Below are 55,395 nucleotides of genomic sequence, written 5' to 3'. Positions count from 1 at the left end.
TCCTGGCGCACCAGCTCGGCCAGCCGTTCCTGGGAACGGGGCTCACCGTGGGTCAGGATCACGCGCAGATGGTTGTGGTCCTTGAAGCGCCGCAGCCAGGCCATCAGCTCGGACTGCCCGGCGTGGCCGGAAAATCCGTTGATGGTGAATATTTTGGCGGCCACGGCCACCTCTTCACCGAGGATGGTGATCTTCTTGGCTCCGTTGACGATCTTGCGGCCTGGCGTTCCCACGGCCTGGAAGCCCACGAAGACCACGCTGGCGCCCTTGCGCCAGAGGTTGTGGCGCAGATGGTGCTTGATGCGCCCGGCGTTGGCCATGCCGCTGGCCGAGATGACCACGGCCGGGCCCTTGCTCGTGTTGATGGCCCGGGACTGCTCGGTGTTCTGGGTGAGGCGCAGGTTGGGCAGGTCCAGGGGATTCTTGCCCGCGGCGATGCGTTCGCGGGTCTCCAGGTCGAAGTACTCCGGATGCTTCTTGAATATCTCGGTGGCCTGGATCGCCAGTGGGCTGTCCAGGTACACCGGCATGTCCGCGGGCAGACGGTTCTGCTCCCGCAGCAGGGATAAGGCGTAGATGAGCTGCTGTGAGCGCTCCACGGCGAAGGCGGGAATGATGACCTTCTCGCCGTTCTTGTAGGCGTAGGCCACGGCCTCGGCCAGTTCGTCCAGGGAGTTGCGGTCGTCCTTGTGGTCGCGGTCGCCATAGGTGGACTCCAGAAAGAGGTAGTCCGTGGTATCCACCTGGCTCGGGTCGGAGACGAGGAGCTGGTCGGGCCGTCCCAGATCGCCGGAGAAGACCAACTTGGTCGCGCCCTCCTTCTCGGCATACTCCAACTCAATGAGCGCGGAGCCCAGGATGTGGCCCGCGTCGCGGTAGGTCACGCGCACCCCCGGGCCGGGCTCGAAGGTCGTGTCGTATTCCACGGGCTTGAGCAGCGGCAGGCAGGCCTCGGCGTCGGCCATGGTGTACAGAGCCGCCTCGGTGGCTTGGCCGTGGCGCAGACGCTTGCGGGAGCGCCACTCGGCCTCCATCTCCTGGATGTGCGCGGAATCCAGGAGCATGATGCGCATGAGGTCCAGGGTCGGCGGGGTGGCGTAGATGGGTCCTTTGAAGCCCTGGGCCACCAGCCGGGGCAGCAGGCCCGTGTGGTCGATGTGCGCGTGGGTCACCAGGACGAAGTCCAGATCCTTGGGCCGATAGGGCGCCATGTCCAGGTTGCGTTTCTCGATCTCGGCGTTGCCCTGGTGCATGCCGCAGTCGATGCTGAAGCGGTTCTGGCCGTTCTCCAGGATGTAGCAGGAACCGGTGACGGTCTGGGCCGCGCCCAGGAAGGTGATCTTCATCGTGTTCTCCCGTGATGGCCTGTGGGCCGCCCTTCCCGGCGGCCGGGAATCCGTGTACAAGACCGGAGCGGAGCCGACGCCCCGCGAAAAGGTCTAGTGCCCCATATCGCGATTTCAAGCAACACCGCCGAGGAGCCTTCATGCAACAGTCCAAACAATACGTCATCGACAACCTCTCGATCCATGAATCCTGGCGTCTGTTCAAAATCATGTCCGAGATCGTGGACGGCTTCGAAAGCCTTTCAGACATCGGACCGGCCGTGTCCGTGTTCGGCTCTGCCCGGGCGACTCCGGACTCCCCGCTCTACCGCCAGACCGAAACCCTGGCCCGGCTCCTGGCCGAGGCGGGCTTCTCGGTCATCACCGGCGGCGGCCCCGGGCTCATGGAAGCTGCCAACAAGGGCTGCTACAACGCCGGCGGCGAGTCCATCGGACTGCACATCCATCTACCCCTGGAGCAGAAATACAATCCCTACCTGAAAATCCGCTGCGACTTCAGGTACTTCTTCATCCGCAAGCTCATCTTCGTGAAGTACGCCCTGGCCTACATCGCCCTGCCCGGGGGTTACGGCACCCTGGACGAGCTTTCCGAGGCCCTGGTGCTCATCCAGACCAAGCGCATCAAGCCCTTCCCCATCGTGCTCCTGGGCAAGGACTACTGGAGCGGACTGGTGGACTGGTTCAGGAACCAACTGGTATCCAACGGCTTCTGCCACGAGGCGGACCTGGATCTCTTCACGGTCACGGATTCGCCGGAAGAGGCCGTGAACATCATCAAGAAACGCGTCATCCTCTAGGCCCGGAGCATGGACGACCAGCGCCGGGCGTATCTCTGCGGCGGGCTCGCCGTGCTCGTCTGGAGCACGGTGGCCACCGCCTTCAAGATCGCCCTGCGCACCCTCGACCCGCTCCAGCTCCTGCTGCTGGCCGACGCGGTCTCCATTCTGGCCCTGCTGGCGGTGCTGGCCGCCCGGGGCCGCCTGGGACTGTTGCGCGCCATGTCCCGGCGCGAGAAGCTCCTCTGCTGCGGCCTGGGCCTGCTCAATCCGTTCCTCTACTACGTGGTCCTGTTCCAGGCCTACGCGCTTCTGCCCGCCCAGGAGGCCCAGCCCCTGAACTACACCTGGGCCGTGACCCTGAGCCTACTGGCCGTGCCCCTGCTGGGCCAGCGCCTGCGCCCCCGGGATCTGGCCGCCATCCTCGTCAGCTACGCCGGGGTGGTGGTCATCTCCTGCCGGGGCGACCTGACGGGTCTGCGCTTCAGCAATCCCCAGGGCGTGGCCCTGGCCCTGGGCAGCACCCTGCTCTGGGCCCTGTACTGGATCGGCAACACCCGGCTCAAGGCGGACCCGGTGGCGGCCCTGCTGCTCAACTTTCTGGCCGCCTTCCCCTGCATCCTGGCGGCGACCCTGGCCTTCTCCGCCCTTCCGCCTCTGGGCTGGGCCGGGCTCCTGGCCGGGGCCTACGTGGGCCTGTTCGAGATGGGCCTGACCTTCGTGCTCTGGCTCTCGGCCATGCGTCTGGCCGCGCGCACCCCATCGGGAACGGCCCGGGTGGCCAACCTCATCTTCCTCTCGCCCTTCCTCTCCCTGGTCTTCATCCACTTCCTGCTCGGCGAGGCGATCCGGGCCTCGACCCTGGCCGGACTCGTCTGCATCATCGCGGGCAACGCCCTGCAACAAACTGGCAAACAAACGAAATGAATAAAGTCAATCATTTCAAAATACTCAATGCTCTTTGGTATTTTTCTAGAATTATCGCGGCAGGTTGAAAGACGCGCTGGACGTGGATCGGGGAAAACGACACGACGCCGTGCCCTCAAGGGGGCGCGGCGCCTTATTTTATGAAATCAAGATATTGTGATGATATCTTAAGTTTTACTTAAAGAAAATCTGGATCAATGCTGGCCTTGCCCCCCGCGAGCATGATCTTGAAGTAGCGAATGGTCCGATCGTCCACCGGCACGATGGGGAAGTTCTTGCGGCAGGCGTCGCACTGAGCCATGGCCGGGCGGGTGGGCGCGATGAGCGGCACCTCGCGCTCGCAGAACGGACAGGGATAGAGATAGATGACCTCCATGCCGGTGGGCTTCACGGGGGTCAACGGTTTCTTGGACTCCATCACGATTCTCCTCGCGTCACCAGGGGCGCGCCGCTCATGGCCTCGGGCCTGGGCAGGCCCCAAAGATCCAGAATGGTGGGGGCGATGTCGCCGAGGACGCCGGGGCGCACCCGGGCCTTCTCCGCCCCCCGCTCCACATGGACCAGGGCCACAGGGTTGGTGCTGTGGGCAGTCTGGGGACCGCCGTTCTTATCGATCATCTCCTCGGCGTTGCCGTGGTCGGCCGTAAGCAGCAGGCGGCCGCCGTCGGCCAGAACCCGCTCGGCCAGACGTCCCACGCAGGCGTCCACCACCTCGCAGGCCTCAATCACCGCCGGGATGACGCCGGTATGACCGACCATGTCCAGGTTGGCCAGGTTGCACACGACCAAGTCGTATGTTCCCCATTTCTCCAGCAGGGTGTCCGTGACCTGGACCGCGCTCATGCCGGGCTTCAGGTCGTAGGTGGCCACGTCCCGAGGCGAAGGGATGAGCACCCGGTCCTCGCCCGGGAAAGGCTCCTCCCGGCCGCAGTTCAGGAAATAGGTCACGTGGGCGTATTTCTCGGTTTCGGCGATCCGCAGCTGGCGCAGACCCGCGCGGGAGAGCGTCTCCCCGAGGGTATCCCCGAGATCCTGCGGCGGAAAGGCCACCGGCAGGGGAAAGGACTGTTCGTAACGGGTCATGGTGGCCAGGCCCGCGAGGCGAGGGAACAGCGGGCGTTCGAACTCCCGGAAATCTTCCTCGAACAGGGCCCGGACGATCTGGCGGGCGCGGTCGGCCCGAAAGTTGAAGAAGAACACCCCGTCGCCGTCGAGAATGCGTCCCACGGGCGCGCCGTCCTCGACCACCACGCGGGGTTTCACGAATTCGTCGGTCTGGCCCTGGGCATAGGCCGCGCGCACGGCCTCCACGGGATCAGCGACCGCCTCGCCCTCGCCGAGCACCAGGGCCCGCCAGGCGGGCTCGTTGCGCTCGAAATGGCGGTCGCGGTCCATGGCGTAATAACGGCCGGTGAGCGTGGCGATGCGGCCGACGCCGATCCCGCGCATCCGCTCGGCCAGCGCGCGGACGTAGTTCACCCCGCTGTCCGGCGGGGTGTCGCGCCCGTCCAGGAAGACATGCACGAAGACCTGGGACACTCCCTGTTTCCGAGCCGCCTCCAGCAGGGCGTAGATATGGTTCTGATGGCTGTGGACCCCGCCGTCCGAGACCAGGCCCATGAGATGCAGGCGGCCTCCCGAAGCGCGCACGGCCGCGCAGAGGTCGGTGAAGGCCGGATTGGTGAAGAACGAGCCGTCCTCGACGGCCAAGTCGATGCGGGTCATGTCCTGGTAGACGACGCGGCCCGCGCCGATGTTCATGTGCCCCACCTCGGAGTTGCCCATGAAGCCCTCGGGCAGGCCCACGGCGCGGCCCGAGCAGCGCAGCGGGGCGTAGGGGTATTCGGCCAGAAGACGGTCCAGGTTGGGCGTACGGGCCAGGGACACGGCGTTGCCCGGCCCGGCCGGGGCCTGGCCCCAGCCGTCCAGGATGAGCAGGAGCGTGGGCGTGAGGCGACTCATTCGTCCGCGTCTCCGTCCGCGCCCTCGAAGGCGATTTCCGGGGCCTCGGACCACATGCCCTCGATGTTGTAGAAGCGGCGCTGATCGTTCTGGAAGATGTGGACCACCACGTCGTTCAGGTCCAGCAGAACCCATTCCCCGGCCTGGTAGCCCTCCATGCCGAGGTACTCGAAGCGGTGTTCGCCGCAGCGGTCCAGCACGTGATCGGCCAGGGCCTTGCCGTGGCGCAGGTTCTTGGCAGTGGCCACGAGCACGGCGTCGCTCACCGAGGACAGCCCGCGCACGTCCAGGGCGCGCACGTCGAGGGCCTGTTTCTCGCTCAGCCAGAAGGCCAGCAGGGCGGCCTTCTCCGGACCGGGGATGACATTGAATTTCTGCTTCTTGCTTTCAGACGTCATGCGTGCTCCGTGTTCTTCCCGCCACCATAGCGGCGCGCGATGATTTCGCCAAGCCCTCGCTTGGGTACGTGGTGCGTGCCCGCCGCGTCGCGCCAATAACGGATGTCTCCGCCCGGGGCGGTTTCCTCCAGAATCACGTTCTCGGCGGCCTGGCCCAGGGCCAAAACAAGAAGAATGGTCAGGGATTCCGGCAGATCCAGAATCCGGGCCAGCTTCTTGCGGTTCACCGAGGCCAGGATGCAACCGGAAAGACCCTTCTCCACCGCGCCCAAAAGGATGGTCTGGGAGGCGATGCCGTGGTCGCAGTCCACCGTGGCGGCCACGGTCGTATCCTGACAGACCACGATATAGGCCGCCGGGCGCTCGCCCTCCTCCGGGCCGGGCCAGTCCTTGAGATAGGCGGCCCAGCCGAGGCAGTCGAAAACCGCCGCGTTCATCGCCGGGGCGGCGCAAAGAACGTAGCGCAGGGGTTGCAGGTTCCCGGCCGAGGCCGTGTGCCGGGCCAAGTCCGTCAGTTCCTCGAGGGTATTCAGGTCCACGGGCCTGTCCTGATGGAAGCGGCGCACGGAACGGTTTCGAAGCACGAGATCGCGCAGTGTCATGGGACCTCCGATGTGTTGAGCCCACTACCTCTTTTCCTCCGCCCCCGCAATGGCGGCAGGCCGCGCGGGGCTTGACGCCGCGGGCCTCTTGGGGCAAGAACCCACCAATGTGGCGCAATTCCCTATTCTTCTTCCGACTCCGGACGCCCAGAACCCCCACGGGCCCGTGACAGGGATCGGCGCGCACGACACTGCCGAACCGGGCCGCGGGCGACACCCGCGGCTCTTTTTTTCACCGCCGCCGGAAGCGGCGCGAGGAAGGAGGAGTGGTCATGATTTTTGACGTGGACATGGAAACCCTGCCCCGGGAGGATCTGGAGGCCTTGCAGCTCCGCCGCCTCCAGGCCCTGGCCGAACGGGTTTACGAGAACGTGCCCTTCTACCGCAAGCGCTTCGAGGAGCGCGGCCTCAAACCCGGCGACATCAAGAGCCTGGCCGACATCCGACTCCTGCCCTTCACCGAGAAGCAGGATCTGCGCAACCACTACCCCTTCGGCCTTTTCGCCGTGTCCCGCGACAACATCGTGCGTATCCACTCCTCCTCCGGCACCACGGGCAAGGCCACGGTGGTCGGCTACACCCGCCGCGACATCCGCAACTGGAGCCGGCTCATGGGCCGCTGCTTCGCCGCCGCCGGCGTGACCAGCCACGACTTGGTGCATAACGCGTACGGCTACGGCCTGTTCACCGGCGGCCTGGGCGCTCACTACGGCGCCGAGGAACTCGGCGCCACGGTCATCCCGGTGTCCGGCGGCGGCACCCGCCGCCAGGCCATGCTCCTGCGCGACTTCGGAGCCACGGTCATCTGCAGCACCCCCTCCTACTGCCTGCACCTGGCCGAGGTGGCCCACGAAATGGGCATCGACTTCAAGGGCCTGCCCCTGCGCATCGGCATCTTCGGAGCCGAGCCCTGGAGCGACACCATGCGCAAGGAGCTGGAGGCCACCCTCGGCCTGACCGCCATCGACATCTACGGCCTGTCCGAGATCATGGGCCCGGGCGTGGGCATCGAATGCGCCGAGGCCCAGAACGGCCTGCACCTCATGGAAGATCACTTCCTGGTGGAGGTCATCGACCCCGTGACCGGCGAGAATCTGCCCAACGGCGAGATCGGCGAACTGGTCATCACCACCTTGACCAAGGAGGCCATCCCGCTGCTGCGCTACCGCACCCGCGACCTGACCTGCCTGAACACCGCGCCCTGCCGCTGCGGCCGCACCCTGGCGCGAATGAAGCGGGTCCAGGGCCGCAGCGACGACATGCTCATCATCCGGGGCGTGAACGTCTTCCCCTCGCAGATCGAGACCATCCTCCTGGAGACCGACGGCCTCTCCCCGCACTACCAGCTCATCGTCACCCGCGACGGCAACCTGGACAACCTGGAGGTTCAGGTGGAGGTGGACGAGCGCCTGTTCTCCGACGCCATCAAGAATTTACAACGCGTGGAATCCAAGGTACAAAAAAACATCAAGGAATTCCTGGGTGTCACGGCCCGGGTCAAACTCGTGGAGCCGCGCACCATCCAACGTTCCGAGGGCAAGGCCAAACGCATCGTGGACATGCGCAACCAACCCCAGGCGTAGGTGGCACAGCCCCCACACCGCAAGCAAGCGAGGCAACCCATGAAGGTCGATCAGCTCTCCATCTTCCTGGAAAACCGGGCCGGGCGCCTGGCCGAGGTGACCCGGCTCCTGTCCGAAGCCAAGGTCAACATCCGCGCCCTGTCCCTGGCCGACACCTCGGACTTCGGCATCCTTCGGCTCATCGTCTCGGACTTCGAGAAGGCTCGCGAGATCCTCAAGCAGAACGGCTTCACCGTGGGCCGGACCAGCGTGGTGGCTGTGGAGGTGGACGACACTCCCGGCGGTCTGCACCGCATCCTGGACATGCTCCGGGACACCAAGGTCAACGTGGAGTACATGTACGCCTTCGTGCAGCAGAGCGGCAGCAACGCCATCATCATCTTCCGCTTCGACCGCACGGACCAGGCCATCGAGGTGCTCCAAAAGAACAACATCCCCATCGTGCCAGGGGACAAGCTCTACAACCTCTAGGAACGGCATCCCGGGGAGCCGCGCCGCGGCTCCCCGGCTTCTTCCGGCCGTGAAAGGCGGCCGTCCATGGACATCTCCCGTCTGGTCCGGATTTCGGACCACCAGTGGCGACTTCCCCCTCGGGACGGCATGCGCGCGCCCGCCGTTTTCTTCGGTTCGGAGCCCCTGCTTCGGGCCATGGAGGAGGATGTGGCCCGGCAACTGAGCGGCGTGGCCACCCTGCCGGGCATCGTCTCGGCGGCCTGGGCCATGCCCGACGCCCACTCCGGTTACGGCTTCCCCATCGGCGGCGTGGCCGCCTTCGATCCGGTCGAGGGTGTGGTCTCGGCGGGCGGCGTAGGCTTCGACATCGCTTGCGGGGTACGCACCCTGACCACCAGCCTGGACCGCGAGGATCTGCTCACCGTCCAGGCCCCCCTGGCCGACGCCCTGGCCCTGGCCGTTCCCTCGGGCGTGGGACAGGGCGGGCCCCTGCGCCTGGACCAGGCGGAAATCGATCGTATGTTGCGCGGCGGGGCGTCCTGGGCCGTGGGCCGGGGTTTCGGCGCGCCCGGCGATCTGGCCCGATGCGAGGAACACGGCCGCATGGATGGGGCCGCCCCGGGCGCGGTCTCGGCCGAGGCCAAGGCCCGCATCCGCGACCAGATCGGCACCCTGGGCTCGGGCAACCACTACCTGGAAGTGCAATGGGTGGCCGAGGTCTTCGATCCCCCGCTGGCCGACGGCTTCGGCCTGCGACCGGGACAGGTGCTGATCTCCATCCATTGCGGCTCACGCGGCCTGGGGCACCAGATCGGCCAGGACTTTCTGCCGCGCATGCTGGCCGAAGCCCCTCGCCACGGCCTGACGCCGGGCGACCCGGAACTGGCCTGCGCCCCCCTGTGCTCGGATCTGGGCCGCGAATACCTGGCGGCCATGGCCTGCGGCGTGAACTGCGCCCTGGCCAACCGGCAGGTCATCGCCCACATGGTCCGCCAAGCCTTCGGCAGCGTACTGCCCGGCGTCCGCCTGAATCTGCTCTACGACGTCTGCCACAATACCTGCCGCCGCGAGGAGCACGTGTTGGACGGCCGACGCCGGACGCTCTACGTCCACCGCAAGGGCGCCACCCGCGCCTTCGGCCCCGGCCACCCCGGCCTGCCTCCGGACCTGACGGCCCTGGGGCAGCCGGTGCTGGTGGGCGGCAGCATGGGCACGTCCTCCTACATCCTGGCCGGAATCGACGAAAATCCCGCTCTGGACTCCGCCTGCCACGGCGCGGGCCGGGCCATGAGCCGCACTCGGGCCAAAAAAAGCTTTCGAGGACGGGATGTTGCCGAGTCGTTGCGGCGCAGGGGCATTTTTCTTCGCGCCAAAGACCTTCGGGACGTTGCCGAAGAGGCTCCGGGAGCGTACAAGGACGTGAATCTCGTTATCGCGTCCGCGGCGGCGGCCGGGCTGGCGAAGCCCGTGGTCCGCGTGGAGCCGCTGATCTGCGTCAAGGGGTGAGGAAGGAACCGGTGCATGACCCCATCACCACCGCTTGGATGGAGGAAATGACCGCCAAGCGCCCGGCCTTGGTGGCCCGTATGTTCACGGTCTTTCTGGAGGAGGAGCCCAAGCGGCTGGAGGCCGTGCGCCAAGCCCTGGCCGCCGGGGACGCCGAAACTCTGCGCTTCCTGGCCCATTCGCTCAAGGGGGCGTCGGCCGCCCTGGGAGCGGAAACCCTGCGCGGCCACTGCCTGGCCCTGGAACAGGCGGCCGGGTCGGGCGACCTGCCGGCCGCCTCTGGTTGCCTGTCGGACCTGGAGGCCGAGATGGAACGCGTCTTCGCCTTCATGCGCGGCCACCTGGACCACGCCGCCACAAGCTGATCCGCGCACCATCCTCCCGGTCTCCGCAGCCATCATGGCAAGAGGCTCAAACCCGGCGCGGGGTTGAGCCTCTTGAGACGGAGCCCTGACGGGCTTTCCCCGAACTCCTAGAACATGTCGGCCATGCCGTAAAGCCTGCCGGGCTTCTGGCCCGCGAGCCACTTGGCCGCGCGCAACGCGCCCTGGGCGAAGGTATCCCGGGAATGGGCCCGATGGGTCACTTCGACCCGTTCGCCCGGGCCGAAGAAGAACACCGTGTGCTCACCAACCACGTCCCCGCCGCGCAGGGTCTGCACGCCGATCTCCTCCACGGGACGCGCGCCGATGATCCCCTCGCGGCCATAATTCCTGACCTTGTCGTAGTCCCAGCCCCGGGCCTCGGCCAGGCACTGGGCCAGCTTGATGGCCGTGCCGCTGGGCGCGTCCTTCTTGCGGTTGTGGTGCACCTCGAACATCTCCAGGTCATAGGCCGGGCCGAGCATGCGAGCCAGTTCGGGCAGAACCTTGAGCAGAACGTTCACGCCCACGCTCATGTTCGGGGACCAGAACAGGGGCACGTCCCGGGCGATGGAGCGCAGTTCCTCCTGCTGTTCCGGGGTCAGGCCGGTGGTGCCGATGACAGCCGGGTTGCCGTGGCGCTTGGCCGTACGGGCCATGTCCACGGAGGCTTCAGGGGCCGTGAAGTCGATGATGACCGCTCCCGGAGCCTGGGGCAGCAGAGCATCCAGATTGCCCGCCGCCGGATAACCCAGGCTCTGGACCTCGCCCAGACGGTCGGGGCGCTCCACCACGCCCGCCAGTTCGAAATCTCCTCCGGCCCGCGCCAGGCGCACGAGGGTGCCGCCCATGCGCCCGCCGGCGCCCATGATGATGACCTTGCAGCTCATGATTCCTCCCTCGGCGTCAGCCGTGCCTCGGCCTCCCGGACCACGTCCTGGAAGGCCGGGAAATCCAGTACGGTCAGGCCCCAGTCGCGGGCCTTGGCCAGCTTGCTTCCGGTGCCCTCGCCGGCGACCACGTAATCAAGACGGCGCGACATGGACGAGGCCGCCCTGCCGCCCAATTTCTCCACCAAGGCCTCGGCCTCGGAACGTGACATGCCCGGCAGGCCACCTGTGAAGATGAACGTTTTCCCGGCCAACGGCAAGCCGGACGGCGCGGCCTCGCCCCTGGGCCAGAGCCCCAGTTCCTTGAAGCGGCGCAGCAGTTCGCGGTTTTCCTCGTTGTCGAAGAAGGCCCGGATGCTGGCGGCCACGCGCGGGCCGATGTCCGGCAGGGTCTTCAGCTCCGCTTCCCCGGCCAGGGCCAGAGCGTCCAGGTCGGCGTAGGCCTGGGCCAGGGTGCGCGCGGTCTGCTCCCCCACCTGCTCGATGCCCAGGGCGCTCAAAAAGCGGTGCAGCGGCGCGGACTTGGCCAGTTCCACTGCGGCCAGGAAGTTCTCGGCGGACTTGGAGCCCATGCCCTCGTAGCCGAGCAGGACGTCCTTGGTCAGGACGAACAGGTCGACCGGGGATTTCAGGTGCCCATCCTCGGCCAGCTTCTCGACCCAGCGCGCGCCCACGCCCTGCATGTCCAAACCGGCCTTGGACACGAAATGGACCAACCCCTGGATCAGACGGGCCGGGCAGGAGAGGTTGGGGCAACGCACCGCCACCTCGCCGGGGAGACGCACCACCTCGGAACCGCAACGCGGACAGATGGAGGGGAACGGCCAGGGCTCCTCGCTCCCGTCGCGCTCCTCGACCACGGCCCGGACCACCTGCGGGATCACGTCCCCAGCCCGCTGCACGATGACCAGGTCGCCCAGCATGAGCCCAAGGGATTCAACCATGTCCCGGTTGTGCAGGGTGGCGCTGGAGACCTCCACCCCGGCCAGGCGCACGGGTTCCAACACGGCCACGGGCGTGAGCACGCCGGTGCGGCCCACCTGCACGGCGATGTCCAGGAGCTTCGTCTTGGCTTGCTGGGCCGGGAACTTGAGGGCCAGCGCCCAGCGCGGGGCGCGGGCGGTTTCGCCCAGCTCACGCTGCAGGGCCAGGGAGTCGGCCTTGGCCACCACCCCGTCGATTTCGAAAGGCAGGGACTCGCGCTCCTCGCCGAGCTTCAAAAAGAAGGCCTCGACCTCCTCGGGCGCGGCGCAGAGCCGGGCCTCGGGAGGAATGGAGAAGCCGAGCGCGGCCAGACCGCTCATGATCTCCGCCTGGGAGTTCCAGCCCGGCGCGCCGCCGTCCCACTCCACCAGCCCCACGCCGTAGGCCAGGAAACGCAGGGGCCGGGCGGCGGCCACCTTGGGGTCGAGCTGGCGGATGGACCCGGCCGCCGCGTTGCGAGGATTGGCGAAGGTCTTGGCTCCGGCGGCGGCCTGGCGACGGTTGAGTATCTCGAAGGCGGTCTTGGCGATGACCACTTCGCCGCGCACCTCCAGCACCCGGGGCACGGGGCCGCCCTCCGGCCGCAGGGTCAGCGGCAGGTTGCGCACGGTGCGCATGTTCCGGGTCACCTCCTCGCCGGTCTCGCCGTCGCCGCGCGTGGCGGCCACGGTCAGGACGCCCTCCTCGTAGACGACCTCCAGGGCCAGCCCGTCCATCTTGGGGTCCACCCAGAAAATCCGCAGCGCGGCGGCGGGATCGGGGACGCCCAGGGCCAGACGCCGCAGACCCGCCAGCCTGGAGCCGGGATCGCGATCCAGCAGCGGCGGAGGCAACACGGCATCCATGTCGCGCAGCAGGTCGGCCCAGCCGCCCTCGCGGGATTCCAGAAGACGCGTCTCGACCATCTGTCGCACGCGGCGTCCCAGCTTGAGGCTTTCGGCCTCGTCCAGACTCCGGCCCAGAGATCGGGCCACATCCTCCAGGGCAGCGCGCTGGGTGGCCTCGCGAAAGGCGTTGACCAGCTTCTGTCCGGCGAACTCGCGCCACTCCTCCAGGCTCATGGCGTTGTCCAGGCTGAACATGGGCCGCCGGTGGCGGTAGGTGGCGAAGCCCTCGGCCGGAGCCCCGCCCACGCGCCGGGTGGGAGAGTTCGGGTCGGCCAATTCGGGGTGGAGTTCTTCCAGCTCCGACAGCTCCCGGAAAAGGGCGTCGTATTCGGCGTCCGTGATCTCCGGGGCGTCCTGCTCATAATAGCGGCGGTTATGATGCTCCACCAGTTCCCGCAACTCGCGGACCCTGGCGGCGGGGGATGTCATGGTCACAGCACTTCCTGGAACTTCATCAGGTCGGTCTTGCGGCCGACGGCCAGAAGGGTGTCTCCGGCCTCGATGATCTCGCGCGGACCGGGGTTGAAGACCATCTCGCCGGAAATCTTCTGGATGGCGATGATGATCAGGTTGAAACGCGGACGAATCTGGGACGCCATGAGATCCTGGCCCGCCACCTGGGACGTGGGCAGAACGGCCAGCTCCTCCATCTGGAGGTCGATGTTGGCGCGCAGGGCCAAATCGAGGAAGTTCGTCACCGTGGGCCGCAGCACGCTCTGGGCCATGCGCACCCCGCCGATGAGATTCGGCAGGACCACGCGGTCGGCCCCGGCCATCTGAAGCCGGGCCACGTGCCCGGGGTCGGCGGCCCGGGCGATGATGCTCACCTCGGGATTGAGCTGACGCGCGGTGAGAGTCACGTAGACGTTGGCGGCCTCGTCGGTGAGGGCGGTGATCAGGGACTTCGCCCGCATGAGCCCGGCCTGCTGAAGAATCTCGTCGTTGGTGGCGTCGCCCTCCACGAAGAGGATGTCCTCCTGGCGCATCTTCTCCAGGGCTTCCGGGGAATGCTCGATGACCACCACGGGCTGGCCCTCGGCCCGGATCTCCCGCACCACCACGCTGCCGATGCGGCCGAATCCGCAGACGATGAAGTGCCCGTTCAACTTTTCGATGCGCTTCTGCACCTTGAGCCTCCCCCAGAAATTGTGCAGGTGGCCTTCCACCAAAACCTGCGAGAACGCGCCCACCAGATAGGCGAAACCGCCCACCCCGGCCAAGATGATCAGGGCGGTCATGAGCCGCCCCTGGTCCGAAAGCGGACGCACTTCCTGGAAGCCCACGGTGGCCAGGGTGATGACCATCATGTAGAAGCTTTCCAGAAGGTTCCAGCCTTCCAGGGTCATGTAGCCGATCATTCCGGCCACGAAGACCACGCTCAAGGTCATGAAGGCCACGAGAATTTGCCAGAAATGGCCGTAGCGTTGTCGGAAGCGGTACAGGCGGGCCTTGAGCGTCAGTCCGGACATTCCCCTACCCCAGTTGCAGCAGCCGTTCCTTGAGCATTCCGATCTTGTCCCGCAACACCGCCGCGCGCTCGAACTCCAGCTCCTTGGCCGCCGCGCGCATCTCCCGCTCCAGCCGCCGGACTTCCTTCTCCAGGCCCTTGGGCTCCACGCCGTAGCGGGCCAAGTCCTCGGCCACGGCGGCCAAGTCCGTGCCGTCGGACACCGCCGCGCGGGTGGTGATGTCGGCCAGGGCGTTCTCCAGCCGCTTGCGCACGGTCTTCGGCGTGATACCGTGTTTCTCGTTGTATTCCAACTGGCGACGGCGACGTCGTGCGGTTTCCTCCAGCGCCGCGCGCATGGATTGCGTTTCCGCGTCGGCGTAGAGCAGAACCCTGCCCTCCACGTTGCGGGCGGCGCGGCCGAAAGTCTGGATCAGGGAACGGGTGGAGCGCAGGAAGCCCTCCTTGTCAGCGTCCAGGATGGCCACCAGCGTGACCTCGGGGAGATCCAGCCCTTCGCGCAGGAGGTTGATGCCCACCAGAACCTGAAACTCTCCGGCCCGCAGGGCCTGGATGATGGCCATGCGCTCCAGGGTGTCGATATCCGAATGCAGGTAGCGGGCGGTCACGCCCATGTCGTTGAGGTAGTCGGTGAGATCCTCGGCCATGCGTTTGGTCAGGGTGGTGATGAGCACGCGCTCGTCCCGGGCCTGGCGTTTGCGGCATTCGGCCAGGATGTCGTCCATCTGGCCCTCGGTGGGGCGCATCTCCACTTCCGGGTCCACCAGGCCCGTGGGCCGGATGATTTGCTCCACCACCAAACCCTGGGCCCGCTCCATCTCCCAGGGGCCGGGCGTGGCCGAGACATAGACCGACTGGCCCACGCGGGTCAGGAACTCGTCGAAGTTGAGCGGCCGGTTGTCCAGCGCCGAGGGCAGGCGGAAACCGAAGTCCACCAAGGTGGTCTTGCGCGAGATGTCGCCGTTGTACATGCCGCCCACCTGGGGGATGGTGATGTGCGATTCGTCCACGAAAAGGATGAAGTCCTTGGGGAAGTAGTCCAGCAGCGTGGCCGGAGGCTGGCCCTGGGACCGGCCGTCCAGGTGCCGGGAATAGTTCTCGATGCCGTTGCAGTAGCCCAGTTCCTCGATGGTCTCCAGGTCGAACTGGGTGCGCTGCTCCAGGCGTTGGGCCTCCACCAGCCGATTCTCGCGGCGGAAGGTCTCCAGCCGCCCGCGCAGTTCCTCGCGGATGGCGTCCATGGCCCGGTTCAGGTTGTCCCGGTCCGAGACGTAGTGGCTGCCGGGGTAGATGACGGTCTTCTTCAGCCGAGCCGTGACCGCGCCGGTGAGCGGGTCGGTCTCCAGGATGGATTCGATCTCGTCGCCGAAGAAGGTCAGGCGCAGGGCACGCTCCCGGGCATAGGCCGGGATGATCTCCACGGCGTCGCCGCGCACCCGGAAGGTGCCCCGGTGAAAGTCGTAGTCGTTGCGCTCGTAGTGCACCTCCACCAGCCGCGCGAGCAGGGACTCCATGGACAGGGCCTGCCCCTCCTCCACCGGGATGATCATCTTGGCGTAGTATTCGGGCGAACCCAGGCCGTAGATGCAGGACACCGAGGCCACGATGAGCACGTCGCGCCGCGTGAGCAGGGCGTGGGTGGCGGCGTGGCGCAGCTTGTCGATGTCGTCGTTGATCGAGGAGTCCTTCTCGATGAAGGTGTCCGTGTGCGGAAGATAGGCTTCCGGCTGGTAATAGTCGTAATAGCTGACGAAATACTCGACGGCGTTGTGCGGGAAAAATGTCTTGAACTCGTTGTAGAGCTGGGCTGCCAGGGTCTTGTTCGGGGCCAGGACCAGGGCCGGGCGGCCCAGTCGGGCCACCACCTGGGCCATGGTGAAGGTCTTGCCCGAACCGGTGACGCCCAGGAGCACCTGATCACGCACCCCGGCGCTCAGGTTGCCGCACAAGGCCTCGATGGCCTGGGGCTGATCGCCTGTTGGCCGAAATTCGCTGACCAGTCTGAATTCGGACATGCCTTCCCTTGTCTCCGAGGCTCAAAATCAGTATGCAGACCCTTGGGTTCCGTCAACGCTCGAACAGGGAGTTCCGCATGGATATCCGCCTCGTCGCCCCCGCCGCGCCCCTGCCCTTGGAGCGGGCCTACGCCCTGTCCATGACCATCAAGAGTTTCAAGGGCCGCCGCGACGTGGAGGTCCACCTCTTCCGCCACGCCTGGGATCCGGCCGAGGAAGGCGGCTGCGACTGGAACGCGCTCCTGGGCCCGACCATCGAGGGCGCGCCCGATCCCGAAAGCAGCCGCAAGGTCATCCTGGAGGCCTTCACGCTCCAGGAGCGGGACCAGATCGTGTCCTACCTCAAAGCCCATTACGCCTCAAGGCTCACGGCCATCGACTCCGCGCCCCTGGCCTTCCCCGTGCCGCGCGGCCTGCCGCCGCTCTGCTCCCTGGCCGAGGGCAAGAGCATCGGCTTCATCCGCTTCGAGAAGATTCCCCACTACGATCTGCCCGTGGCCCTGCGGGGGCTCTACGACCTGAGCCTGCATCGCCCCATCGTGGAATCCGTCCAGGGTTGACCGCCCGAAAAAGGCCGCCGCGAGCGGCTTTTTTCATCACCACTTATTGACTTTGAAAATCATTTTCAATAAGACCTGGGCAACGGCGGCCGTCGAGCGGTCCCGAAACCAGGAGGACATTCATGATTCCGTCCAGTTCGTGCGCGCCGCGCCCCGTTCCCGGCGCATCCTGCGGCTGCATCGCCCTCATCCTGCACCAGTTCGCGGAATCCCTCGGCAAAGCCATCGACGCCAAGGATCACCACACGTGGCGACATTCCGACGAGGTGGCCGATCTGGCCCGGGAACTGGCCCTGCTCCAGGGCGCGACCCCGTTCGAGGCCGATCTGATCCACCTGGCCGGGCACCTGCACGACATCGGCAAGATCGGCGTCTCCGACACCCTGCTGCGCAAAACCGGACCACTGAGCGTTGCCGAATGGGGTGAGCTGCGCCGCCACCCGGCCATCGGCGCGCAGATCGTGCGACCGGTGCGGCCACTGGCCGAGGCGGGCGTGGTGGAGATGATCCTGCACCATCACGAGCGATTCGACGGCAAGGGTTACCCCTCCGGTCTGACGGGCGCTGCCATTCCCTTCGGGGCCCGGGTCATCGCCCTGGCCGACTCGGTGTCGGCCATGCTCCAGGACCGCCCCTACCGCCCGGCGCGCACCTTCGAGCGAGTGGTGGACGAAATCAGGCTCTGCGCGGGCAGCCAGTTCGACCCGATTCTTGCGAACGTCTTTGTGCGGAACGCTGACCGGTTCCGCGAACTGCGCCACGGGCTGCCGCAGGAAAAGGACTCCGCCCTGCCCGCAGTTCTCGAAACGGCATTGGCCGTCTGACTCAGATGAGCAGATTCTCGAAATCGGTCCACGAGCCTTCTTCCGTGGGGAAGCGCAAGGCCGCCTCCAGACGCCGCAGGAATTCCCGCCGGGAGACCTCGCGCGCGCCCATGCGCAGCACGTGCGGCGTGGCCTGCTGACAGTCCAGGAAGTGATAGCCGCGCGCTCCGAGGAGGCGCATGAGCATGACCAGGGCCGCCTTGGACGCCTCGGGCGTCTCGTGGAACATGGATTCGCCGAAAAAGGCCCGCCCCTGCGCCAGACCGTACAACCCGCCCACCAGCGGCCCTTCCGGCCCGCGCGTATGGACTTCCAGACTGTGGGCATGGCCCAGGTGGTGCAGCCGCTCATAGGCCTCGATCATCTCGGGCACGAGCCAGGTGCCGGTTTGCCCGGGCCGGGGTTGAACCGCGCAAGCCCGGATGACCGCCCCGAAGTCGCGATCCAGGGTGAAGGAAAAGCGGCCTGAATTGAGCGTTCGACGCAGGCTGTGGGGCACGTGCAGGGCCTCGGGCAGGAGGATCGGACGAGGATCGGGAGACCACCAGAGGATCGGGGACTCCGGGCCGAACCAGGGGAAGATGCCTTGGGCGTAGGCGCTGATCAGACGCAGGGGCGAGAGATCGCCGCCCACGGCCAGGAGCCCGTCGGGCTCGGCCTCGCCCGGGTCCGGGAAGACCGGTTCTTCGAAAAGACGGTAGATGGCCATGAATGGAAGAGAGAGGCGGCCCCGAGAGGCCGCCTCTTCGGTTTCAGGTTCAGTGGGCCCCGGCGTCCCCGGCCGGGCCGTAGCTGAAGAGGAAATCGCCCGAGGGACCGCAGGCTCCAGGCGTGGCGGCGACCCGCTCGGCCGCTGGTTTGGCGTCCACCTCGACCACCCCGCCCTTCTGCAGTTCCCCGAAGAGCAGTTCCTCGGCGATGGCGTCCTTGATCTCGGTCTGGATGACCCGCGCCATGGGCCGAGCTCCGAAGGCCGGATCATAGCCCTTTTCGCCCAGGAGCGCCCGGGCCGCCTCGGTGAGCGTCACGCTGACGCGGCGCTCCTTGAGCTGCGTGTTCAGTTCGCCGATGAACTTGTCCACGATGCGGGCCATGATCTCGGGGTTGAGTGCGCCGAAGGGCACGGTGGCGTCCAGGCGATTGCGGAACTCCGGGCTGAACAGGCGCTCGATGGCCTTCAGGCTCGTGCTCTTGCGGTCGCTCTTGTCGTTGCGCGAGAAGCCGATGCCCGCCTTGGCCATGTCCTGGGCCCCGGCGTTGGAGGTCATGAGCAGGATCACCTGCCGGAAGTCGGCCTTGCGCCCGTTGTTGTCGGTCAGGGTGGCGTAGTCCATGACCTGGAGCAGGATGTTGAAGACGTCCGGGTGGGCCTTCTCGATCTCGTCGAAAAGCACCACGCAGTGCGGATTCTTGCGAATGGACTCGGTGAGCAGGCCACCCTGGTCGAAGCCCACATAGCCGGGAGGCGCGCCGATGAGCCGGGCCACGGCGTGCTTTTCCATATATTCGCTCATGTCGAAGCGCAGGAACTGGACCCCGAGCACGGCGGCCAACTGCTTGGCCAGTTCGGTCTTGCCGCAGCCCGTGGGGCCGGTAAGCAGGAAGGAACCCATGGGACGACCGGGTTGCTTCATGCCCGCGCGGGCCCGCTTGATGGCCCGGGAGAGCACGGACACGGCCTCGTCCTGGCCGAAGACCACGGCCCGGAGGTCCGTCTCCAGATCCTTGAGCCTTCCCCGGTCGGACGTGGTGAGACGCCGGGCCGGGATGCGGGCCATGCGCGCCACGACCTTCTCGATGTCCGCCACCTTGATGGCGTTGTCCTTGCGCGGACGGCCCGAGAGCCGGTAGAAGGCCCCGGCCTCGTCAATGACGTCGATGGCCTTGTCCGGCAGGTAACGGTCGTTGATGTGCCGGGCCGCGAGTTCGGCCGCCGCCCGCAGGGCGTTCTGGGTGTAATTCACCTCGTGGTGTTCCTCGTAGTAGGGCTTGAGACCCTTGAGGATGTCCACGGTCTGCTCCACGCTGGGCTCGGAGATCTCGATCTTCTGGAAGCGCCGGGACAGGGCCCGGTCCTTCTCGAAATGATTCTTGTACTCCTCGTAGGTGGTGGAGCCGATGCAACGCACCTCCCCCGCGGCCAGGAAGGGCTTGAGGATGTTCGAGGCGTCCAGGCTGCCGCCGCTCACCGAACCCGCGCCCACGATGGTATGGATCTCGTCCACGAAGAGGATCGCCCCGGGCTCGCGCTTGAGTTCGGCCAGCACGCCCTTGAGCCGGGCCTCGAAATCGCCCCGGTACTTCGTCCCGGCCAGGAGCGCGCCCATGTCCAAGGCGTAGACCTGGGCGTCCCAGAATTGCCGAGGGGCCTTCTTGTCCACGATCATGAGCGCCAGCCCCTCGGCCATGGCCGTCTTGCCCACGCCGGGATCGCCCACGAAGATCGGATTGTTCTTACGCCGCCGGGCCAGAACCTGGACCGTGCGGGCCAGCTCCTCGGCGCGGCCGATGAGCGGGTCGATACCGCCCTGGGCCGCCCGCTCGGTGAGGTTCGAGGTGAACTCCTCCAAGGCTGACTTCTTGCCCTGGTCCGGTCCGGGAGCCTGCGGCGCGGATTGGGGAGCGCCGGGCCGTCCCCCCGGGGACTGGCGGCGCGGGGCGGCCTCCCAGCCGGGCTGCTCGGTTGCGGGCATGCCGTGGGAGATGTGCTCCAGCACGTCCAGGCGGGAGACGCCGTGGGAACGGAGAAAATAGACCGCGTAAGAGTCCTCCTCTTCGAAAAGCGCGGCCAGCACGTCGCCCACCTCCACGATCTCCTTGCCCGCCGCCCGCTTCTGCCAGACGGCCCTCTGCAGGACGCGGCGAACCCCCAGGGTCTGGATGACCTCGGACTCCGCGCCTTCGGGCAACACCTCCAGGTTCTCGGAAAAGAACCGCAGAATCTGCTCACGCAGCTTGTTCACGTCCGCGCCGCAGGCCGCCAGGACGCCCTCGCCCGTGGGCTCCAGACAGAGCGCGTAGAGCAGGTGCTCCAACGTCAGGTATTCGTGCTTGCGCCGTTTCACCTCGGCCACTGCCGAGGTGAGGGCGTTCTCCAGTCCCTTGCTGAGCATGTGACGCTATTCCCCTTCCATGCTGCATCGCAGGGGGAAACCGGCCACCTTGGCCATCCGGTGGACCAGGTCCACCTTGGTCTCGGCGACTTCCGCAGTGTACACCCCGCAGACGCCGACCCCCTCGTTGTGCACGGCAAGCATGATCGTGGTCGCCTCGGACTCGCTTTTCTGAAACACTCGCATGAGCACCTCCACCACGAACTCCATGGTGGTGTAGTCGTCATTGTGCAGGAGCACCCGGAAACGGGGAGGCTCCTGGGTTTCATTCTCGGAAATCGCCCCGGTCTGGAACTGATCCCCGAAAAGATGGTCGCTCATGCTGCCTGTCCCCCAGAAATGCGGGCCTGACGGCCCATCCCGATAATAAGGCCGAAGCGCGCGACTGTCGAGCCCCGGCCGTTTTTTTCAGTTCTTGATCGGCTGCCCGGCGGACGCCTCGACTTCAGCCAGAAGGCGGGAACGCTCGGGCTCCACGAAGACGAAGTTCTCGTCCTCGGGAAGGCCCCGAGCCCTGCGCCAGGCCATGTTCAGGGCGTGATACGTCTCCCGCGAGGTCAGGCCGCCGTCCAGCCCCAGGGCCGTGGCGCAGGAGCGCAACGCGTCCTCCGGCCCCTCGATCTCCACGAAGTCGCCGAACGGCAGGCTGTCCAGGCAGATGGAGCAGCCCGACAGCCGCCAGGTCTCGCGCAGCTTCTCGTAGACGAAGGCCGGGACGAAACCGAGAGCCTCCAGGCCGGCAAGGGTTTCGGCGAAAGCGGACACGACGGTCTCATGCTCCGCGCAGACCTTGCAGGCCGCGTCACGCCGGGCGGGCTGTTTGATCGTGAGGGTCGAGACCCCCCCGGCCCGACGCAGCCGCAGAAGCAGTCCGCGCTTCTTCAGTGAACGCGCCTGATCGTCCAGGACGAGGTTCTCCTCGAAGCACCGCCCCAGAGGCTCCGCGCCCAGGTTGCCCAGGGCCGCGCGAACCGCGTCCAGGTCCGGGTTGAGATATTTCAATTCACATTCCAGGCTCATGCGGGCTTTCCTCTCGGGGCGGACGCTGGTATGCAGTGACCGGAGCGCGACAGTGATCCGTAAACTCATCATCCTGGCCCTGGCGGGGGCCGCCGGCACCCTCTGCCGCTACTGGCTGGCCGGGGCCGTCCAGAAGCTCTGCGGCTCGGACCTGCCCGTGGGAACCTTCGCGGTGAACATGGCCGGGTGTCTGCTCTTCGGCCTGGTCTGGGGCCTGCTGGAGAACCGCGCCGGATTGTCCGGCGAATGGCGTCTGGCCGCCCTGACCGGATTCATGGGCGCCTTCACCACCTTCTCCACCTACATGTTCGAAACCGCCGCTCTGCTCCGCCTGGGCCAGACGCTGGCCGCCGTCGCCAACGTGGCCGGGCAGTCGGCGCTGGGGCTCTGTTGCGTCCTGGCGGGCATGGCCCTGGGCCGCCTGCTTTGAGTCTAGGGGAAAACCGCCGCGCCCACAACCACACGGAGGCCGCCATGAATCTGCCGCGTCACGCCGAACGTCTGCGCATCTTCGTGGGGGAAAGCGACCGCCACAAGGGCCGCCCGATCTTCGAGGTCGTGGTGGAGGAAGCCCGCCGCCAGGGATTGGCTGGAGCCACCGTGCTCCGGGGCATTTCCGGATTCGGGGCCAACAGCCTCGTGCATACGGCCAAGATCCTGCGGCTCTCCGAGGATCTGCCCGTGGTGGTCGAAATCGTGGACACCCCGGGCAAGATCGAATCCTTCCTGCCCTTCTTGGACGGAGTGATCAAGGAGGGCCTCGTCACCCTGGAAGGGGTGCAGGTCATGTTCTACCGTCACAACGAAGGGAGAAAGGCCTAGCCTGAGTTGCAGCGCCGGACCATCTCCCCGGCGATGGCCTCCAGGGACAGGATCTTCTGCACCCCGCCATGCTTGATGGCCTCCTGGGGCATGCCGAATACCACGCAGCTGGCCTCGTCCTGGGCGATGGTGAAGGCTCCGGCGTCGAACAGTTCACGCATCCCCCGGGCCCCGTCGTCGCCCATGCCGGTCATGATCGCCGCCACCACGTTCTTGCCCGCGTAGTTGGCCCCGGAGCGGAAAAGCACGTCCACCGAGGGCCGGTGACGCGAGACCAGGGGCCCGTCCTTGACCTCCACGTAGTAGCGGGCGCCGCTGCGCTTGAGCAGCATGTGCTTGTTGCCGGGGGCGATGAGCGCTTGGCCGCGCAACATGGAGTCTCCGTCCCGGGCCTCCCGCACGGAGATCCGGCAGCCGGCGTTCAGACGGTTGGCGAAGGCCTGGGTGAAATGCTCGGGCATGTGCTGGACGATGGCCAGGGGCGGACAGTCCAGGGGCATGGCCTCCAGGAACACCCGCAGGGCCTCCGTGCCGCCCGTGGAGGCCCCCACCAGGGCGATCTTTTCCGTGGTCCGCAGGGCTTGCGGCTTGCCCGCGGCCAGGACCGCGTCGGCCGAGAGTTTGGGCGCGACTTCCATGTCCCGGCCACCGCGGAAGGGCTTGATCCGGGCCTGGGCAGCGGCCTTCACCGCGTCGCAGATGCGGATCGCCGACTCCTCCAGGAATTTCTTGGTGCCCACCTTGGGCTTGGTCACGATCTCCACGGCGCCGTATTCCAGGGCCCGCAGGGTGGTTTCGTCGCCCGGCTCCACCAGGGAGGAGCAGACGACCACGGGAATGGGATGCTGGCTCATGAGCTTGCGCAGGAAGGTGATTCCGTCCATGCGCGGCATCTCGATGTCCAGGGTGATGACGTCCGGCACCTCGCTCTTGATCTTCTCCACGGCCACCAGCGGGTCCACCACCGCCGCCATGACCTCGATGTCGGGGTCCGATGCCAGAAGTTGGGCCAGGGTCTGGCGGACCACCGCCGAGTCGTCGATGATGAGCACACGGATGGGTTTTCGCATGCGCGCCTCCGGTCGTCAGGTTCTGCGGTATACGGTGGGGGCCACCTGGACCAGGGGAAGGTCCATGCCGGTGAGACTCTCGGAATGGCCGATGAACAAGTATCCTCCGGGGATCAGCTTGCCGCAGAAACGCTTGAACAGCTCTTCCTGTGTGCCCCGATCGAAATAAATGACCACGTTGCGGCAGAAGATGATGTCCAGATCCTCCCGGAAGTCGAACTCGCGCATGAAGTTCAGGCGCTGGAAATTGACTTTGGAGCGCAATTCCGGCCCCATGCGCACCAGCCGACGGGAGCGGTCCTTGCTGCGCAGCAGATACTTCCGCTTGAGGGCCTCGGGGATGCCCTCGATGCGGTCCTCGGCGTACACGGCCCGCTTGGCCAGGGTCAGGACTTGGGTGGAGATGTCCGTGGCCAGGATGGAGAAGCTCAGCTCCGGGTTGATCTCGGCGCATTCCGAAAGCACCATGGCCAGGGTGTACGGCTCCTCGCCCGTGGAGCAGCCCGCGCTCCAGACCGCCACCCGGCCGCGCCCCTTGCGCCGCAGGATGTCCGGAATCACCTTCGCGGCAAGGATCTCGAAGTGCCGGGGCTCACGAAAGAAATGCGTGGTGTTGGTGGTCACCACGTCGATGAGTTGGGCCAGCTCCTGTTCCATTCCCTGGGGACTGAACAGGAATTCGCAGTATTCCCGGTGGGAACCCAGGCCCAGGGCCCGCAGGCGTTTCTGCAGCCGGGCCTCCAGCATGGTCTTCTTGGCCGGCGGCAGCTTGATGCCCAGTTCGGCGGTGATGAACTGGCTGAAACGTCGGAAGTCCGCCTCGCTCATCTTGGGCGTGGTGGAACACGCCTCCACCGCTCGCCGCCGCGCATCGCCATCGTCGTCCTTGATTCCCATCTCCCGCCTCCGGCTATTGGGAGGCCACCACCACACCACGAACCAGACGAGGCACGTCGATGATCAGGGCGATGCTCCCATCACCCTTGATTGTGGCGCCGGAAATCCCCTCCACGTCCTTGTAGACGCGGCCGAGGGTCTTGATCACGGTCTGGTGCTCCCCGATGACGCTGTCGACCACGATGCCCATGCGGCTGCCCTCCACCCGTGTGATGACGATCTGCTCGATGGCCGGAGGCGCTCCGTCCACCTCGAACCATTCGCGCAGATGAATGTAGGGCACGATCTCACCGCGAAGGTAAAGGATGCGCTGGTTCCCGGCCTCCTCCACATCCTGGTGCGCCAGTTCCACACATTCCTCCACCAGGGACAGGGGAATGACGAAGAAGGCGTCGCCCACGCGCACCTGGAGCCCATCGATGATCGCCAGGGTCAGCGGCAGGCGGATGATGATCTCCGAGCCCTGACCCTTGCGGCTTCTGATCTCCACGCTGCCCCGCAGGGCGTCGATGGAGCGCTTGACCACGTCCATGCCCACGCCTCGGCCCGAGACGCTGGTGAGCTTCTTGGCGGTGGAAAAACCTGGCTCAAAAATGAGCTTGAACAGTTCCTTCTCCGATAACTCCGCCTCGGGCTGGATCAGGCCGCGCTCAACGGCCTTGGCCCTGATGGCCTCGGAGTCCATACCCCGGCCGTCGTCGCTGATGCGGATGAGCACCTCGCCGCCGGAATGCTCGGCGGCCAGGAGGATGGTGCCCTGGGACGGCTTGCCCGCGGCTTGGCGTTCCTCAGGAGGTTCGATGCCGTGGTCGATGCTGTTGCGCAGCAAATGCATGAGCGGATCGCCCAGACGCTCGATGACGGTCTTGTCCAGTTCGGTTTCGGCCCCCTGGGTGACCAATGCGATATCCTTGCCGAAGTCGGCCGAAAGATCGCGCACGAGGCGGCGATAGCGGCTGAAGGTGGTCCCGATGGGCAGCATGCGGATGCCGAGGGTGCTGTCGCGCAGGGCGTCGGAAAGCCGTTCCAACTCTTCGGAAAGGGCCGTGAGCACGGGATCGGAGCGCTCACCCACAACCTGGGAAATCTGAGCCTGAACGATGACCAGCTCCCCCACCAGATCCACGAGGTTGTCCAGCTTCTCGGCGGCCACACGGATGGAGGACACGGACTCCGGGTGCCCCTTGCCCGCCTCCTCGCCCCGCTTCTCCCCGACCTCGCGCCGAGCCTGGGCCTGCTTGGCGGCGGCCTGCTCGACGCGGTCCTTGTCCACCTTGCCGGACTCCACAAGAATCTGCCCGAGCGGCTTCTGCTGGGCCAAGGCCTCGGCCAAGTCGCTGGGATCGATGGCACCCTCCTCCACGAGGATTTCGCCGAGCTTCTTGTCCGGGCGGGCTTTGGCCTCCTCCAGCTGCTCGACCGGCGGCGCGGCCTGGGCCGCGTCGTCCTGGCGGCGGACCTCAACGTCCAAGTCGAACTCGGAAAAGAAAAACACGTCGCGGATATTTTCTTCCGAGGCCGTGGTGCGCAAGGTCACGTTCCAGACAGGCCCGGATTTTTCCGGATCGAGCACCTTTTCCGGGGACACGCCGCAGGAGCCGAGCTTGCCCAATTCCTCCAGGAGCGGCTCCAGGCTGAATCCCGCCGGTGGGCGGCTGTCGCGGAAACGGATACGCACGGCGTATCCGCATTCCTCCGGCGCGACTTCCGCTTCGGCCGGTCCTCCGGCTTCGGCCCCAGGCGCGGCCTCGACAACGGCAGCCGGTTCTGCCGCCGCGGCGGACACCCGGACCAGTCCTTCCAGGATCTCTTGGCGAACCTCCGGGGCCACGGTCGCGCCGTCGGCGTCGAGCATCTTCTGGATGTAGTCGCGGGCACGAAAGACGAGGTTGAGGAGTTCCGTGGTTACGGCCAACTCCTCATTGCGCACCTGATCGAAAACCGTCTCCACTTCATGGGTGAAGGCGGCGATGTCCTCGAACCCGAACATGGAGCCCGAGCCCTTGATGGTGTGCAAGGCCCGGAACACCCGATTGATGACGTCCAGGTCGCCGGGCGTCTGCTCCAGCTCCAGCAGGGTTGTCTCCAGCTCGCCCAGGAGGTCGTACGCCTCCTCGCGAAACACCTGCCTGTTCAGATCATCCGACATCTCGGCCTCCCGCCGTTCGCCCCCGGCTACTTCCCGGCTCCGGCGTCCAGAAAGGTGATCTCGGCACGGGCGGTCTCTTCATCCAGGGGAATGATCTTGATCTTGACCCGCTCGCCCTTGAATTCCGCCGCTCCCTGGAGAATACCCTCGAAGTAGTCAAACAGCCCGCGCTTGGAACGATAGTTCATGAACAGGGTCTTGCCCTTGTCCTCGTAGCTGAACTTGGGCGGTTTGATGCCCGGCTGGTCCTTGGTCAGCTGGGCGTGCAGGTCGTTCATGCGCAGATAGAACGTCTTGAGGTTCTCATCCTTGAAGTAGCGTTTGTACATCTTGTAGAACTGCTTGATGGTGAAGCGTCCCATGCCGAGGAAGAAGTCGCGCGCCGAAGATCCCTTGCGGCCGGACACGAACTCGGCCATCTGATGCAGCACCTGATCGGGATAGCTGGCCGTAGGCAGGAACACGGGGCCGCCCATGCTCTCCTGCATGGCCTCGAAAACCTCCTGGCCATACGCCTCGCGCACGTAATCCTGGGTCAGTTTCGGCAGCACGCCTTTCATTTCGCCCTCGGACTGGCGCAGCTTGCCCGCCTCCTGCCCTCCGCCGGTGAAGTGCGAAGCAACCGTAAGCAGTTCCTGGGCCAGTTCGGCCAGGTCGCGGGTGGCCACGGCCGCCTGCGACGCGCCCTCGTCGGCCTCGCTGGCCACCTGGGCGATCTCCTCGATGTTCCGGTTGATCTCCTCGGCGGCCGAGGACTGCTCTTCGGCGGCCGCGGCGATCTGGGACACCCGCATGACCATGTCCTCGATGCGCTGCATGATGGTCTGAAGCGCCTCGCCCGCCTTGTTCGAAAGATCCGTGCTGGCATGCACCTGCCGCGCGGTCTCGTCCATGGATTCAGTGGCGTGGCGGGAACGCTGCTGGATGGTGCCGATGGCCTCCTCGACCTCCTTGGTGGCGGTCATGGTTTTCTCGGCCAGCTTGCGCACCTCGTCGGCCACCACGGCGAAGCCCCGTCCGGCCTCACCCGCGCGGGCGGCCTCGATGGCGGCGTTGAGCGCCAGGAGGTTGGTCTGGTCCGCGATGTCATTGATCACGTTGATGATGCGGCCGATCTCGGCGGCCTGCGCGTCCAACTGGGCCAGCACCTCCGAAAGCTTGCCCGCGGACTCGGAGACGTTGTTGATGCCGCGCACGGCCTGACCGACCATGTCCACGCCCTGGTGGGCCGAGGTTCGGGCCTCGTCAGCCGCCTGGGACGTGGCCGCCGCATTCTGAGCCACCTCCAGGACCGTGGCCGTCATCTCCTCCATGGCCGTGGCCACGGAATCGGTCTGGGACTTCTGTTTTTGGGCTCCCCGGGCCTGTTCGTCAGCCGAGGCGGAAAGTTCCTCCGAGGCCGAGGCCACGCGCTCGGCCAAGGTGGAAACCTCCTTGCCGATCCGGGCCACCTGGGCTCGCTGCTCCTCGAGCCGCCGCAGATCGGCCACGCGCTGAGAGAGGTCGATGAACGAACTGAACGCGCCGATGACCTTGCCCATGCCGTCGACGATGACGTTGGAGGCGAGGCGTACCGGCACCGTGCGGCCGTCGTAGAGGGCCAGCTCAGCGTCCTTGTCCAGGGGTTGGCCGGATTCCATGACCTTCTCGGTAATCGAGGAGCCCTCGCGGTTGTAGAACGCCTGGCTCACCGAAAGGCCCAGAACCTGGTTCGCGGGTTTGCGCAAAATTTCCAGCAGCGGCTTGGTGGCGAAAACGATCTTGCCCTGGCGATCGCAGACCAGCAGGGGGTTGTTGGCGGCCCGGATGGCTCCGCCGAAAAACACGGCGTCCTTGCTCAGCGCGGCGACCCCCTCACGCAATGGGGCCAGCAGTTCCCCTGCCTCACCAGAAACGGCGTTCAGGGCCTCGGGATCCTTCGCGTCACGGAAGGCGGAGAATGCGGACCGGATCGCCCCGGGCAGACGGGCCGTCATGGCGGCGGCCCAGGCCAGCACCCCCAGGGCGATGACGTCGGCGACCAGCAGGAATTTCCAGTCCTGGCCCAAAGACGCCGCCGAAATGATGACGATGATCGCCACTCCGGCCAGCCAGACCACGACAGATCCGCGCATAGTGCGTCCCCTCCTCGCTCCGGCGAACCGGAGGTTCATGTCAACATCTCCCAGAAGCGCGACCAACTGGCAATTATATCTTCTCGAGAATACCTTCGATGGCGAACGCGCCATTCCATCTCATCGGTGGGCGCCGGGAAACATAAAGCCCGGAACGCAGGCGCCCGGGCTTCCTGAAAGCGTTTCTAGTCCAAAACGTCGAAGCGGGAGAATTTCATGACGAATCCGGCGCGGCCCTGGGTGGCCGAACGCAGATCCGTGGAGAAACCGAACAGCGGAGAGAGAGGGGCAAGGGCCTGAATGACCTTCTGCCCGGCCCGGTCGAAAAGGTTCTCGATCTTGGCGCCCTTGGCTCCCAGCAGGCCCACCACCTCGCCCACGAAGTCGTCGGGTACGCCGATCTCGACCCACATGATGGGTTCCAGCAACAGCGGCTGAGCCCCCGCCAGGGCCTTCTTGAGCGCCATGGCCGCCGCCATGCGGTATCCGGCCGGGCTGGACTCGCCCTCGCGGCGGGCCAGATCGAGCACGCGCACGCGCACATCCTGCACCGGATAGCCCTTGATCACGCCGCTCTGCAGGCCGTCGGACACGCCCTCGACCACGGCCTCCAACCAAGCCGCCGGACAGGTCTGCCCGGCCACTTCCAGGACCACGTCGCGGCCGGAATCCCGGGTCAGGGGCTCCACGGACAGACGCACGCCGCCGTAGTGCATGACCTCACCCAACTCGCGGTGGAATTCCTCGAAGGCCTCGGCCCGACCACCCACGGTCTCCTGGTAGACAACCTGGGGCTTGCCCGAGCGGGGCGCGAGGCCGAACTCGCGGGACATGCGCTCCAGGATCACCTCCAGGTGCAGTTCGCCCATGCCCGAGAGGACCACCTGGCCGGTCTCCTCGTCACGCTTGACCGCCAGGGTGGGATCCTCCATGAGATACTTCTCCAGCACCTCGTCGAGTTTGCCGGACTCCTCGGAATTGCGCGGTTCGATGGCCACGGAGATCACCGGCCGGTAGTCCCCGATACGCTCCAGGACCACCGGGTCGTTCTCCTGGCAGAGGGTGTCGCCGGTGCGCGCGTCCTTCATGCCCGCGGCGGCCACGATCTCGCCGGCCAGCGCCTGCTCGACCTGCTCCTTGCGCCCGGCGTGGAGCTTGAACAGCCGGGCCACGCGCTCGCGCACCCCCTGCGTGGAATTGTAGACCGTATCTCCGGCCTGGAGCATGCCGGAATAAAGACGCATGAGCACGAGTTTGCGGCCGGAATCCAGGCTGACTTTGAAGGCCAGGGCCGAAAGCGGGGCGTCCGGCGAAACCGGGAAGGACTTCCTGCGCTTGGTGACGGGGTCGAGGCCCTCGGCCGGGGGCACCTCGGCCGGGCCGGGCAGATAATGACAGATGGCGTCCATGACAGGCTGCACACCGACGTTCTTGAGGGCGGAACCGGCCAGCACGGGCACCAGGCGCATGCCCAGGGTGGCCTTGCGCAGGGCCGCGCGGATTTCCGCGGGAGCCAGGACCTCGCCGGAGAGGTAGCGCTCCATCAAGGCATCGTCCTCCTCGGCGGCGGCCTCCAGGACCTTCTCGCGCCAGGGCGCCAGATGCGCGCGTTCCTCGTCCGTCCAGTCGAAAACAGCGAACTCCACGCCCTGGTCGGCCTGGTCGAAGACCAGCCGCTTCTCATCGATGAGGTCGAAGATCCCCCGCAGCTCCGGGCCCTCGCCGTCGGGTACGGTCAGGGCCAAGGGCTTGGCCCGCAGACGGGTGGTGATGGACTCCAGCACGGCGGAAAAATCCGCGCCGGGGCGGTCCAGTTTGTTCACGAAGGCTATCTTGGGCACACGATAGTGCTCGCTCTGCCGCCAGACCGTCTCGGACTGGGGCTGGACCCCGGAGACGCCGCAGAACACGCCCACGGCCCCGTCGAGCACGCGCAGGCTGCGTTCCACCTCGATGGTGAAGTCCACGTGGCCCGGGGTGTCGATGATGTTCACCAAGCAGTCACGCCAAGGGCAGGTGGTCACGGCCGAGGTGATGGTGATGCCGCGCTCCTGCTCCTCGGGCATGTAGTCCATGGTGGCCGTGCCCTCATGAACCTCGCCGATGCGGTGGATGCGGCCGGAGTAGTAGAGGATGCGCTCCGTCAGCGTGGTCTTGCCCGCGTCGATGTGGGCGATGATGCCGATGTTGCGCAGAGTGGACAGGTATTTGCCGGAAGGCTTCTTCTTGCTCACGTCCGCTCCGGGGTCCGTGTCGGTGGATCAGCCGTCCACGCTCCAACAGACATGACGGGGCGTGAACAGGGACGCTTCCAGGTCCGGCCAGAGCCAACAGGACTCGCAGCCGGGTCCGAGAACCAACGGGGCGCGGCCCGCACAGGCCTCGCGCCGCTCCTCCGGGACGTACAGCGTGGCGTAGCCCTGACGGAGGAAGGTTTCGAACGTGCCGGATCGTCTCACAAAACCGTCCGGAATGGAACGGCCCCGACCACCCCAGACGTTGATTTCCGCGCCATGCTGCGCGAAAGCCAGAGCCTCCAGGTCCGGGCTTCCGGTCCGGTCCAGCCAGACCCCCGCCGGGCCGCCGCCGGGAACCCAGGCCCGCTGCCGGGCCGGATGGAGCGGAGCCACAGCCAGGACGGAGCCCGCATCTCGGCCGAGAGCCAGCACCAAGCCGGACTCCCCGCCCTGGCCCAGATGCTCCAGCAACTCGGTGCAGCGCTTGCGCGACAGCAGCGCCAAACGCTCCACTCCTGCCAATTCCAGGGCCAGGAGTTGGGGCGCGGGAGGCAGGGCGCGGCCGCCCAGACGGACGGCCAGAACTTCGGGAATCCCGGCGGTCAAAGCCGGGACCAACGCCGCCAGCAAACGGGCCGGGGAGGTCTCTCCGGCGTCGAAAAGCACCAGGGCGAAACGGCGCGGACCCGCCACACTCACGCTGCGCAACCCGGAGCGCCAGAGCATGTCGCGGCGCAGGCTCACGGCATCAGCCGGACCGCACCACTCCCAAAGCCGGGCGATGGCCGTCTTGAGCAGGGCCCGGCGGGCGTCCGGCACGGCGGCGTAAGCCCGCCCGAAGGCCGCGTCGCTCGCCAGGGAGCCGTCCAGCCAGGATGGAAAGAGTCCGCGCTGCGTCATATCAAACGAAAAGGCGGTCCAAAGACCGCCTTCCTCCCTTCGTCAGAGCCACTTCTTGAGCCATTGCTTCCAGCCGCCCTCGATGCGTTCTCGCTCTTCCTTGGTCAGGGTCTTCTGATACTCATAGTAAGCGTATTCCGCCCGGCGCTTGGCGTAGTCGCGGAGGTCCGGCTGATCCTGGAAGTTCTCCACCACGAAACGGTAGCGGTTCCAGGCCGGTCCGAACTGGTCCGTGCGCCAGAAGAAATCGGCCACGAACAACTCGTGCTCAGCCAGCTTGCGGCGGCATTGGACCACGTAGTCGGCGGCCGATTTGGCGTACTGGGAATTGGGATAGGTCTCGCGCACACGCTGGAAGTATTCCAGGGCCTCTTCGATGGGCGACATGCGCCGGTCGAAGGACTTGAACAGATTATAGTTGGACAGGCCGATCTGGAACAAGACGTAGGGCGTATCCTGGTGGCGCGGGTGCAGGGACTCGAATTCCTTGTAGGCGTTGACCGCCTCGGAGTATTTCTCGTTCAGGAAGTAGGCATCGCCCAAGGCCACTTCGGCCTTCAACGTGAACGGGCTGAAGGGGAACTGATCCTTGAGCTTGGTGAAGTATTCGGCGGCGTCGCCATAATGCTTCTCCTGCATGGCGTCCATGCCCGCCTCATAAAGCTCCTGGGCCGTATCTTCGGGCTTGGGCAAGAAATAGTAGTCGATCAGCGCGCAGCCTTGGAAGGCCAAGAGCAACAGGAACAGGGCCGGAACGAAAAACCGGTTACGCATCGAGTTGTTCCAGATAGGCGAAGGCCGCTGTGGCGGCGGTGGCGCCGTCGCCCACGGCGGTGGCCACCTGACGGCAGTTCTTGGAGCGGATGTCGCCGGCGGCGAAGATGCCGGGCACGTTGGTGCGCATCTCGCAATCCGTGATCAGGCCGCCCTTGTCGCGGGCCACCGTCTCGGGCACGAATTCGATGACCGGCTCGAAGCCCACGAAAATGAACACGCCGTCCACGGGAATCTCGCTCACCTCGCCGCTCTTCAGGTTCTTGACCAGAACCGCGCGGACCTCGGTGTCCCCAGCGATCTCCTGGACCACGGAACTGGTGCGCACGGCCATCTTGGGATGGGCCAGGCACTTGTCCTGGTAGCACTTGCAGCCCCGGAACTCGTCGCGGCGATGGATGAGATGCAGCTTCTTGACCAGCCGGGAGAGGTAAAGCGCCTCCTCCAGGGCCGAGTTGCCCCCCCCCACCACGGCCACCTCGCGGTCGCGGAAGAAGTTGCCGTCGCACAGGGCGCAGTAGGACACGCCCCGGCCAATGAAGGCTTCCTCTCCGGGAACCCCGAGCTTGCGGTAACGCGCGCCGGAACAGAGGATCACGGCCTTGGCCTCAATCCAGTCCGATCCCACCAGGATCTGGTGGCGCTTGCCGACCGTGCGAATCTCGCGCACTTCGTCGTTGAGGGTGTCGTGCGGATAGACTCCCACGTGGGCGGTCATCAAGTCCGCCAGCTCGTAGCCCTTGATGCCCTTGGGGAAACCGGGGTAGTTCTCGATCTCCGAGGTCATCAGAACCTGACCGCCGGGCGAGAGCTTCTCCACCAGGGCCACGGAGGCGCCGGCCCGCAAAAGATAAAGGGCGGCCGTCATGCCTGCCGGACCGCCCCCGATGACGACGGCGTCGTAACTCTTCATTCGTCTCAGCCCAGAGCCTTCTTGGAGAGCATTTCCTTGATGCTGCTCTTGGACACGGCGCCGGTGGTCTGGTCCAGCACCTCGCCGCCCTTGAACAGAATCAGGGTCGGAATGGCCCGGATGCCGTATTTGCTCGGAGTGGCAGAATTCTCGTCAACGTTCATCTTGCAAATCTTGACCTGCCCAGTGTATTCGCCGGCCAGCTCATCGATCACCGGCCCCATGGCCCGGCAGGGGCCGCACCAGGGCGCCCAGAAGTCCACCAGCACGGGCAGATCGCACTTCAGCACTTCGTCCTGGAAGTTGGCGTCGGTCACCTGAATCGCCATATGGTATCTCCTTTTTTCCGGCTTCGCCCATGCCCGATCCGGGCGGGGAATCCGGCCGGAATCGGTTCACAAAAGTGACATGCAGCTAGATTCGAAAGAGTAGTTCGAGGCGGGCCCGCTGTCAAGAAGCCCCGGCGCGAAGTCCGCTCAGTCCGTGCCTTGGAGCCAATCCTCGGGCACGACGCGTCCCCTGGGCACGGCTTCCAGATCCAGGCCGTGACGGCGGCCCATGGATAGGGACAGGAATCCCGCGTGGGCCACCATGGCGGCGTTGTCCGTGCATAGCCGCGGGCTGGGCAGGAACAGCTCCAGCCCCCGCCGGCGGGCCAGATCACCCATGGCCGTGCGGATGCCGGAATTGGCGGCCACGCCCCCCGCCACCACCAGCGCCCTGATTCCCCGTTCGCGGTCCAGGGCCCGTTCGGCCTTGATGCGCAGAGTATCGGATACGGCCCAGTTGAAGGAGGCGCAGACCCGCGCCAGGGCCGCGCGGTCCCCTCCCTCCCCGCCGGGTTCCCCTGGTCCGGTCATGCGCGCGGCGCGCAGCCCGGGATGGGCGTCCACATGGGAGACCACGGCCGTCTTCAGACCGCTGAAGCTGAAATCCAGGTTGTCGTTGTCGATGTAGGCGCGCGGAAAGAGATCGTGATCCGGCTCCGCCTCCCGGGCCAACTCGTCCAGGAACCGGCCGCCGGGATAGGGAAAATTGAGGCGCTTGGCCACCTTGTCGAAGGCCTCCCCGGCCGCGTCGTCCAGGGTCCGGCCGAGGAGCAGGAACCGGCCCGGCGAGTCCATGCGATAAAGGTGGGTGTGGCCGCCGGAGACGAGCAGGCCCAGAGCCGGGAAGACCATCTCCCGTTCCAGCCCGGGTGCGAGAAGATGGGCGTGCAGATGGTTCACGCCCACGAGCCGGGCGCCCGTACCGAGGCAGAAGCCCTTGGCGAAGGAAAGCCCCACCAGCAGACAGCCCAGCAGGCCGGGCCCCCTGGCCACGGCCACGCCGTTCAGGTCGGCCGGGGCGACTCCGGCCTCGGCCAGGGCCTCTCGGCAGAGCACGGGCAGCACGCTCAGGTGTTCCCGGGCCGCGATCTCGGGGACCACGCCGCCGAACAAGGCGTGCATGTCGGCCTGGGAGGCCAGACGTTCGGCCAGAAGCCCGCCCTCCGAGACCACGGCCACGGCCGTCTCGTCGCAAGAGGATTCAATGCCGAGGCAGAGCATCAGGAAAAGGACTCGTAGATTTCCTTGATCTTGAGCACGTCGTCGCGGGAACCGATGACCAGGGGCACGCGCTGGTGCAGGTGTTCGGGCTCGATGTCCAGGATGCGGCGCACCCCGTCGGTGGCCAAGCCGCCGGCCTGCTCCACGACCATGGACAGGGGGTTGGCTTCGCACATGAGACGCAGCTTGCCGCCGGGCTTCTTGGGATCGCGGCTGTCCGCCGGATAGAGGAAGACGCCGCCGTAGAGCAGATTGCGGTGGAAGTCGGCAACCAGGGAGCCGATGTAGCGCAGGCTGTAGGGCTTGCGGCGCGCGCCCTCGGAGTCCTTGAAGTGCTCCATGACCTTGCGCGTGGCCTCGTCCCAGTAGTGCTGGTAGCCCTCGTTCACGGAATAGATCCGGCCCTGCTCGGGGATGCGGATGTTCGGATGGGAGAGCAGGAACTCGCCCACGCCCGGGTCCAGGGTGAAGCCATGCACCCCGTCGCCGGTGGTGAACACGAGCATGGTCGAGGAGCCGTAGACGATGTACCCGGCGGCCACCTGTTCAGCGCCCTTCTGGAGCACGTCGCTGGAAAGCAGCGGACCCTCCACCGGCGTCTTGCGGCGCAGGATGGAGAAGATGGTGCCGATGCTCACGTTGGCGTCAATGTTCGAAGAGCCGTCCAGGGGGTCGAAGATGAGAATGTACTCGCCCACGGGCAGACCGGCCGCGATCTCGATGACGTCCGCGTTCTCCTCCGAGGCCATGGCGCAGAGCACGCCGCAGCGGGACAGACGGTGGATGAGCACGCGATTGGCGTATTCGTCGAGCTTGCGGACCTCCTCGCCCTGGACGTTGGTGTCGCCGGTGAAGCCCAGCACGTCCACCAATCCGGCCTTGGTCACCTCGCGGGAGATGATCTTGGCCGAAAGGATGATCTCGTTGAACAACCGGGTGAAACGGCCGGTGGCCGTGGGGGTCTTTTTCTGATGCAGCAGCAGATGTTCGGTGACGGTGATCTGGGGAGCCATGACAATCTCCGTTTCTTGCGCGCGGTCCGTTAGAAGAACCAGCTCCGGCCATCGATCTTGGGGTCCACGCTCTCGGTGAGGTAGACGAAGAGATCCCGGCCCACGTAGCGGGCCAGCCAAGTGTAATACTTGCCGCCGGCCTGCACCTGCCCGTTCACGTGGTCCTTGAGGATCTCATCCCAGGGCAGTTGGCCGAGCGCGGCCGTGTCCACCGCCTTGTTCGGGGTCCAGACCCCGCGTCCAGGCGCCAGAATGATGAGCTGGTCGGGTTCGGGGCAGAAACTGAACAAGGTGCGCGGGTCGAAGTGCACCACGATGAGCCCGTCGAGGCTCACGTCCTTGTAGATGGGGGTGCCGAAGTACAGTTCCGGCCCGAGTTCGGTGTTGTCCACCACGCTTTTGAGAATGGTGTCGCGCCAGACGGCCTCGAACCAGAGCGGGTGGCTGAAGGGTTTCACCGGCTGGGGGGGGCGGCGGTCCAGAATGCGACCCTCGCCATCGGCCACGATCAGCCCGTTGATCCAGGGGAAGCGCTGAAACAGGAGAGCGATCCACTCCTCCGTGGGGCGCAGATCCTGGTCGCCCACGAAGCGCATGAGCCGGAGCACGTGCTGGTCCACGGAGGTGAACAGCCGCGCCAGCTTCTCCTGGTTGGGGTTCTCCATCTTGTAGCGGTCGACGTCGATCTCGGGATTGGGATTGACGAAGTCGTTGGTGGAGGACCAGGCGGTCTTGGCCGCCTTCTTAGTGCCCTCCCATGTGTCGTCCATGGAGGCGCATCCGGCCAGAAGGGTCAGGGACAAGACCAGAAACAGAAAACGTCGCAACAAGGACAAGCCTCACTTCTCAGGCCCGGACGCCCGGGCGGATCATCACGAGCGGGGGCCGGAAGGCCGCCCGGTCATGCCCGGACGCGCGCCTCGAAGCGGGCCGCCAGGGCTTCCAACGTGCCGATGAGCCGATTTTTGGCGTGACGGCTGAAGGCGTCTTCCGCCTCCACGCCCGGACGCGACGCCGGGGTTCCTTCACGCAGCTCCGCCTCCATCTTCTCAATGCGTCCAGCCAGATCCTCGCGTTCGAAGCCCGGCTGAGCGCCCATCCACAGTTCCTTGTAAATTGCCAAAGCCCCGGTGTAGTCGCCTTGGGAGGCCAGCAGATCGGCCATGGTCCGGGTGCGCAGGCTGCCCGCGCCCGGAAACCGGAGCGTCGCGTCGGCCGCCTGGGCCTCGTCCGGGGTCTCGGCGCGGGCCTGGGGTACGGTCGGGACAAAACGGGCCGGAGCGGGTTCGGCGGGCGGCGGAGGCGGCCCCACCAAACGGGTGGACAGGGAATTCACGCCCTCCAGGACCACGTCCATCCACTGCACCGGCTTCTCCGTGAAATGGGAGGCCACAAGCATGAGGAAGACCGCGAAATCGCGCTGGACGTCCACCACGCTCTGGGCCCAGAGCCGCCAAAAATCGGGGTAGACCCGCAGGGCCCGGGTCACGGGCTCCACGGCCAGGGCGGCCTCGCCAGGGCGCTCCAGACGGACGAGCACCTGGGCCAGCAGCAGCCGAGCCTCCAGAAAGTCGGGATGGCGATCCAGGCCCTGACGCAACGTGTTCACGGCCGCTTCCAGCTGCCCCGTCTCGACGAAGAGCTTGGCCAGGGCGAAAAAGACCTTGGAACCCGGCTCCAGCGAGAGGACTTCCTGGTACCACTCAATCTTTTTTGTCATCCGCGCCATCTCCCAGGGGTTTATCGGACTCTTCGGGCAAGAGGTAAAGGATTTCGTTGTCCTTGACGTACTTGAGCCGCTCCCTGATGACCTTCTCCTGGTAAGCCCGGTCCGACTTCAGCCGCCGGATGTCCTGACTCAGATCCAGGTTCTTCCTGTCCACATCGTCGATCTGGGCCTGGAGCTGTTCGTAGCGGTTCCTGAGCGTCATGTAGGCGAACAACCCCTGGTCGCTCCAGATGAGCCGAAAAAAGAGGAACAAATTCAGGAGGATGAGGAAACCGACCAGGATGCGACGCGCCAGCATATCCTCTCACTGAAGCCTGTGGCCGGCTCCAGCCGACGCGGCGATCTGGGCCATGGGCTCCCGCAGTTCCTCCAAAAAATTGGCCGTGGCCCGCTCAATGCGGTCCACGTCGGACTCGGACAGCTCCACCTCGTCGATGCGTGCGAGAAAGTTCTTGAGCACCTCGAATTCATCAAGCAGCGTGTGCCCGAACTCCAGTTTACGGAGTGCGGGCTCCAGCTCCAGGATGGTCTGGAGGCAGTTGGTGATGCGCATCAGGCGGCTGTCGGAATCCACGGACTCCGCCTCCTTCCTTTTCCGTTATTCTTCAGCCTATTCGGATAGTAACCAGTTTTTATAGAAATTGTACAGATAATTTCCGCCGGAGAAAAGCGTCAGCAACAGGGCGATATACAAGAGGATCGTACCAATGGCCGCGGAGTCCAGTCCGAACACGGGATAGTGCAGGATGAGCGGGGTCAGGGCCACGATCTGAGCGATGGTTTTCAGCTTGCCGAAACGATCCGCCGCGATGACCTCGCCCTTCTCCGCCGCCACGGCCCGCATCCCGGTCACGGCCAGTTCCCGGCAGATGATCAATACCGCCACCCAGGCCGGAGCCCACTCCAGGCGCACAAGCATGACCAGCACCGAGCTGATGAGCAGTTTGTCGGCCAGGGGGTCCAGAAACTTGCCCAGGGTGGTGATGCGGCCCTGTCGGCGAGCCACGATGCCGTCGAAGATGTCGGTCACCGAGGCGGCCACGAAGAACAGCGCCGCCACCCAACAGATGAACGGGTTGGGGAAATACAGTAGGCAGACCATGACCGGCACGGCCACGATCCGCGCCATGGTCAGGGAATTCGCCAGGTTGAAATGGCTCATGTGTTCCGCCGCCTATCTATGGATGGTCGAGGCCGCTTCCAGGCTGTTCTGCGCGGCTCGGGCCACGTTGTCGCCCAATTCCAGCAGGGCCTGCTTGGCCGGGGTGTCTTCTTCCAGAAGCACCACGGGCACACCTCGGTCTCCGGCCACCACGGTGGCGGGATCCAGAGGCACGGCGCCCAGAAACTCCAGGCCATACTGCTCGGCCAGCTCCCGGCCGCCGCCCTTCTTGAACAGGTCGATGCCCTTGCCGCAGTGCGGGCAGATCAGGCCGCTCATGTTCTCCACCACGCCGAGGATGTTGGCCTGGGCGTACTGGAGGAAATTGATGGCCTTGCGCACATCAGCCAGGGAAACCTCCTGAGGGGTGGTGACCACCACGCAGAGGGCTTCGGGGATGGTCCGCAGCACGGTCATGGGCTCATCGCCTGTGCCCGGAGGGGAGTCCACCACCAGGAAATCCAGGTCACCCCACTGCACATCGGAAATGAACTGGCGGATGGCCGAGGTCTTCATGGGACCGCGCCAGAGCACGGCCTGGTCCGGGTCCTGGAGCAGGGACTCCATGGAAACCACGTGCAGGGTGTCGCTGTAGCGTTTGGGCAGGATCAGGCTGCCCCGGTCCACATCCAGTTGCCCGCGCAACCCCAGGAGCCGGGGCACACTGGGGCCGTGGATGTCCACGTCCATGAGCCCGACCTTGAAGCCCTTGGCCGAGAGGGCCGCGGCGATGTTCACGGCCACGGAGCTTTTGCCCACCCCGCCCTTGCCGCTCATGACGAAGAGCTTGTATTTGATGCGCGCCAAGGTGGAACTGATGAGTTCGTTCTGAAGCGCCAGCTTCGGGTCGGTCTTCTCGCCGCCCTTGGAACCGGAGCAGCTGCCGCAGGATTGAGTCATGTGGTGCACCTTCTTTGAACTGGTCTCAAGCCGGTCGTCCGGCCAGGGAAATCTAACGAACCTTGGTCAAAAAGCCAACCGGCTGGAACATCAGGCCCCCCAGCCGTGGGCGCCGACGAGGTCCACGAAGGCCACGCCGCCCATATCCACGCTCTCCACACGGCCGTCGCGCTTCTCCACCATGATGAGCTTCTGGTCTCGGCGGCCCTCGCCAACCGGGATCACCAAGCGCCCCGGATCGGCCAACTGATCCACCAGGGGCGGCGGCACCTGGGGCCCGCCCGCCGTGACCATCACGGCGTCGAAGGGAGCCTCCTCGGGCCAGCCCAGGGTGCCGTCGTCCAGCTTGGGCTTGATGCTGAAAAGCCGCATGTCCATAAAGCGCTTCCGGGCCGCGAAAAACAGCGGCTTGATGCGCTCCACCGTATAGACCGTGGCGCCCATCTGGGCCAGGACGGCGGCCTGATAACCCGAGCCCGTGCCGATCTCCAGAATTTTCATGCCCGGCTTGACCTGGAGCAGTTCGGTCATCAGGGCCACGATATAGGGCTGAGAGATTGTCTGACCCTCGCCGATTGGCAGGGGGGCGTCCATGTAAGCCTTAGGCACCAGGGCGGGTTCCACGAAGAGGTGGCGCGGCACCTGGCGCATGGCCTCGAGGACGGCCGGGTCGCGTACGCCCCGGGCCTCGATCTGCTCACGCACCATGCGTTCGCGCAGTCGCTTCGGATCGATCACGGACACGCCGCTCCCCCTCATTTTTCCGTCAGCCGTTGCAAAACCACGTTTGTCCCCCCAAGTCAACAAAGGTTCCTCCCTCCCCGGTCGGAGTTCCCCGCTTGACACGGATGGGGCCTTTGGGAAAAGAATGGAGGAACAGAGGGGAATCCGCCATGCTCACCGTCGCCGACATCATGACCAAGTCCGTTTACTCCCTGCGCGAAACCGACACGCTGCTCTCGGCCCGGGCCCTGATGAAGCTCCAGCGCATCCGTCATATCCCCATCGTGACCGGGGACACCATGTTCATCGGCCTGTTGACCCACCGCGACCTGCTCTCGGCCACGGTCTCCCAGCTCGCCGGGGTGGACCCCGAAACCCAGGACGAAATCGACGCCGGCATCCCGATCAAGGAGATCATGCGCACGGACCTGAAGACCGTGGAGTCCTCGGCCACGGTGAAATCCGCGGCGGAACTCCTGCTCAACCACAAGTACGGCTGCCTGCCCGTGGTCGAGAAGGGGCGTCTGGTGGGCATTCTCACCGAGGCCGACTTCCTCAAGCTGACCATCAGCCTCATGGACGCCCTGGAGGAAAAGTCTCAGGACTGAACCCCATCCAAGAGAAGCCGCAACTCGTCCCGGGCGGCCTGAATCATCCGAGGCAGAGCCGCACGGATCTCCGCTGTAGGCTCCAGGCCATATCCGACGTCGCGGGGTTCCATGACCACCAAGCGCAGCCGGGGCAGTTCCCCCAGTTCCCGCGCCAAGCGCAGGGACTCGGCCAAATCCAGCTCATGCAGCGACACCCCGGGGCCGCTTCCGGCCAGGACATCCTCCCCGCCCAACACGCGCACCTCTCCCGGCGCGCCTCCGAACCGGGCCACGTCCAGGATGAGCACGGCTACGTAGCGGTCGAGCTGATGGAAGAGATCCTGGGTGAAGGTTGCGGCGTCCTCGAATTCCACCCACTTGGGCCACGGCTCGGCCATGAGCGCACGCACGGCGAGCACGCCCGCCCCGTCGTCCCGCATGAGCGGATTCCCCGCTCCCATCACCAAAATTTCGCCCTCCATGCCCTACTCCAATGCGGGGTTGCCCCTCCCGCGTTTTGAGCGTAGACAATTTCTAGAAACTTTTCCACAGGCAGGAGTATCATGACGCAGAAATCAGCGACCACCCGCATCTTGCAACTCGTCCTTTGGGCCGCCCTGGCCTTGCTGGTCCTGGGCGGGAGCATCATCGTCTTCCGCGACACCGACGCGCCCCGGGTGGCGCTTCTGCCCGAGGGGCAATACGTCACCGTGGCCGCCCCCCTGCACCTGACCGTCAGCGATCTCGGTTCAGGCCTCAAGTCCGTGGACGTGGTCGCAACCCAGAACGGACGGGAGATTTCCCTGCTGCACAAAGAGTTGGAGAAGGCTCACGCCTTCGAAGCCGAACTCGTTCTGCCCCAGGAGATCAAAGAAGGCTCCCTGGAAATCCGCGTCAAGGCCCGCGACGCCTCCCTCTACCCCTTCGGGCAGGCGGGAACCGCCATCCTGTCCCGTACCTACACCGTGGACCTGACCCCGCCCCGCGTGGATCTGGAGACGATCCAAAACAACGTCAACCAGGGCGGCGCCTGTCTGGTGGTCTACGCCATTTCCGAGGAGCCCGGAAAGACCGGCGTGAGCGTCGGCTCCCACTTTTTCCCCGGCTTCCGCATGAAGAGCGGCAAGTACGCCTGCCTGTTCACCTTCCCCTGGGACATGGAGCCCGCCCAGTTCAAGCCCGTGCTCATGGCCGCCGACAAGGCCGGCAATGAGCGCTCCCGCTCCGTACCGGTGAACGCCATTCCGCGCCGCTTCCGCTCCGACAACATCAACCTCTCGGACAGCTTTCTTGACGACAAGATGCCCCAGTTCCAAAGCAATTTTCCGGGCATTTCCCGCCCCATCGACATCTTCCTCAAGGTGAACAGCGAGCTGCGGGTGCAGAACCGGGCCCTGCTCGAACAGTTGGGTCGGCAGACCGCAGCCGAACCGCTCTGGCGGGGAGCCTTCCTGCGTCTGCCCAACGCCGCGCCCCGAGCCGGATTCGCCGACGCCCGCGACTACTACTACCAGGGCCGCAAGGTGGACCACCAGACTCACTTGGGCGTCGATCTGGCCAGCCTGCAAGCCGCGCCCGTGCCCGCCGCCAACGACGGCGTGGTGATCGAAACCGGCTTCATCGGCATTTACGGCAACGCCGTGGTTCTGGACCACGGCATGGGCCTCCAGACCCTCTACGCCCACCTCTCGCAGATCGACGTGCAAAAAGGCGACAGCGTCAAGAAGGGGCACACCCTCGGCCGCACCGGGGCCACGGGCATGGCCGGCGGCGACCACCTGCACTTCGGCGTGATCATTTCGGGAGTGCCGGTGAATCCCGTGGAGTGGTGGGACCAGCACTGGATCAACGACAACTTCATGGGCAAGCTGGGCAACAAGTAGCGCTGCCCCCCCCGAAGAACGAATGAAAAAGAGCCCCCGGCGCATAACGCGCCGGGGGCTCTTTTTCATTCATATCCCGACTCAGTGCGGCCGCTGGTACTCTTCCTTGACCAGACCGCTGGCCAGAGGCGCGGGCGGGGCGTCCCGGCCGCAGAAGATGGTCTCCCCGCCCTCGCAGAGCAGGGCCCGTTCCAGCACCTCGTCCATGCTCTCAACCTTGATGACCGACAGGTCCTTGAGGATGCTGGCCGGAACCTCCTTGAGATCCTTCTCGTTCTCGGCCGGGATGAGCACTGTGGAGAGCAAGCCGCGATGAGCGGCGAGGAGCTTCTCGCGAAGACCGCCGATGGGCAGAACCCGGCCACGCAGGGTGATTTCGCCGGTCATGGCCAGATCATTGCGGACGGGAATGTTCAGCAGGGCCGAAACCATGGTCGTGGCCAGGGTGATGCCCGCCGAGGGGCCGTCCTTGGGCGTGGCGCCCTCGGGCACATGCACATGGATGTCGATGTCCTTGTGAAAATCGCGCTTAAGGCCGAACACGTCCGAACGCGAACGGATGTAGGACAGGGCGGCCTTGGCCGACTCCTGCATCACGTCCCCGAGTTTGCCGGTGAACTCCACCTTGCCCGCGCCGGGCATGAGGGCCACCTCCACGGTGAGCATCTCGCCGCCCAGTTGGGTCCAGGCCAAGCCGTTGCACACGCCCACCTGGGCCTTATCCTCGCGCTCGCCGTAGCGGAACTCGGGCACGCCCAGGAAGTTGGCCAGGTTCTGCACCGTGACCCCCACGGTCTTGTCCCGGTCGCCGCCTTCGACCACCTTCATGGCCGCCTTGCGGCACACGGCCGCCAGCTTGCGCTCCAGGTTGCGGACCCCGGCCTCCTTCGTATAGCGGCGCACCAACTCGGTGAGGGCGTTCTCCGAAAGGGTCAGATTGCCTTCCTTGAGGCCGTGCAGCTCACGCTGCTTGGGCAGAAGGAACTGCTCCGCGATCTTGAACTTCTCGGTCTCCAGGTAGCCCGGCAGGCGGATGATCTCCATGCGGTCCTGCAGGGGCAGCGGGATGGAATGCAGGGTGTTGGCCGTGGTGATGAAGAAGACCCGGGAGAGGTCGTAATCCAGATCCAGGTAATGGTCGTTGAAGGAGACGTTCTGCTCCGGGTCCAGGACTTCCAGCAACGCCGCCGAGGGGTCGCCCCGGAAGTCCGTGCTCATCTTGTCCACCTCATCGAGGCAGAGCACGGGATTGTTGAATTTGCAACGCTTGAGCGACTGGATGATCTTGCCCGGCAGCGCGCCCACATAGGTCCGCCGGTGGCCGCGGATCTCGGCCTCGTCGCGCACGCCGCCCAGGGACAGGCGCACGAACTCGCGATCCATGGCCCGGGCGATGGAGCGGGCGATGGAGGTCTTGCCCACGCCGGGAGGGCCCACCAGGCAGAGAATGGGGCCCTTGATGGCCTCCACCAGGCTCTGCACGGCCATGTATTCGAGGATGCGCTCCTTGGGCTTCTCCAGACCGTAGTGGTCCTCATCCAGGATGCGCCTCGCCTCGGCGATGTCGATCTTGGTGTCCTTGAGTTCTCCCCAGGGCAGTTCCAGCACGCAGTCGACGTAATTGCGGACCACGGTGTACTCGGCCGAACTCTGGGGCATCTGGCGGAGCTTCTTGATCTCCTTGCGCACCCGCTCCCGGCTCTCCTCGGGCATGATCTTGGCCTCGAGCTGCTTCTCCAACTCGGCGGCCTCGGCCTGTGGGTCTTCCTCCCGGCCCATCTCCTTGTGGATGGCCTTGATCTGCTCGTTGAGGTAGTACTCCCGCTGGTTCTTCTCCATCTGGCTCTTGACCCGCCCCTTGACGCGCTTCTCAATGGTCACGATCTCGATCTCGCCGAGGATGTGGCCGTAAACGGCCTCCAGGCGCTTCAGACCGTCGAGGATCTCCAAGACCGCCTGCTTGCGGGCGAAGTCCACCTTGAGATGGGGTATGATGGCGTCGGCCAGCTTGCCCGGATCCTTGATCGCCGTGATGGCCAGGATGGTTTCGGCGGCCAGCTTCTTGTTGACCTTGCCGTACTGGTCCAGGGACTCGTGCGCGGCCCGCACCAGGGCCTCGGATTCGGTCCCCGTCGAGGGGATGCCGGTCTCTTCCAGACGCTCCACCTGGGCCATGAGCGCCTCGGACTCCTCGGTCAGGCTCTCGGGCTCCCAGGATGCCCGGGACAGGCCTTCAAAGAGAACCTTGATGGTCCCGTCGGGCAGGCGCAGCATCTGGAGGATGCGGCTGATGGTGCCCACGCGGTAGAGATCCTCGGGGGCCGGACGCTCCTTCTCGGGGGTGCGCTGGGTGACCAGAAAGATGCGTTTATCGAAATCGGAAATGGCCCGCTCGATGGCCTTGATCGAGGCCTCGCGGCCCACGAACAGCGGCACGATGGAACGCGGGAACATGACCACTTCCCGCAACGACATCACGGGCAACAGAAGGCGTTGGGCGGAATCGTGGTCCTCGAATCCGTAATCCGGCATGGGGTCCTCCGGTTCAGTTCGGCGGATCGGCTCCCGGCGGGAGCCCGGCGTGTGCACAAGGTAACGCCGCCGGGGCCGATGTCAAATCCGAGGCGGGAAACGGATCAGGCGCTCTTCACTTCCTGCTGGTAGATGAGCAGCGGATCCACGCCCTTCTCCACCACGGACCGGTTGATCACGCACTCCTTCACGCCGCTGAGCGAGGGCAACTGGTACATGATGTCGAGCATCATGGTTTCCATGACGTTGCGCAGCCCCCGGGCGCCGGTCTTGCGCTCGATGGCCTTCTGGGCGATGGCCCGCAGGGCGTTGTCCGAGAAGCGCAGGGTCACCTTGTCCAGTTCGAAGAGCTTCTGGTACTGCTTGACCAGGGCGTTCTTGGGCTCGGTGAGGATGCGCACGAGGTCGTCCTCGGTCAGCTCGGTGAGCGAGGTCATCACGGGGATGCGGCCCACGAACTCGGGGATCATGCCGAACTTGATCAGGTCCATGGGCTGGGCCTGGGAAAGCAGTTCGCTCACGGCCAGATCCTTGCGCTTGACCTCGACCTTGGCGCCGAAGCCCATGCCGGAACCCTGCATCCGCTGCTGCACGATCTTCTCCAGACCAATGAAGGCCCCGCCCACGATGAACAGGATGTTGCCCGTGTTCATGCGGATAAATTCCTGCTGGGGATGCTTGCGCCCCCCCTTGGGCGGGATGTTGGCCTCGGTGCCCTCGATGATCTTCAGCAGGGCCTGCTGCACGCCCTCGCCGGACACGTCGCGGGTGATGGACGGGCTGTCGCCCTTGCGCGCGATCTTGTCGATCTCGTCGATGTAGATGATGCCCCGGGAGGCGGACTCAATGTCGTAGTCCGCGTTCTGCAGGAGCTGGACCAGGATGTTCTCCACATCCTCGCCCACATAGCCCGCCTCGGTCAGGGTGGTGGCGTCGGCGATGGCGAAGGGCACCTTGAGAATGCGGGCCAGAGTCTGGGCCAAGAGCGTCTTGCCCGAGCCGGTGGGACCGATGAGCAGGATGTTGCTCTTGTCGATCTCCACGTCGTCGGTCAGGGCCCCGGCGTAGAACACGCGCTTGTAGTGGTTGTGCACGGCCACGGAGAGGATCTTCTTGGCGTAGTCCTGCCCGATGACGTACTGGTCCAGCAGCGCCTTGAGTTCCTGAGGAGGCAGAAGACGCCCGTCCTCGAACTCCTCGCTGACGGTCTCCTGGGCCATGATGTCGTTGCACAGACTCACGCACTCGTCGCAGATGTACACGTCGGGCCCGGCGATGAGGCGCTGGACGTCGCTCTGGCTCTTGCCGCAGAACGAGCAGCTCAGGTCCGGGGCGCCGCTGGTTCCTTTCTTCATGGTCATGAGGTCATCCTTGCTTGGTCTCGGCGGGTTGCAGCTCGTTGCGCGAGTTCATGATCTTGTCGATGATGCCGTAGGCCAGGGCCTCTTCCGGGCGCATGAAATAGTCGCGCTCGGTGTCCTGGTTGATCTTCTTGATGTCCTGGCCGGTGTGCTTGACCAGAATCTGGTTCAGGTCGCGGCGCATGCGCAGGATCTCGCGGGCCTGGATGTCGATGTCCGTGGCCTGCCCCTGGGCTCCGCCCAGCGGCTGATGGATGAGGATGCGGCTGTTGGGCAGGGCGTAACGCATGCCCTTGGCCCCAGCCGCCAGCAGCAACGCGGCCATGCTCGCGGCTTGGCCCATGCAGAGGGTGGCCACCGGCGGGGAGATGTACTGCATGGTGTCGTAGATGGCCAGCCCGGCGGTCACGACGCCACCCGGGGAGTTGATGTACATGTAGATCTCCTTGTCCGGGTCCTCGGACTCCAGGAACAGGAGCTGGGCGCAGATGAGGCTGGCCACATGGTCGTCGACGGAGCTGCCCAGGAGGATGATGCGGTCCTTGAGCAGGCGGGAATAGATGTCGTACGCCCGTTCGGTGCGGCCGGTGGTTTCGATGACGATGGGGATCGTGGGCATGTGCTCTCCTTGAGGTGACGCGGGGCCTTCGGCCTTCTTCAGGCACATCGGCGGAAACGCCGGGGAACTTGAGTCCGGACACGGCCTCGCGGTTCCCATGATAAGACCTCGGGACAGCGGGCGCAAGGCCCGGACGCGCTCTGTGCGAAAAATGGACGGCGGCCGGACCAGCAGGTCCGGCCGCCGGAATCGTCTCGGCGCTACTCGGCCTTGGGGGCCTTCTTGGCGACGCGCTTCTTGGGCTTGGACTCGGACTCGTCGGCGGACTCGGCCTGGACGGGGTCGATCTCGCGGCGCTGGGCCTTGGAGTAGATGAACTCCATGGCCTTGTCCATGAGCAGGCGATCCTTGAGCGCCACCACCAGGTTGTTTTCCTCGTAGTAGCGCTTCAGCTCCATGAAGTCCTGACGGGTCTGCATGGCCAGACGGTTGAGGGCCGCGTCCAGCTCCTGCGGATTCACCGAGAGGCCTTCCTTATCGGCCACCGCCAGGAGCAGCAGCTCTGCCCGAGCGCTCTGCTCGGCCTCGACGCGATACTCCTCGCGCAACTGCTCCATGGTCTTGCCCAGGCTCAGCAGATTCTTGCCCTTGCGATCCAGTCGGTATTCCAGATCCTTGATCAGGCGGTCGATGCGGTCTTCAACCAGGGACGGCGGCAGGGGGAAATCCAGGAGCTTGACCAGCCCGTCCAGAAGCTTCTTCTGAGCTGCGGACTTGTGTAGCTGCTTGCGGCTCTCCTGGTAGGACTGGCGGATGGCCTCGCGCATCTTCTCGACGTTCTCGAAACCGGCCTTCTTGGCCACGTCGTCGCCCATCTCCGGCAGTTCCTTGACCTTCACCGCGTGCAGGGTGATCTTCATGGTCACGGTCTGGCCGGCCAGCTCGGTATTGATGAAGTCGGCCGGGAAGGTGATGTCCTTCTCGCCGCTCTGGCCGGTGGTCAGGGTCTTGATGAGTTCCTCGAACTCGGGCAGGGCCTGGCCCTCGCCCAGGGTCAGCTCGAAATTCTCGGCCTTGATCCCGGAAATCACCTCGCCGTCGCGGTAGGCGCCGAAGCTCACGGTGACGATCTCGCCGTCCTTGGGCTCACGCACGTCCGAAATGACCTTGGGCTTGGCCTGGTTGTCCAGGATGCGGCGCTCGACCTCGGCCACCTCCTCGTCCTTGACCTCCACGCGCTCCTCGTCCACGTCCAGCCCGATGTAGGTGGGCAGGTCGAACTGGGGCGCGATCTCGAAGCCCAAGGTGTAGGTGAACTCCTCGTCGCGGGCGAGCAGCCCCGCATCCACGTTGATGCGGGACATGGGCGTGAGCTTGAGCTGGTTGAGGATGTCGTTGATGTGATAGTTGATGAGGTCCGTGGTTGCCTCATTGTATATCTGGCCGCGGAACTTGCCCTCTATGACGCTGGCCGGGGCCTTGCCCTTGCGGAAGCCCTTCACGTCGTACTTGGTCTTGTAGAGGGCGATGGTGGTGAGAATGGCCGCGTTGGCTTCCTCGGCCGGAACCGTGACCGAGATCTTCCGCTCGACCGGGGAAATGTCCTGAACATCGTACTTCATAGCCTATTGTCCTCCTCCAGGGTGAAACGCCGCGTCGCGGCCGGCTGTCCTTCCATCTGTGGTGCGAGAGGGGAGACTCGAACTCCCACGGCCAAGCCGCTGGATCCTAAGTCCAGTGCGTCTACCAATTCCGCCACTCTCGCCAAAAGCTCGAAACATTACGACAGGGCGTTTTCGACTGTCAACCGGAAGGATATCAGCGCCAACAGTTTGAAAATCAGCGCGCCAGCTCCGTGAGCAGCAGGCCAAGCTTGCGCAAGAGATCATCCACGTCCTCGCCCAAAAGCCGGGCCTGAGGTTCCTTACCCACTTCCCCCCGATCGCAGACCGCGTCCACGGCCGCGGGCTCCGGATGCCGGGCCAGGGCCTCATACGTCCCCCACTCCAGGATGCTGCCTTCGCGGTCCTTGAGATAACCAGGCTCCTCGGCCCGATCGAACCAAGCCGCCACCAATCCGGCCCGTTCCAGAGCCCCGGCCACGGAGTCGTCCAGGCGCAACGTCAGGACGCAGGCGGCCTCGGAATTGTGTCTCCGGGCGGCCAGAAGAACCTGGGCCAGATTCGGGGCCGCGCCGAACTCCGGGCAGCCCGAGATGAGAATCTCGCCCCGCCGGGTGGCCGTGATGCGGCCGGAATAGGCCGCCACCTCGTCCACCGCGTCGGCGTGGGGCACGGCCAACGCCAGATTCATGGACGACTCCGGCACAACTCGGGCTAGGCCGCGCAGGGTGGCCAGACGGGGGCCGGCTTCGGCCAGGCTTTCCAGTACGCCGCGTCGGGCCCGCTCCTTGAACAGGGGCGCCAAGTGGTTCACCGGCCCGGCCCCGCCGCCCAAGGGGAAGGCGCTGCGCAGGCCGAGGTTGAGGTAGCGCTGAGCCGCGCGGATGGCCGAAAGCATGTCCAATCCCTGGCCCAGGCCAGTGGCGATGGCCGCCGACAACGTGCAGCCAGTGCCGTGCAGGCTGCGGGTGTTCACGCGCGGCTGGATCAGGGGGAGGGATTTCTGATCCGGGGCGGCGTACCAGTCCGTGGCGGCCAGGGATTCCAAATGGCCGCCCTTGATCAACACGGCCTTGGGGCCCAGATCCAGAAGCTTCTCGGCGGCCCGGCAAATGTCCTCGGGCCCCCGGATGGTCATGCCGGTGAACAGCTCGGCCTCGGGGATATTCGGGGTGAGCAGGTCCGCCACCGGAAAAATGCGCTCAAGCATGGCCGCAACCGCGTCATCCTCCAGGAGCTTGGCTCCGGTCTGGGCCACACAGACCGGGTCCACCACCAAGGGGAAGTTTTTGCGTGCCAGGAACGGGGCTGCGGCACGAATGATCGGGGCGGAGAAAAGCATACCGGTCTTGGCCGCGGCCACGGGGATGTCCGTGAGCACGGTCTTCAGCTGCAAGGCCACGAACTCCGGACTGGGGGCTTCGATGCCGGCCACGGTCCTGGTATTCTGGGCCGTCAGGGCGGTAATCACGGACAGACCATAGCCGCCAAGCACGGTGATCGTCTTCAGGTCGGCCTGAATGCCCGCGCCGCCGCCGGAATCGGAACCGGCGATGGTCAGGATGCTGGGTACGAGATACATGGTGCACTCCACAGGGTCTCGCTGACGGGGAAAAACAATAGCCGCGCGGTCCGACGCGGTCAACCGCGCCGCCGCCCGGTCACGGGAATGGAAAAGGAAATGGGACGGGGAGGCTCAGGCGATGGACAGTTTGACGTAATCTTCCACGGAGACACCGTTCCAGACCTTGCTCGTCCAGTAGGCCGTGGCCCAGATCATCAAGGCCGTGGCCTGGAGGTCCGTGAGTCGACGCAGCTTCACTTCCAGGTTGTTCTTGCTGGCGCCGTGCTGGATATGCACGTTGTGCTCCTGGCAGGCCTCCTCGACGCGCAACAGCAGATAAGCCTGCTTGGACTGGTTGGGCAGCAGCTTCACGTCGCGGTGGGCTTCCAGAATGGTCTTCAGTTCGGCCACCGAGAAGTCGGAGGACACGCCGCGGATGGACTTGAAGAAGATGTCCACGGCCCAAGGCAGGATGAACTCCGCCCCAGCGCTTTTCGTCTTGAAATAGTCCTTGAGCCACTTTTCATGATCTTGCGAGATCCGGGCAGCAACCTGCGGCATAACACCCACCCCCATGTTACCATGAGACTCCTGGACATATAATCAAAAAAGCAAGGATCGATCAAGATTTTTTCTAGAGAGAATTGCGGGAAAAACCATGTTTTTTTTACCCCTCGAAACTCTCGCGAATCTGTCGGAAAAGGCTCAACAACAAGGAATCTGGCGCGTCCTGATCGTTGATCGTGAGCTTGAGCACCCGAACGACCGCGTTGCCGCTGGGCGTCACGGTTCGAGCAGTGGACAGGACGATGCGCCGCGTATCATCGGAATCGACAGCGGCAACTACCGCCAACCTCCATTCCGCGTCACCTTCGCGCCGCCAGCGCAGATCCACGGCTTCCCCTCGGTCCGTCGACCGCTCCAACAGGGCAACGAAGTCCTTGAGCCCGAAAGCTCTGCTGTTCCGCCCCAAGACGCCGAGATACTCTCCCAGCCCCGTGCGGATCACCAACGGCAGATCCAAATATTCCGAAGGTGGAAAGTCGAGGGAGTCATTCCGGTTACGGCCGTCGGCCAGCAAACGCAGCCGCTCAATCTCGCGCTCCAATTCCGCAACCTTCTCCCTCTGATGGGCTTCAGCCACATCACGTTCCTGGCGCAAGGACGCGACCTCGTCGCGCAAAGAACGGATCTCGCCCCGAAACAAGGCCTGATTCTCCAGAACATCGGACATCTTGGCCAATAGCGCCGCGATCCGAGTGGCGCCTCCATCGGCCGCGCTTCCAGCCTCCGCCCCTTCCAACTTCCCGGCGTCGAAAAGCTCACCGCGACAGGCGGTCAGCTCCTGTTCGATCTGCTCGACGGACCAGTTGTTCTCGAACATCTCGCGTATCCTCCTGAACAATTCCAAAGATTCTGACGGGTAGCGACGCCTCCGCCCCGCGCCACCGGCGGATGGTATGAAACGGCTGAAACGGTCCTTGTAGTAAACGATGGTGGAGGGTGGAATGCCGAGCCTGCGCCCCACTTCGCGCAGGCTGATGAAGGTGGCGCGCCTCGTGTCGGAAGATTGTTGTTCATTACTGTTCACAACTGATCAAATATGCTATGAATACTGTATCGTCAAGAACTCTCGGACGAATACGTGCATTGAGCAAAAAAAAGAGGGGCGATTCGCCCCCCTTATCCAAACAATGACGGCTGATGCTAATGCGCCAGTTCCAGTTGAATCTGACGCAAGGATTCCTGCACCTGGGCCATGCGGCGAGCCTGCTCCTCATTCTGGATCATGCCACCGAGAAAGTCCGCTTTCTGGGCCATGTCCTCGATCATCGCGTTGACCAGCAGTTTACGCGATCCTTCCGTGGGCTGGCTCTGCACCAGGGCCATCTGGGCTTGTACCGCAGCCAGCTCGGTTTTCAAGTTGGCCACCTGCCGCATTTCCTCGGAAATTCCCTTGAGGTTGCTGCTCAGGCCGAAAAAAAAGATCACGACAAGCACGAGGGAAAGAAGCGCCAGCACAAGCGCAAGCTTGCCGAAATCACGTCCGGTCCGGGAGGTCTCTCCGGCGGGCGCCGCCTCCGACCTCCGGTAGCCATCCATATGAAGAATGTTGTCCTTGTTCGCGTCCATACAACCTCCTTGCCGCGCACAAAAAACATAATGCAACGGAGACATGGAATCAAGCGCCGTCCGACTCGCCGATTTTCGTGTTTTTCCCGTCTCCCTCTCTCTGACGAGGCGTATTCTGCTCGAAAAGTCAAAGTCTGAGACGTGCCCCCTTCCTTGATGGAAACGTCAACGTTTCAGCGTGGATCACTATTTTGAAGGCATACGGACGCGACCATGGACACTGCGTTCGTCATGCACGCAGTACGGAACTACGTTGCAGGAAAATGACTTGTAAAAAAAAAAAAACTATGCAAAATGCAGAAAGTGGGTTCACGTTGATGACCCTGTAAAGGGCCATGCAGCCGACTTGCTCTTTTTTCCCGACACCCAAGGAGAAACGCATGGAAGATTATTTGAAGGAAGCTTTGGAGATCGTGAAAGCCCAAGCCAGCGTCCGCACCATGACCGAGGAAGAGATCACCTCCATGGTCCGCAAACTGGCGCACGGCATTCAGGCCATCGCCGAGGGTGGCGAACCCCAGGCCGAGGAAGGCTTGGCCTGCGATCCCCAGAAGTCGGTACGCGAAAAGTCGATCATCTGCTGCGTCTGCGGCAAGTCGTTCAAGATTCTGACCAAGAAACACCTGGGCAGCCATGACCTGACCCCGGCGGAGTATAGGGAGAAGTTCGGCTACAAGAAGAACTTCCCTCTGGTCTGCAAGTCGCTCCAGCGTGAGCGCCGCAAAAAGATGAAGGACATGAAACTCTGGACCAAGCGGGGCAAGAAGAAGTAACGCGGCTCAGTCGCGCTTTGAAGGCCGTCCTCCCGGGCGGCCATTTTCATTTCCAGATGCCTGCCAGCAAGGCCGGGGACTCACTCACGTACCGAGGACGTAGCGCTAGACACTCCTCCCTGTTCCCATAACCCCAGGCCGCGTAGCAGGCGGGCATACCCACGTTGGAGGCAAAACGTAGGTCCGTAGACGTGTCCCCAACCATAAGCACCTGGTCCGGCGCGATGCCGGGCAGGGACGGCGCGATGCATGAGCGGTAGAAGCCGGGATCGGGCTTGCGAGGCAGGTCCGTTCGTGCCCCCGCCAACAGGTCGCAATAGGCGCCGATCCCCAGGCTCTCCACGGCGCGCTCAAGGCCCGGCTGACCTTTGTTGCTGGCCACCCCCACAATCACGCCCCGGCGCTTCAGCCCGGCCAGCGTCTCCTCCACGCCAGGAAACAGGCGGTTCAGGAGATGCCCCCGGCTGAGATACTCCTCCCGATAGATAGCGATCCAGGTGGGGATGTCCTCGGGCGCGAGATCCGGGCAGAGCCGCAGGAAGCACTCTTCAATGCGCAGGCCGATGACGCCGCGCACGGCATCATCCGAGGGGCGCGGCCGCCCCTGGGCCGCAAAGGTCAGGTTCATGCCTTGGATGATGCCCTCCGCGCTGTCGCACAGCGTTCCGTCGAAATCAAAAAGAACAAAGGAATAGGACACGATGGAAAAACTCCGTGAGAGACGGCCTCTAGCTCGGCCCGTGAGCCAGGGTCCGCCTGACGATCAAGTCTATGGTTTCCTCAATACGCGCCCATCCCGCCGGCGACACGAGATCCACCCCGCCCACGCAACCCGTCACCAGGGAGCGCACGGCCAGGAAGTTCACTCCGCCGGCGAGAAAGAGCACCAGGGCCGTCACGTCCACGTCCACAGGGGGATCCTGCTCCATGAGCTCGAAAAACTCCAGGGCGGAGCGCTCACGCACCCCCTCCAGGGCCCGGCTGAGATCATTGCGGGAAAGCGCCTCCCAGGCCATGATCGCCAGGCTCTCCGGCCGATCCAGCAAAAGCCGGAGGGTGCGCTTGAAGAAGGCCGCCACCAGCTGATCCGGGCTCATGCGGCGCAATTTCTCGCGATCTCGGCCGATAAGGTCGCCGGCGTTGGGCCAGAAAGCCCCGCTGTGGGCATAGGCCGCCACCAACTGGGACAGCCTTGTGAAGTAGCGGTAGAAATCGCCGCGTTTCAGCCCTGCCTCGGCGATCACCAAATCCACGGTCGCGGCCTCGAAACCGACCCGCGCCAGGACCGTTCCCATTGCCTGGGTGAGGCGGCGGCGCGTCTGGTCCGCGCGATTGATGGGGATGACCTTGAGATGCGGCATACGTGGCTCCGTCCAAGGTCAGTGTGCTTCGAAGCGCCTTCCGGGTCAACGGTAAGGTTCTGCAAACGTGAAAAGGCCCCTCATTTTGAGGGGCCTTTTTTGAAGAAATTGTCCTGGCGGCGACCTACTTTCCCACGATTAAGATCGCAGTATCATTGGCGATGGAGGGCTTAACTGCCGAGTTCGGAAAGGGATCGGGTGTGTCCCCTCCTCCAAGGCCACCAAGACAAATATGGTTGGGCTTCTCCCGGGGTGGTGCGGTTCAGCGCGCCGATCCGGTTCATCAAAGCCCGAAACTATATTAGTTTCATAGGGGAGAGAGGATTTGGGTAAGCCTCACGATCTATTAGTACCGGTAAGCTGAACGCGTTGCCGCGCTTGCACATCC

General features: G+C 65.1%; 55 protein-coding genes, 1 tRNA gene and 1 rRNA gene (1 of these 57 only partly in view). 13 read left to right on the top strand and 44 right to left on the bottom strand.

The window, feature by feature from the left end; genetic code table 11:
- Window positions 1–1,346, bottom strand: partial view of an MBL fold metallo-hydrolase RNA specificity domain-containing protein gene (locus H587_RS0102240; RefSeq protein ID WP_027174872.1) — the 5' portion only. The gene continues 265 nt to the left of window position 1, outside the view; the window shows 1,346 of its 1,611 coding nt (coding positions 1–1,346); the start codon lies at window positions 1,344–1,346; its stop codon lies beyond the left edge, outside the window.
- A 140-nt stretch (window positions 1,347–1,486) separates the two neighbouring features.
- Between H587_RS0102240 and H587_RS0102230 the strand changes: the two genes are divergently transcribed.
- Both H587_RS0102230 and H587_RS0102225 read left to right on the top strand, forming a co-directional pair.
- Complete coding sequence (locus H587_RS0102230) at window positions 1,487–2,143, top strand: LOG family protein (RefSeq protein WP_027174871.1); 657 nt, start codon at window positions 1,487–1,489, stop codon at window positions 2,141–2,143.
- A 9-nt stretch (window positions 2,144–2,152) separates the two neighbouring features.
- Entirely contained in the window at window positions 2,153–3,049 is an 897-nt protein-coding gene (locus H587_RS0102225; protein WP_027174870.1) for a DMT family transporter, read from the top strand.
- Window positions 3,050–3,227: 178 nt separating this feature from the next.
- Here the strand turns inward: H587_RS0102225 and H587_RS0102220 are convergent, their stop codons facing one another.
- From H587_RS0102220 to H587_RS16945, 4 genes are read right to left on the bottom strand one after another with little or no spacing between them, the layout of a single operon-like run.
- Complete coding sequence (locus H587_RS0102220; RefSeq protein ID WP_034608462.1) at window positions 3,228–3,467, bottom strand: hypothetical protein; 240 nt, start codon at window positions 3,465–3,467, stop codon at window positions 3,228–3,230.
- Window positions 3,467–5,011, bottom strand: coding sequence for a 2,3-bisphosphoglycerate-independent phosphoglycerate mutase (gpmI, locus tag H587_RS0102215; protein ID WP_027174868.1), 1,545 nt, complete (start codon window positions 5,009–5,011; stop codon window positions 3,467–3,469). Before gpmI ends, H587_RS0102220 begins: the two co-directional genes overlap by 1 nt.
- Complete coding sequence (gene rsfS, locus H587_RS16950) at window positions 5,008–5,409, bottom strand: ribosome silencing factor (protein WP_034608461.1); 402 nt, start codon at window positions 5,407–5,409, stop codon at window positions 5,008–5,010. Before rsfS ends, gpmI begins: the two co-directional genes overlap by 4 nt.
- The gene (locus H587_RS16945; protein ID WP_034608459.1) at window positions 5,406–6,011 is read right to left on the bottom strand and encodes a nitroreductase family protein; all 606 of its coding nucleotides are present in this window, start codon (window positions 6,009–6,011) and stop codon (window positions 5,406–5,408) included. The genes rsfS and H587_RS16945 overlap by 4 nt, the downstream gene beginning before the upstream one ends.
- A gap of 272 nt (window positions 6,012–6,283) precedes the next feature.
- On the opposite strand from H587_RS16945, the gene H587_RS0102200 reads away from it, so the two are divergent.
- From H587_RS0102200 to H587_RS0102185, 4 genes are all read left to right on the top strand, one after another.
- Window positions 6,284–7,594, top strand: coding sequence for a phenylacetate--CoA ligase family protein (locus H587_RS0102200; RefSeq protein ID WP_027174867.1), 1,311 nt, complete (start codon window positions 6,284–6,286; stop codon window positions 7,592–7,594).
- Between the two features lie 39 nt (window positions 7,595–7,633).
- The gene (locus tag H587_RS0102195; RefSeq protein ID WP_027174866.1) at window positions 7,634–8,065 is read left to right on the top strand and encodes an ACT domain-containing protein; all 432 of its coding nucleotides are present in this window, start codon (window positions 7,634–7,636) and stop codon (window positions 8,063–8,065) included.
- Window positions 8,066–8,131: 66 nt separating this feature from the next.
- Window positions 8,132–9,553, top strand: coding sequence for an RtcB family protein (locus H587_RS0102190; protein WP_027174865.1), 1,422 nt, complete (start codon window positions 8,132–8,134; stop codon window positions 9,551–9,553).
- A gap of 11 nt (window positions 9,554–9,564) precedes the next feature.
- A complete protein-coding gene (locus tag H587_RS0102185) occupies window positions 9,565–9,918 on the top strand; it encodes an Hpt domain-containing protein (RefSeq protein ID WP_027174864.1) in 354 nt (117 codons plus the stop codon).
- A 107-nt stretch (window positions 9,919–10,025) separates the two neighbouring features.
- Here H587_RS0102185 and dapB read toward each other — a convergent pair whose 3' ends face one another.
- From dapB to uvrB, 4 genes are read right to left on the bottom strand one after another with little or no spacing between them, the layout of a single operon-like run.
- Entirely contained in the window at window positions 10,026–10,805 is a 780-nt protein-coding gene (dapB, locus tag H587_RS0102180) for a 4-hydroxy-tetrahydrodipicolinate reductase (RefSeq protein ID WP_027174863.1), read from the bottom strand.
- Entirely contained in the window at window positions 10,802–13,105 is a 2,304-nt protein-coding gene (gene ligA, locus H587_RS0102175) for an NAD-dependent DNA ligase LigA (protein ID WP_034608457.1), read from the bottom strand. Before ligA ends, dapB begins: the two co-directional genes overlap by 4 nt.
- A 2-nt stretch (window positions 13,106–13,107) precedes the next feature.
- The gene (locus H587_RS0102170) at window positions 13,108–14,145 is read right to left on the bottom strand and encodes a potassium channel family protein (protein ID WP_211219480.1); all 1,038 of its coding nucleotides are present in this window, start codon (window positions 14,143–14,145) and stop codon (window positions 13,108–13,110) included.
- Window positions 14,146–14,149: 4 nt separating this feature from the next.
- On the bottom strand, window positions 14,150–16,159 hold the full coding sequence (uvrB, locus tag H587_RS0102165) for an excinuclease ABC subunit UvrB (protein WP_027174860.1): 2,010 nt from the start codon (window positions 16,157–16,159) through the stop codon (window positions 14,150–14,152).
- Between the two features lie 77 nt (window positions 16,160–16,236).
- Here uvrB and H587_RS0102160 point away from each other — a divergent pair, with 77 nt between their 5' ends.
- Both H587_RS0102160 and H587_RS16940 read left to right on the top strand, forming a co-directional pair.
- On the top strand, window positions 16,237–16,719 hold the full coding sequence (locus tag H587_RS0102160) for a hypothetical protein (RefSeq protein WP_027174859.1): 483 nt from the start codon (window positions 16,237–16,239) through the stop codon (window positions 16,717–16,719).
- Between the two features lie 122 nt (window positions 16,720–16,841).
- Window positions 16,842–17,543, top strand: coding sequence for an HD-GYP domain-containing protein (locus H587_RS16940; RefSeq protein ID WP_084630343.1), 702 nt, complete (start codon window positions 16,842–16,844; stop codon window positions 17,541–17,543).
- 1 nt (window position 17,544) lies between these two features.
- On the opposite strand, the gene aat is transcribed toward H587_RS16940, so the two are convergent.
- The 4 genes from aat to H587_RS0102130 form a co-directional block, all read right to left on the bottom strand.
- Window positions 17,545–18,252, bottom strand: coding sequence for a leucyl/phenylalanyl-tRNA--protein transferase (gene aat, locus H587_RS0102145; RefSeq protein WP_027174858.1), 708 nt, complete (start codon window positions 18,250–18,252; stop codon window positions 17,545–17,547).
- Window positions 18,253–18,301: 49 nt separating this feature from the next.
- Entirely contained in the window at window positions 18,302–20,656 is a 2,355-nt protein-coding gene (clpA, locus tag H587_RS0102140) for an ATP-dependent Clp protease ATP-binding subunit ClpA (RefSeq protein ID WP_027174857.1), read from the bottom strand.
- 6 nt (window positions 20,657–20,662) lie between these two features.
- Entirely contained in the window at window positions 20,663–20,977 is a 315-nt protein-coding gene (gene clpS / locus H587_RS0102135; RefSeq protein ID WP_027174856.1) for an ATP-dependent Clp protease adapter ClpS, read from the bottom strand.
- An 87-nt stretch (window positions 20,978–21,064) separates the two neighbouring features.
- Window positions 21,065–21,676 (bottom strand): class IV adenylate cyclase, encoded by a 612-nt coding sequence (locus H587_RS0102130; RefSeq protein ID WP_027174855.1) that lies wholly within the window; start codon window positions 21,674–21,676, stop codon window positions 21,065–21,067.
- Between the two features lie 55 nt (window positions 21,677–21,731).
- Between H587_RS0102130 and crcB the strand changes: the two genes are divergently transcribed.
- Window positions 21,732–22,106: a fluoride efflux transporter CrcB gene (gene crcB / locus H587_RS0102125; protein ID WP_027174854.1), complete on the top strand. Its 375-nt coding sequence runs from the start codon at window positions 21,732–21,734 to the stop codon at window positions 22,104–22,106.
- Between the two features lie 44 nt (window positions 22,107–22,150).
- Entirely contained in the window at window positions 22,151–22,498 is a 348-nt protein-coding gene (locus H587_RS0102120; protein ID WP_027174853.1) for a DUF190 domain-containing protein, read from the top strand.
- On the opposite strand, the gene H587_RS0102115 is transcribed toward H587_RS0102120, so the two are convergent.
- The 18 genes from H587_RS0102115 to H587_RS0102030 form a co-directional block, all read right to left on the bottom strand.
- A complete protein-coding gene (locus tag H587_RS0102115) occupies window positions 22,495–23,568 on the bottom strand; it encodes a protein-glutamate methylesterase/protein-glutamine glutaminase (RefSeq protein ID WP_027174852.1) in 1,074 nt (357 codons plus the stop codon). The two genes, H587_RS0102120 and H587_RS0102115, sit on opposite strands and share 4 nt — an antisense overlap.
- A 15-nt stretch (window positions 23,569–23,583) precedes the next feature.
- Entirely contained in the window at window positions 23,584–24,465 is an 882-nt protein-coding gene (locus H587_RS0102110) for a CheR family methyltransferase (protein WP_084630341.1), read from the bottom strand.
- Between the two features lie 13 nt (window positions 24,466–24,478).
- The gene (locus tag H587_RS0102105) at window positions 24,479–26,614 is read right to left on the bottom strand and encodes a chemotaxis protein CheA (protein ID WP_027174850.1); all 2,136 of its coding nucleotides are present in this window, start codon (window positions 26,612–26,614) and stop codon (window positions 24,479–24,481) included.
- 26 nt (window positions 26,615–26,640) lie between these two features.
- The gene (locus tag H587_RS0102100; protein ID WP_027174849.1) at window positions 26,641–28,728 is read right to left on the bottom strand and encodes a methyl-accepting chemotaxis protein; all 2,088 of its coding nucleotides are present in this window, start codon (window positions 28,726–28,728) and stop codon (window positions 26,641–26,643) included.
- Between the two features lie 185 nt (window positions 28,729–28,913).
- A complete protein-coding gene (gene fusA, locus H587_RS0102095; RefSeq protein WP_027174848.1) occupies window positions 28,914–30,962 on the bottom strand; it encodes an elongation factor G in 2,049 nt (682 codons plus the stop codon).
- A 27-nt stretch (window positions 30,963–30,989) separates the two neighbouring features.
- A complete protein-coding gene (locus H587_RS19470; protein ID WP_051202381.1) occupies window positions 30,990–31,865 on the bottom strand; it encodes a hypothetical protein in 876 nt (291 codons plus the stop codon).
- Between the two features lie 42 nt (window positions 31,866–31,907).
- Window positions 31,908–32,639 carry an outer membrane protein assembly factor BamD gene (locus tag H587_RS0102085; RefSeq protein ID WP_027174847.1) on the bottom strand — a complete coding sequence of 244 codons (732 nt, stop codon included), beginning with the start codon at window positions 32,637–32,639 and terminating at the stop codon, window positions 31,908–31,910.
- Window positions 32,632–33,552 carry a thioredoxin-disulfide reductase gene (gene trxB / locus H587_RS0102080; protein ID WP_027174846.1) on the bottom strand — a complete coding sequence of 307 codons (921 nt, stop codon included), beginning with the start codon at window positions 33,550–33,552 and terminating at the stop codon, window positions 32,632–32,634. Before trxB ends, H587_RS0102085 begins: the two co-directional genes overlap by 8 nt.
- 5 nt (window positions 33,553–33,557) lie before the next feature.
- The gene (trxA, locus tag H587_RS0102075; protein WP_027174845.1) at window positions 33,558–33,881 is read right to left on the bottom strand and encodes a thioredoxin; all 324 of its coding nucleotides are present in this window, start codon (window positions 33,879–33,881) and stop codon (window positions 33,558–33,560) included.
- Between the two features lie 147 nt (window positions 33,882–34,028).
- Window positions 34,029–35,102: a tRNA (adenosine(37)-N6)-threonylcarbamoyltransferase complex transferase subunit TsaD gene (tsaD, locus tag H587_RS0102070; protein ID WP_027174844.1), complete on the bottom strand. Its 1,074-nt coding sequence runs from the start codon at window positions 35,100–35,102 to the stop codon at window positions 34,029–34,031.
- Complete coding sequence (gene fbp, locus H587_RS0102065; protein WP_027174843.1) at window positions 35,102–36,115, bottom strand: class 1 fructose-bisphosphatase; 1,014 nt, start codon at window positions 36,113–36,115, stop codon at window positions 35,102–35,104. Before fbp ends, tsaD begins: the two co-directional genes overlap by 1 nt.
- A 29-nt stretch (window positions 36,116–36,144) precedes the next feature.
- Window positions 36,145–36,885 carry a hypothetical protein gene (locus H587_RS0102060; protein ID WP_051202407.1) on the bottom strand — a complete coding sequence of 247 codons (741 nt, stop codon included), beginning with the start codon at window positions 36,883–36,885 and terminating at the stop codon, window positions 36,145–36,147.
- A 131-nt stretch (window positions 36,886–37,016) separates the two neighbouring features.
- Entirely contained in the window at window positions 37,017–37,835 is an 819-nt protein-coding gene (locus H587_RS0102055; protein ID WP_027174841.1) for a tetratricopeptide repeat protein, read from the bottom strand.
- The gene (locus tag H587_RS0102050; RefSeq protein ID WP_027174840.1) at window positions 37,819–38,142 is read right to left on the bottom strand and encodes an FtsB family cell division protein; all 324 of its coding nucleotides are present in this window, start codon (window positions 38,140–38,142) and stop codon (window positions 37,819–37,821) included. Before H587_RS0102050 ends, H587_RS0102055 begins: the two co-directional genes overlap by 17 nt.
- A 6-nt stretch (window positions 38,143–38,148) precedes the next feature.
- Window positions 38,149–38,418: a hypothetical protein gene (locus tag H587_RS16930; RefSeq protein ID WP_415519236.1), complete on the bottom strand. Its 270-nt coding sequence runs from the start codon at window positions 38,416–38,418 to the stop codon at window positions 38,149–38,151.
- A gap of 36 nt (window positions 38,419–38,454) precedes the next feature.
- On the bottom strand, window positions 38,455–39,006 hold the full coding sequence (gene pgsA, locus H587_RS0102040; protein WP_027174839.1) for a CDP-diacylglycerol--glycerol-3-phosphate 3-phosphatidyltransferase: 552 nt from the start codon (window positions 39,004–39,006) through the stop codon (window positions 38,455–38,457).
- A 12-nt stretch (window positions 39,007–39,018) separates the two neighbouring features.
- On the bottom strand, window positions 39,019–39,906 hold the full coding sequence (locus H587_RS0102035; protein ID WP_027174838.1) for an Mrp/NBP35 family ATP-binding protein: 888 nt from the start codon (window positions 39,904–39,906) through the stop codon (window positions 39,019–39,021).
- Window positions 39,907–39,996: 90 nt separating this feature from the next.
- Window positions 39,997–40,665, bottom strand: coding sequence for a protein-L-isoaspartate(D-aspartate) O-methyltransferase (locus tag H587_RS0102030; RefSeq protein ID WP_034608456.1), 669 nt, complete (start codon window positions 40,663–40,665; stop codon window positions 39,997–39,999).
- A 134-nt stretch (window positions 40,666–40,799) separates the two neighbouring features.
- On the opposite strand from H587_RS0102030, the gene H587_RS0102025 reads away from it, so the two are divergent.
- On the top strand, window positions 40,800–41,237 hold the full coding sequence (locus tag H587_RS0102025; protein ID WP_027174836.1) for a CBS domain-containing protein: 438 nt from the start codon (window positions 40,800–40,802) through the stop codon (window positions 41,235–41,237).
- Here H587_RS0102025 and H587_RS0102020 read toward each other — a convergent pair.
- The gene (locus H587_RS0102020) at window positions 41,228–41,680 is read right to left on the bottom strand and encodes a hydrogenase maturation protease (protein ID WP_281167613.1); all 453 of its coding nucleotides are present in this window, start codon (window positions 41,678–41,680) and stop codon (window positions 41,228–41,230) included. The genes H587_RS0102025 and H587_RS0102020 overlap by 10 nt on opposite strands.
- A 102-nt stretch (window positions 41,681–41,782) precedes the next feature.
- On the opposite strand from H587_RS0102020, the gene H587_RS0102015 reads away from it, so the two are divergent.
- Window positions 41,783–43,102: a M23 family metallopeptidase gene (locus H587_RS0102015; RefSeq protein ID WP_027174834.1), complete on the top strand. Its 1,320-nt coding sequence runs from the start codon at window positions 41,783–41,785 to the stop codon at window positions 43,100–43,102.
- A gap of 81 nt (window positions 43,103–43,183) precedes the next feature.
- Here H587_RS0102015 and lon read toward each other — a convergent pair whose 3' ends face one another.
- The 9 genes from lon to H587_RS0101970 all read right to left on the bottom strand — a co-directional run bounded on the left by lon (window position 43,184) and on the right by H587_RS0101970 (window position 52,873).
- On the bottom strand, window positions 43,184–45,634 hold the full coding sequence (lon, locus tag H587_RS0102010) for an endopeptidase La (RefSeq protein WP_027174833.1): 2,451 nt from the start codon (window positions 45,632–45,634) through the stop codon (window positions 43,184–43,186).
- A 104-nt stretch (window positions 45,635–45,738) separates the two neighbouring features.
- Entirely contained in the window at window positions 45,739–46,995 is a 1,257-nt protein-coding gene (clpX, locus tag H587_RS0102005; protein ID WP_027174832.1) for an ATP-dependent Clp protease ATP-binding subunit ClpX, read from the bottom strand.
- A gap of 4 nt (window positions 46,996–46,999) precedes the next feature.
- Window positions 47,000–47,614, bottom strand: a complete 615-nt coding sequence (clpP, locus tag H587_RS0102000) for an ATP-dependent Clp endopeptidase proteolytic subunit ClpP (protein WP_027174831.1) — start codon at window positions 47,612–47,614, stop codon at window positions 47,000–47,002.
- A gap of 200 nt (window positions 47,615–47,814) precedes the next feature.
- Window positions 47,815–49,176: a trigger factor gene (gene tig / locus H587_RS16925; RefSeq protein ID WP_051202380.1), complete on the bottom strand. Its 1,362-nt coding sequence runs from the start codon at window positions 49,174–49,176 to the stop codon at window positions 47,815–47,817.
- Window positions 49,177–49,235: 59 nt separating this feature from the next.
- A tRNA-Leu gene (locus H587_RS0101990) sits at window positions 49,236–49,319 on the bottom strand.
- Window positions 49,320–49,393: 74 nt separating this feature from the next.
- Window positions 49,394–50,758 carry a bifunctional hydroxymethylpyrimidine kinase/phosphomethylpyrimidine kinase gene (gene thiD / locus H587_RS0101985; RefSeq protein WP_027174830.1) on the bottom strand — a complete coding sequence of 455 codons (1,365 nt, stop codon included), beginning with the start codon at window positions 50,756–50,758 and terminating at the stop codon, window positions 49,394–49,396.
- Between the two features lie 114 nt (window positions 50,759–50,872).
- The gene (locus H587_RS0101980) at window positions 50,873–51,301 is read right to left on the bottom strand and encodes a hypothetical protein (protein ID WP_027174829.1); all 429 of its coding nucleotides are present in this window, start codon (window positions 51,299–51,301) and stop codon (window positions 50,873–50,875) included.
- Between the two features lie 106 nt (window positions 51,302–51,407).
- Complete coding sequence (locus H587_RS0101975; RefSeq protein WP_245560814.1) at window positions 51,408–52,268, bottom strand: MerR family transcriptional regulator; 861 nt, start codon at window positions 52,266–52,268, stop codon at window positions 51,408–51,410.
- A 179-nt stretch (window positions 52,269–52,447) separates the two neighbouring features.
- Window positions 52,448–52,873, bottom strand: a complete 426-nt coding sequence (locus H587_RS0101970; protein WP_027174827.1) for a hypothetical protein — start codon at window positions 52,871–52,873, stop codon at window positions 52,448–52,450.
- Window positions 52,874–53,253: 380 nt separating this feature from the next.
- Between H587_RS0101970 and H587_RS0101965 the strand changes: the two genes are divergently transcribed.
- Window positions 53,254–53,646, top strand: coding sequence for a Ros/MucR family transcriptional regulator (locus H587_RS0101965; protein ID WP_027174826.1), 393 nt, complete (start codon window positions 53,254–53,256; stop codon window positions 53,644–53,646).
- Window positions 53,647–53,692: 46 nt separating this feature from the next.
- Here the strand turns inward: H587_RS0101965 and H587_RS16920 are convergent, their stop codons facing one another.
- The 3 genes from H587_RS16920 to rrf all read right to left on the bottom strand — a co-directional run bounded on the left by H587_RS16920 (window position 53,693) and on the right by rrf (window position 55,233).
- Window positions 53,693–54,346: an HAD family hydrolase gene (locus H587_RS16920; protein ID WP_051202378.1), complete on the bottom strand. Its 654-nt coding sequence runs from the start codon at window positions 54,344–54,346 to the stop codon at window positions 53,693–53,695.
- 28 nt (window positions 54,347–54,374) lie between these two features.
- Window positions 54,375–55,007 carry a TetR/AcrR family transcriptional regulator gene (locus tag H587_RS0101955; RefSeq protein WP_027174825.1) on the bottom strand — a complete coding sequence of 211 codons (633 nt, stop codon included), beginning with the start codon at window positions 55,005–55,007 and terminating at the stop codon, window positions 54,375–54,377.
- Between the two features lie 111 nt (window positions 55,008–55,118).
- Window positions 55,119–55,233, bottom strand: a 5S ribosomal RNA gene (gene rrf / locus H587_RS0101950).
- Window positions 55,234–55,395: the final 162 nt, after the last annotated feature.

This window comes from Desulfovibrio aminophilus DSM 12254, from assembly GCF_000422565.1.
GTDB lineage: Bacteria > Desulfobacterota > Desulfovibrionia > Desulfovibrionales > Desulfovibrionaceae > Aminidesulfovibrio > Aminidesulfovibrio aminophilus.
This window is presented reverse-complemented; position numbering and strand designations above follow the sequence as displayed.

Excerpts from the sequence above, each read along its gene's own strand:
- lon (WP_027174833.1), bottom strand. The coding sequence starts at position 45,634 with ATGCCGGATTACGGATTCGAGGACCACGATTCCGCCCAACGCCTTCTG.
- H587_RS0102230 (WP_027174871.1), top strand. The coding sequence starts at position 1,487 with ATGCAACAGTCCAAACAATACGTCATCGACAACCTCTCGATCCATGAA.
- H587_RS0102110 (WP_084630341.1), bottom strand. The coding sequence starts at position 24,465 with ATGGGAATCAAGGACGACGATGGCGATGCGCGGCGGCGAGCGGTGGAG.
- H587_RS0101965 (WP_027174826.1), top strand. The coding sequence starts at position 53,254 with ATGGAAGATTATTTGAAGGAAGCTTTGGAGATCGTGAAAGCCCAAGCC.
- tig (WP_051202380.1), bottom strand. The coding sequence starts at position 49,176 with ATGAAGTACGATGTTCAGGACATTTCCCCGGTCGAGCGGAAGATCTCG.
- H587_RS0102100 (WP_027174849.1), bottom strand. The coding sequence starts at position 28,728 with ATGCGCGGATCTGTCGTGGTCTGGCTGGCCGGAGTGGCGATCATCGTC.
- aat (WP_027174858.1), bottom strand. The coding sequence starts at position 18,252 with ATGGCCATCTACCGTCTTTTCGAAGAACCGGTCTTCCCGGACCCGGGC.
- clpA (WP_027174857.1), bottom strand. The coding sequence starts at position 20,656 with ATGCTCAGCAAGGGACTGGAGAACGCCCTCACCTCGGCAGTGGCCGAG.
- trxB (WP_027174846.1), bottom strand. The coding sequence starts at position 33,552 with ATGAAGAGTTACGACGCCGTCGTCATCGGGGGCGGTCCGGCAGGCATG.
- H587_RS0102060 (WP_051202407.1), bottom strand. The coding sequence starts at position 36,885 with ATGGACGACACATGGGAGGGCACTAAGAAGGCGGCCAAGACCGCCTGG.
- H587_RS0102020 (WP_281167613.1), bottom strand. The coding sequence starts at position 41,680 with ATGGGAGCGGGGAATCCGCTCATGCGGGACGACGGGGCGGGCGTGCTC.
- H587_RS0102160 (WP_027174859.1), top strand. The coding sequence starts at position 16,237 with ATGGATATCCGCCTCGTCGCCCCCGCCGCGCCCCTGCCCTTGGAGCGG.
- H587_RS0102115 (WP_027174852.1), bottom strand. The coding sequence starts at position 23,568 with ATGCGAAAACCCATCCGTGTGCTCATCATCGACGACTCGGCGGTGGTC.
- thiD (WP_027174830.1), bottom strand. The coding sequence starts at position 50,758 with ATGTATCTCGTACCCAGCATCCTGACCATCGCCGGTTCCGATTCCGGC.
- H587_RS0102050 (WP_027174840.1), bottom strand. The coding sequence starts at position 38,142 with ATGCTGGCGCGTCGCATCCTGGTCGGTTTCCTCATCCTCCTGAATTTG.
- H587_RS0102015 (WP_027174834.1), top strand. The coding sequence starts at position 41,783 with ATGACGCAGAAATCAGCGACCACCCGCATCTTGCAACTCGTCCTTTGG.
- H587_RS0101980 (WP_027174829.1), bottom strand. The coding sequence starts at position 51,301 with ATGCCGCAGGTTGCTGCCCGGATCTCGCAAGATCATGAAAAGTGGCTC.
- gpmI (WP_027174868.1), bottom strand. The coding sequence starts at position 5,011 with ATGAGTCGCCTCACGCCCACGCTCCTGCTCATCCTGGACGGCTGGGGC.
- ligA (WP_034608457.1), bottom strand. The coding sequence starts at position 13,105 with ATGACATCCCCCGCCGCCAGGGTCCGCGAGTTGCGGGAACTGGTGGAG.
- H587_RS16945 (WP_034608459.1), bottom strand. The coding sequence starts at position 6,011 with ATGACACTGCGCGATCTCGTGCTTCGAAACCGTTCCGTGCGCCGCTTC.
- rsfS (WP_034608461.1), bottom strand. The coding sequence starts at position 5,409 with ATGACGTCTGAAAGCAAGAAGCAGAAATTCAATGTCATCCCCGGTCCG.
- H587_RS0102055 (WP_027174841.1), bottom strand. The coding sequence starts at position 37,835 with ATGACAAAAAAGATTGAGTGGTACCAGGAAGTCCTCTCGCTGGAGCCG.
- tsaD (WP_027174844.1), bottom strand. The coding sequence starts at position 35,102 with ATGCTCTGCCTCGGCATTGAATCCTCTTGCGACGAGACGGCCGTGGCC.
- clpX (WP_027174832.1), bottom strand. The coding sequence starts at position 46,995 with ATGACCATGAAGAAAGGAACCAGCGGCGCCCCGGACCTGAGCTGCTCG.
- clpP (WP_027174831.1), bottom strand. The coding sequence starts at position 47,614 with ATGCCCACGATCCCCATCGTCATCGAAACCACCGGCCGCACCGAACGG.
- H587_RS0102025 (WP_027174836.1), top strand. The coding sequence starts at position 40,800 with ATGCTCACCGTCGCCGACATCATGACCAAGTCCGTTTACTCCCTGCGC.
- H587_RS0102170 (WP_211219480.1), bottom strand. The coding sequence starts at position 14,145 with ATGTCCGGACTGACGCTCAAGGCCCGCCTGTACCGCTTCCGACAACGC.
- H587_RS0102035 (WP_027174838.1), bottom strand. The coding sequence starts at position 39,906 with ATGACTCAATCCTGCGGCAGCTGCTCCGGTTCCAAGGGCGGCGAGAAG.
- H587_RS0102195 (WP_027174866.1), top strand. The coding sequence starts at position 7,634 with ATGAAGGTCGATCAGCTCTCCATCTTCCTGGAAAACCGGGCCGGGCGC.
- H587_RS0102190 (WP_027174865.1), top strand. The coding sequence starts at position 8,132 with ATGGACATCTCCCGTCTGGTCCGGATTTCGGACCACCAGTGGCGACTT.
- H587_RS0101970 (WP_027174827.1), bottom strand. The coding sequence starts at position 52,873 with ATGGACGCGAACAAGGACAACATTCTTCATATGGATGGCTACCGGAGG.
- fbp (WP_027174843.1), bottom strand. The coding sequence starts at position 36,115 with ATGGCTCCCCAGATCACCGTCACCGAACATCTGCTGCTGCATCAGAAA.
- clpS (WP_027174856.1), bottom strand. The coding sequence starts at position 20,977 with ATGAGCGACCATCTTTTCGGGGATCAGTTCCAGACCGGGGCGATTTCC.
- H587_RS0101955 (WP_027174825.1), bottom strand. The coding sequence starts at position 55,007 with ATGCCGCATCTCAAGGTCATCCCCATCAATCGCGCGGACCAGACGCGC.
- H587_RS0102085 (WP_027174847.1), bottom strand. The coding sequence starts at position 32,639 with ATGCGTAACCGGTTTTTCGTTCCGGCCCTGTTCCTGTTGCTCTTGGCC.
- H587_RS0102225 (WP_027174870.1), top strand. The coding sequence starts at position 2,153 with ATGGACGACCAGCGCCGGGCGTATCTCTGCGGCGGGCTCGCCGTGCTC.
- pgsA (WP_027174839.1), bottom strand. The coding sequence starts at position 39,006 with ATGAGCCATTTCAACCTGGCGAATTCCCTGACCATGGCGCGGATCGTG.
- uvrB (WP_027174860.1), bottom strand. The coding sequence starts at position 16,159 with ATGTCCGAATTCAGACTGGTCAGCGAATTTCGGCCAACAGGCGATCAG.
- H587_RS0102120 (WP_027174853.1), top strand. The coding sequence starts at position 22,151 with ATGAATCTGCCGCGTCACGCCGAACGTCTGCGCATCTTCGTGGGGGAA.
- H587_RS0102130 (WP_027174855.1), bottom strand. The coding sequence starts at position 21,676 with ATGAGCCTGGAATGTGAATTGAAATATCTCAACCCGGACCTGGACGCG.
- H587_RS19470 (WP_051202381.1), bottom strand. The coding sequence starts at position 31,865 with ATGACGCAGCGCGGACTCTTTCCATCCTGGCTGGACGGCTCCCTGGCG.
- H587_RS0102030 (WP_034608456.1), bottom strand. The coding sequence starts at position 40,665 with ATGAGGGGGAGCGGCGTGTCCGTGATCGATCCGAAGCGACTGCGCGAA.
- dapB (WP_027174863.1), bottom strand. The coding sequence starts at position 10,805 with ATGAGCTGCAAGGTCATCATCATGGGCGCCGGCGGGCGCATGGGCGGC.
- H587_RS0102105 (WP_027174850.1), bottom strand. The coding sequence starts at position 26,614 with ATGTCGGATGATCTGAACAGGCAGGTGTTTCGCGAGGAGGCGTACGAC.
- trxA (WP_027174845.1), bottom strand. The coding sequence starts at position 33,881 with ATGGCGATTCAGGTGACCGACGCCAACTTCCAGGACGAAGTGCTGAAG.
- H587_RS0102200 (WP_027174867.1), top strand. The coding sequence starts at position 6,284 with ATGATTTTTGACGTGGACATGGAAACCCTGCCCCGGGAGGATCTGGAG.
- H587_RS16940 (WP_084630343.1), top strand. The coding sequence starts at position 16,842 with ATGATTCCGTCCAGTTCGTGCGCGCCGCGCCCCGTTCCCGGCGCATCC.
- H587_RS0102220 (WP_034608462.1), bottom strand. The coding sequence starts at position 3,467 with ATGGAGTCCAAGAAACCGTTGACCCCCGTGAAGCCCACCGGCATGGAG.